Below are 55,060 nucleotides of genomic sequence, written 5' to 3'. Positions count from 1 at the left end.
ATGTCGTGGGAGTCGGGCTTCTGAGCGAGGGTGAAGCCGCGCTCGGCGGCTTCGGCGCGCACCTCGGCCTTCGACGGGGTCGACCCGAGCGGGAACATGCAGTGCGCGAGCTGCTCCGCGGTGAGCACCCCCAGCACGTAGGACTGGTCCTTCGCCCAGTCGGCGGCGCGGTGCAGCTCGCGCTGGCCGTCGGGGCCGATCACGATCGAGGCGTAGTGGCCGGTCGCGACGGCATCGAAACCGAGCGCGACGGCCTTCTCGAGCAGGGCGGCGAACTTGATGCGCTCGTTGCAGCGCATGCACGGGTTGGGGGTACGGCCCGCGGCGTATTCGGCGACGAAGTCGTCGACGACGTCGGCCTTGAACCGCTCCGAGAAGTCCCACACGTAATACGGGATGCCGAGCCGGGATGCCACGCGCTGCGCGTCCATCGAGTCCTCGATCGTGCAGCATCCCCGGCTTCCGGTGCGCAGGGTGCCGGGCTGACGGCTGAGCGCGAGGTGCACGCCCACGACCTCGTGACCGGCGTCCACCGCCCGCGCGGCCGCAACCGCGGAGTCCACGCCACCGCTCATCGCCGCCAGGATCTTCACGGAAACCAGTGTAGGCAGCACCAATGCGGAGGATGACACGCCGGTCGTGGACCCTGGGGGCCTGCTGCACGGCGTGTCGTCCTCCGCACTGGCTGGGTCGGAGGCGGATGACCGGGCGGTCAGCCGGAGAGGCCCGCGGCGCGGGCGCGTTCCACCGCGGGCGGCAGGGCGGCCAGCAGCGCGTCGACGTCCGCGTCGGTGGAGCCGTGGCCCAGCGTGAACCGCAGGGCGCCGCGCGCGGTGGGCTCGTCGAGTCCCATCGCGAGCAGCACGTGGGATGCCTCGGGCACCCCCGCCTGGCAGGCCGAGCCCGTCGAGGCGCTGATGCCCGCGGCATCCAGCAGGAACAGCAGGGAGTCGCCCTCGCACCCGGGGAAGGTGAAGTGCGCGTTGCTGGACAGCCGGTCGACCGGGTCGCCGCGCAGCACCGCGTCGGGCACGGCCGCGAGCACGCCGGCGACGAGCCGGTCGCGCAGCGCCGCGACATCCGGATGCGGCAGCGTCAGCGCCGTCGCGAGCGCGACGGCTCCGGCGACGTCCTGCGTGCCCGAACGGTAGGGCTGCTGATTCCCGCCGTGGATGAGCGGGGTCACGACGCTGCCGCGCGCGAGGGCGAGCGCGCCCACCCCGACCGGCCCGCCGAGCTTGTGGGCGGAGATGCTGACCGCCGCGAGCCCGGCCGGCAGCGGCACCTGGCCGAGCGCGCCGACCGCATCGACGTGCACCGGCACGTCCCCGGCGATGCGCACGACCTCGGCCACCGGCTGCACCGTGCCCACCTCGTTGTTGGCGAGCAGGGTCGTGACGAGCGCGACGTCGTCGCCCATCGCGGCCTCCAGCGCCGCGAGGTCGATGCGGCCCAGCGCATCCACCGGAATCCAGTCGATCACGGCACCCTCGTGCCGCTCCAGCCACTCGAGCGCGTCGATCGTCGCGTGGTGCTCGGCGCGGGTCGCGAGGATCCTGTTGCGTGGCGCCCGGGACCAGAACAGTCCCTTGATCGCGAGGTTGATCGACTCCGTGCCGCCCGAGGTGAACGTCACCTGGATCGGGTCGACCCCGAGCGCGGCGGCGACCGTCTCGCGGGCGCTCTCCAGCATCCCCTTCGCCTGCTGGCCGAAGGAGTGGATCGACGACGGGTTGCCCACGATGGCCAGCGCGGCGACATAGGCGGCGAGCACCTCGTTGCGCATCGGGGTGGTCGCCGCGTGATCGAGGTAGACGGCCATGTAACAAGCATGACGCACACGGTCAGTACGCTGTACTGCATGCCTGACGCCGATCCGCTCGACGGTCTGGGCGTGCGCCTCGGCCCGAGGGGCGGCGAGCTGCGCGTGTGGTCGGCCAGCGCCTCATCGATCGAGTTGTGCCTGTTCGACGACCGCGACCTCAACTGGGTGGCCAAGACCATCCCGCTGACCAAGGGCGCCGGCGACGTCTGGAGCGTCACCTCGAAGCTGCTCGCTCCCGGCGTGAAGTACTCGCTGCGCGCCGATGGGCCCAATGAGCCCGGCCACGCCTTCGACCCCAGCCTGCACCTCGTCGACCCCTACGCTCGCGGCCTGTGGCGCACCCAGAACGGCGAGTTCCGCGCCTATGTGCAGCCCGATGACGACTTCGACTGGGGCGGTGTCGAGAAGCCGCGCATCCCCATGGACCACGCCGTGCTCTACGAAGCGCATGCCAAGGGCCTCACCAAGCTCAACCCGCACCTGCCCGAGGAGCTTCGCGGCACCTACGCCGGGCTCGCGCATACCTCCACGATCGCCTATCTCAAGGATCTCGGGGTGACCACGATCGAGCTGCTGCCGGTGCACCAGTTCGTGAGTGAGCAGCGCCTGATCAAGCAGGGGCTGACCAACTACTGGGGCTACAACACGCTGAACTTCTTCACCCCGCACGGCGCCTACGCCACGCGCGAGGCGCAGTCGGGCGGCGCCGGCGCGGTGCTGCGCGAGTTCAAGGGCATGGTCAAGCTGCTGCACGAGGCGGGACTCGAGGTCGTACTCGATGTCGTCTACAACCACACCGCCGAGGAGGGCCTCGGAGGGCCGACGACCTCGTTGCGGGGCCTCGACAACAAGCACTACTACCGGCAGACCGCCGACGGCGAGTACGTCGATGTCACCGGATGCGGCAACTCCGTGAACACCGCGACCCCCGCCGCCGCGCGACTGATCCTCGACTCGCTGCGCTATTGGGCGAACGACGTGCAGGTGGACGGGTTCCGCTTCGACCTCGCCGCCACCCTCGGCCGCGACGAGATGAACGAGTTCCAGACCGACCACCCGCTGCTGCTGGCGATCCGCGACGATCCGGCGCTCGCCGAGTCGAAGATCATCGCCGAACCGTGGGACGTCGGGATGGGCGGCTGGCAGGTGGGCAACTTCCCCGGTCCCGGCACCGCCCGCGGCTGGACCGAGTGGAACGACGGCTACCGCGACCGCGCGCGGGACTTCTGGCTCACCGACATCGCCGCCGACCGTGCGAACGGCACGGCTCCCAACGGCATCGGCTCGCTCGCGCGCCGGCTCACCGGGTCCGCGCACGTGTTCTCCGCCGAGCGGGGTCCGCTCGCCTCGCTGAACTTCATCACCGCGCACGACGGCTTCACGATGGCCGACCTCACCGCCTACGACACGAAGCACAACCTCGGCAACGGCGAGAACAACCGGGACGGCACCGACAACAACCACTCGTTCAACCACGGCGTGGAGGGTCCCACCACCGACGAGGCGATCCTCGGCGTGCGGCGCAAGGCGATGCGCAACCTCATGGGCACGCTGCTGCTGAGCGCGGGCATCCCGATGATCACCGCCGGCGACGAGTTCGGGCGCACGCAACGCGGCAACAACAACGCCTACTGCCACGACAGCGAGCTGACCTGGGTGCCCTGGGAGCACGAACGCTGGCAGGATGACCTGCTCACCGTCACTCGCCAGCTGATCGCACTGCGGCGAGAGAACCCCGCGCTGCGACCCGTGCGCTACGGCAAGTGGGGCGAGACGGTGCCGAGCGCCACACAGATGGACTGGTACAACAAACAGGGCCTGGCGATGTCGGTGGAGGACTGGGACTCCCCCGAGGAGCGCACGCTGCAGTACCTCGCGGCGTCGACGCCCGAGTTCGAACCGTTCAACCGCATCCTGCTCGTGGTACACGGGCTCGAGGATGCGGTGACGGTCACCCTGCCCGAACACGAGGGCGTGCACTCGTACACGCTGCTCTGGGACTCGAACGATCCGGATGGCGGGGGCGGCGGCGAGCACGGCCCCGGCAGCGAGTTGGAGATCGCCGGCACCTCGATGGTGTTGTTCCGCGCGCACTGACCCGCTCGCGCTGTGGCACCATATCCCGGTGGCCAAGCGCAGCGAGGGACCGGGAACGCCGGCGACGCTCGTCCTCACGGTCGCCGGCATCCCGTTCGCCGCGCACGTCTACGAGCACGATGCGGCGAACACGAACTTCGGCCTCGAGGCCGCCAGCGCGCTGGGGCTCGACCCGGAACGGGTGTTCAAGACGCTCCTGGCCGATCTGGACGGCGAACTCGTCGTCGGCATCGTGCCCGTGACCGGCAAGCTCGACCTCAAGGGTCTCGCCGCCGCCCTCGGCGGTAAGAAGGCGGAGATGGCCGATCCGAAGCTCGCCGAGCGCCGCACCGGCTACGTGGTCGGCGGCATCAGCCCGGTCGGGCAGAAGACGCGCCACCGCACGGTGCTCGACGAGACCGCCGAGCTGTGGGACACCGTCTACGTCTCGGGCGGGCGGCGCGGTTTCGACCTCGAGCTCGCGCCCGCCGACCTCGTCGCGGTCACGGGCGCGGTCGTCGCCGACATCGCCCGCTGACCGCTACAGCGCGGCCTCGACCGCGGTGAAGGCCTCGTCGTAGATCGCGAGAGCGCGCGCGACGTCGTCGGTGCTGACGTTGCACGGCGGCACCACATGGATGCGGTTCTCGGCCTGGAACGGCAGCAGCCCGCGGGCCATGAGCGCCTTCTTGAGCTCGAGCACGATCGACGCCGACACCGGCATGCGGGTTTCGCGGTCGGAGACGAGGTCGAGCGCCCAGAACACGCCCAGACCGCGCACCTCGCCGATCATCGGATGCTTGTCCGCGAGCTCCGCGAGCCCCGGCGCCAGGTGGTCGGCCCCGATCATCGCGGCGTGCTCGATGGTGCCCTCGGCCTCCATGGCATCGAGCGCGCCCACGATGGAGCCCGCGGCGAGCGGATGCCCGGAGTAGGTCAACCCGCCCGGGAAGACCTGCTGGTCGAAGGCATGCGCGATCGACTCGGAGATCGCCACCCCGCCGATCGGCACGTAGCCGGAGTTCACGCCCTTCGCAAAGGTGATGAGGTCGGGGGTCGCACCGAACTGCTGCCAGGCGAACCACGAGCCGGTGCGACCGAAGCCGCACATGACCTCGTCGGCGATCCAGAGAATGTCGTACTTGTCGCACAGCGCGCGCACGCCCTCGAGGTAGCCGGGCGGCGGCACGATCACACCAGCCGTGCCCGGCACGGTCTCGAGCAGGATCGCCGCGATCGACGAGGCGCCCTCCGACACGATCACGCGCTCGAGGTGGTGCAGGGCGCGCTCGGTCTCCTGCTCCGGCGAGTCGGACCAGAACTCCGAGCGGTACGGGAACGGGCCGAAGAAGTGCACGTGTCCACGCGCGAACTCGTTGGGGATGCGCCGCCAGTCACCCGTCGCGACGATCGCGGCACCCGTGTTGCCGTGGTACGAGCGGTAGGTGGAGAGCACCTTGTCGCGCCCGGTCGTCAGCCGCGCCATCCGGATCGCGTTCTCGATGGCGTCGGCGCCGCCGTTGGTGAAGAACACCTTGCCGAACGGGCTGCCGGCACGCCCCAGGATGCGCTTGGCGGCCTCGCCGCGCGCGAGGTTGGCGTGCGAAGGCGCCACCGTGGCGAGCACGTCGGCTTGCGCCTTGATCGCGGCGACGATCGCGGGATGCTGGTGCCCCAGGTTCGTGTTGACGAGCTGGCTCGAGAAGTCCAGATATCGATTGCCGTCGAAGTCCCACACCTCCGAGCCCAGGCCTCCCGCGATGACCAGCGGATCGAGTGATGCCTGCGCCGACCAGGAGTGGAAGACGTGCGCGCGATCCAGGTCGTAGGCGAGCTGGCCGTCGGCGGGGTTGAGTTCGTGGTGCATGGCGCTGGCCTTTCGGGATGGAGCGGGGCCGGCCGCAGCCGACCCCGCTCACGTTACTCGGTGTTACTGTCCGCCCTCGGTGAGCACGACGTCGATCGGCGTGTACTCGCCGTCGACGACGATGCCCTCGTCCTCGAGCTCGGCGAGGGCCTTCTCGATGTACTCGTTGGAGTACGCCGAGGCCGAAGGCTCCGCCGTGATGAGGTTCAGCCCGTCCTGGTTGACCGCGGCGAGTGCACCCGCGACGGTCTTGTCCCAGGCCGCCGTGTCGACGAGGCCGAAGGCGCCGCCGGCCCAGATGAGCTTGTTGACCTCGTTCATCTGCCAGAGCTGGTGCACCGGTCCGACGGGGAAGGCCGCCTCGGCGTTGATCGCGTAGTCGTAGACGATCGCCGCGGCATCCTCCGGGTTGTCCCGCGCGTAGATCCAGCCCTTGGTGATGGCCTTCAGGAAGCGCACGGCGGCGTCGGCGTAGGCCGGGTCGTCGTTCAATCGCGCGGTGTCGGCCCAGATGGCATCCTGCAGCATCGCACCCTCGGTCTCCTCGTACGAGACGACGTCGAAGTCCTCCGGCTGGTAGAGCTCGCCGGTGGCTGGGTTGACGACTTCGAGGATCTGCGCCCACTCGTTGTAGGTCATCGCCTGGGCGGCGTCGACGTCACCGTCCAGGAGCGCGTTCATGCTGAAGTCCTGCGTCGTGATCGAGACGGACGTCGAGTCGAGTCCCTCGGCGGCCATGGCCGCGAAGATCTCCCACTCGTTGCCGAAGCCCCACGAGCCGATGCGCTTGCCCTCGAAGTCCGCGACTGTCGAAACACCGTCGCCCGCGAACGACACCTGCAGGGTGCCGGACTTCTGGAAGACCTGGGCGATGTCCGTGAGCTCGGCACCGGTGGCCTCGAGGGTGCCGAGCACCTTCGGAACCCACGCGATGGCGAAGTCGACGTCGCCGGCCACGAGGGCGTCCTGCGGCACGATGTCGCCGCCCGAGGGGATGATCTCGACGTCGTCGAAGCCCTCCTCCTCGAAGAAGCCCTGGTCGAGCGCCACGTAGTACCCGGCGAACTGGGACTGCGGCAGCCACTGCAGCTGGAGCTTGATGGACGTGAGCGGCTCGAAGTCGCCCGAGCTGTCGCTCTCGGTCGCCGGAGCCGAACAGGCCGCGAGCGCGATCGCCGCGACGGTCGCGACGGATGCGGCGGTGAGGCCGCGTCTGGTGCTGTGTCTCATGCTGTTCCTTTCGTGATGGTTGGTGCCTGGTGCTGCGAGGGTGCCGGTCAGACCGGCGTTCGCCTCGTCACGAGCCGCTCGATGAGCGAGGTGACGAGGAAGAGTGCGAGACCGATGGCGATGCCGCCGGCGACGTACGCGAAGGCGAGCGCGGCCCTGCCCGATTTCGCGTAGGTCGCGATCGCGGTGCCGATGCCGTCGGCGGGACCGCCGAAGTACTCCGCGACGAGGGCGGCGATCACCGCGACCGAACTCGCGATGCGCAAGCCCGTGAGCAGGTAGGGCAGCGCCGTCGGCAACGTCAGCGCGCGGAAGGTCTGCAGTCCGGTCGCCGCCGAGGCGCGCATGAGGTCGCGGTGCACGGGATCGGTCTGCCGCAGCCCGCGCAGCACGTTGATGAAGATCGGTACGAAGGCGGCGATCGCCGCGACCGACTGCCGACCGAACTGGCTCGACGCCCCGTACATCGTGTTGAGGATCGGGGTGATCGCCACGATCGGCACGACCGCGATCGCAGCGACGAGCGGGGCGAGCATGCCGTCGATGGGTCGGGATGCCGCGGCCAGCCCCGCGAGCACGATCGCCACGATCGCGCCCACCGCCAGCCCGATCAGCGCGTTGGTCGCGGTGATCGCCATGTCCTCGCCGATGATGTCGGCGTGCAGCACGATCTCGTTCACGACGGCGACGGGGCTCGGGAGCGCGCGCGGCGCGATCCGCAGCACGTCGACCACGAGCATCCAGAGCGCCAGGATGAGCACGCCGACCACGATCGGCGCGACGACCCTCACCCAGGCGGGGCCGGGGCGCAGTGCGCGGTCGAGTGTCATCGCTCGTTCGCCCGTTCGACGGGGACGCCGTGCAGGGCCTCGCGCACCGCGGTGACGCGCTCGAAGTAGGCCGGCGACTCGCGCAGGGCCTCGTCGCGCTCCCCCAGGTCGGTCGGCAGGATCGCGGTGATGCGCCCCGGGCGGGGGCTCATCACTACCACCCGGTCGGAGAGGAACACGGCCTCGGGAATCGAGTGCGTCACGAAGACCACGGCGGCGCCGGTCTCGGCGGCGATGCGCGCGAGTTCGGACTGCAGGTACTCGCGGGTCATCTCGTCGAGCGCGCCGAACGGCTCATCCATGAGCAGCAGGCGGGGCTGCTCGGCGAGGGCACGCGCGATGGCCACCCGCTGCTGCATGCCGCCGGAGAGCTGGTCGGGATGCCGGTCGACGAAGTCCGTGAGACCCACCAGCTCGGCGAGCTCGGCCACGCGGGCCGCACGGGCGGCGCGGGACATGCCGTGCAGCTCCAGCGGCAGTTCGATGTTGCCGGCGACCGTGCGCCACGGCAGTAGCCCGGCCTGCTGGAACGCGATGCCGTAGTCCTGATCGAGCCGTGCCCGGTGGGCGGACTTGCCGAAGATCTCGAGCTCACCCGAAGTGGCCGCGTCGAGGTCCGCGATGAGCCGCAGCAGGGTGGACTTGCCGCAGCCGGAAGGTCCGATGAGGGAGACGAACTCGCCCTCCTCGACGGTGAGCTCGACGTCGGTGAGCGCCACGACATCCCCGGCCTTCGCTGGGAAGATCTTGCCGACGCCGGTGGCCCGGACGGCGATTCTCGCGTCGTCACTCATGCGGTTGCCTCTCCCCTGCGGTAGTTCTTGAGTCCGATGCCGAGCAGCGCGACGGAGCCGGCGGCGACGAGTCCGAGTGCGATGGAGCCGAGCGTCGGGCCCCACGGTGCTGCGGGGTCGCTGGATCCCTGCCCGGCCAGCTGGATGAGCATCCGGCCGATGCCACCGCGCATGCCGATGGAGACCTCCGCCACCACCGCCCCCACCACGGCGTTCGCCGCGGCGAGTCGCAGGGCGGGCAGCAGGTGGGGTACCGCGGCGGGCAGCCGCAGTCGCAGCAGCGTCGGCCAGTAGCCGACGGCGTAGCTGCGCATGAGATCGAGGTGGATGCGGTCGGGCGCCTCGAGGCCGCGCAGCACCCCCACCGCCACCGGGAAGAACGCCAGGTACGAGGCGATGACCGCGACGGAGAGCCACTGGGGCCAGGGCGTGCCACCGCGATCGATCTGCGTACCGATGCTCGCCACGAGCGGCGCGAAGGCGATGAGCGGCACGGTCTGGCTGACGACGATCCAGGGCAGCAGCCCCCACTCGGCGATGCGCCACCGCTGCATCACGAGCCCGAGGAGTGCGCCCACGAGCACGCCGATGATCCACCCCGCCGCCGCGATGCCGAGGGTCGTGAGCGCCGCAGTGGCCACCGGCACGATGAGCGGTGGCGTGTTGCCGCCGCTGGCCGACTGGAACAGGCGCGCGACCATGTCCCAGACGTGCGGCATCGCCCGGTCGTTGGTGCGCGGCAGCAGCATCACGCCCGAGCCGGTCTGCCCGTCGATGGCGCCGACCACGAGGCCCTCCGCCGGCCCGAGGAGCTTGTACAGCTCCCAGATCGCGAGCACCGCGACGACGCCGAGCACCCCCCAGATCGCCGCCGTGCTTCGCTTCGACCTCATGCCTTCGCCGTGACCTCGTCGCGCATGGCGGGGATGATGGTCTCGCCGTAGACCCGCAACGTCTCCTCCTTGTTGTCGTGCTGGAGGTAGCCGGCGAACTGGTGCACGCCGATCGACTTGAGCTCTTCGAGCTTGGCGATGTGGTCCTTCGCAGTGCCGAGCACGCAGAACCGGTCGACGATCTCATCCGGCACGAACTCGGCGTGCGTGTTGCCCGACTTGCCGTGCTGGTTGTAGTCGTAGCCCTCACGGTTCTCGATGTAGTCGGTGAGGGCCTTGGGCACCGTGCCGTCCTTGCCGTACTTGGCCACGATGTCCGCCACGTGGTTGCCCACCATGCCGCCGAACCAACGGCACTGATTGCGCATGTGGTCCCAGTCCTCGCCGATGTAGTTGGGGGCCGCGACGCAGAACGTGATCGAGTCGGGGTCGCGGCCGGCCTTCTCGGCGGAGTCGCGCACCGTCTTGATCATCCACTTCGCGATGTCGACGTCGGCCAGCTGCAGGATGAAGCCGTCGCCGACCTCACCCGTGAGCTTGAGCGCGAGCGGTCCGTACGCGGCCACCCACACCTCGAGCTCGCTGCCGACGCTCCATGGGAAGCGCAGCGTCGAGCCCTGGTACTCGACCTCGCGACTGTTGCCGAGCTCGCGGATCACATGGATCGACTCACGCAGCTCGGCGAGCGTGGTCGGTTTGCCGTTGGTGACTCGCACCGCGGAGTCTCCGCGACCGATGCCGACGACCGTGCGGTTGCCGTACATCTCGTTGAGCGTCGCGAACACGGATGCCGTGACGGTCCAGTCGCGCGTCGCCGGGTTGGTGACGAACGGGCCCACCTTCACCCGCCGCGTCTCCGCGAGGATCTGGCTGTAGATGACGTACGGCTCCTGCCACAGGATGTGCGAATCGAACGTCCACACGTGGCTGAACCCGTGCTGCTCGGCGAGCTTGGCGAGCGCGACCGTGCGACTGGCCGGCGGGTTGGTCTGCAGAACGACCCCGAAATCCATCAGTGGACTCTCATTTCGTCTCGTGCTCCAGGCGTGGACCCGGGCGGCGGGAGCAGATCGCGCACGGCGGGAGCAATCCCGCATGCGGAGGGAGGAATCTCTCGGTGGCGAGAGTCATTGATCCCGCCAAGCGTGAACGACTCCCGCCGCAAGGATGCTGTGGCGAGGATGCGCGCGTGGATGCTCATCAGATCAGGTACTGCGAGAGGCCGCGCTTGAGGTACTGCCCGTCGCCCTTGGCGCCGAGGTACTCGTTGCCGTCGATGACGACCTTGCCCCTCGAGAGCACGGTGTCGACGTGGCCGTCGATCTCGAAGCCCTCCCACGCGGAATGGTCCATGTTCATGTGGTGGGTGCGGCCTGTCGGCTCACCGTTGCCGTCGACGTCGTACCCGATCGACGTGTGCCCCTTGGGGTCGTAGATCACGATGTCGGCGTCCGCGCCGGGCTGGATGACGCCCTTCCTGCCGTAGAGGCCGAACATGCGCGCGGGCGTGGTGGAGGTGATCTCCACCCAGCGCTCGAGCGAGATGAGCCCGTCGACGACGCCCTGGTAGAGCAGATCCATGCGGTGCTCGACGGAGCCGATGCCGTTGGGGATCTTGGAGAAGTCCCCGAGTCCCAGCTCCTTCTGGCCCTTCATGCAGAACGGGCAGTGGTCGGTCGAGACCATCTGGATGTCGTTGGTGCGCAGGCTCTGCCACATGTGGTCCTGGTGGCCCTCGGCCTTCGATCGCAGCGGCGTGGAACACACCCACTTCGCGCCCTCGAAGCTGCCCCACTCATCGCTGGATGCACCGAGCTGCTCCTCGAGCGAGAGGTAGAGGTACTGCGGGCACGTCTCGCCGAACACGTTCTGCCCGATGTCGCGCGCGGCGGCGAGCTGCTCGACGGCCTGCTTCGCGGAGACGTGCACGACGTAGAGCGGGGCGCCGGTGAGGTTCGCGAGCATGATCGCGCGATGCGTCGCCTCCTCCTCCATCTGCCACGCGCGGGCGACCCCGTGGTAGTAGGGGTCGGTCTTGCCCTGCGCCAGCAGCTGCTTGACCATGACGTCGATGACCGGCCCGTTCTCGGCGTGCATCATCGTCATCATCCCGGTCTCCGCGGAGACCTGCATGGCCTTGAAGATCTGCGCGTCATCCGACATGAAGACGCCGGGGTAGGCCATGAAGAGCTTGAAGCTCGAGACGCCCTCGTCGGGCAACCGCTTCATCGCCGCCAGCGAGTCGTCGTTGACCTCGCCGATGATCTGGTGGAAGCCGTAGTCGATCGCGCAGTTGCCTGCCGCCTTCTCGTGCCACGCGGCGAGGCCGTCCATCACCTTCTGGCCGTAGGTCTGCACGGCGAAGTCGATGATCGTCGTCGTGCCGCCCCACGCGGCCGCGCGCGTGCCGGTCTCGAAGGTGTCGGATGCCGCGGTGCCCCCGAACGGCAGCTCCATGTGGGTGTGCGCGTCGATCCCGCCCGGGATGACGTACTTGCCCGTCGCGTCGATGACGCGATCGACCGTCGACGCGAGATTCGAGCCGAGCAGCACCGAACCGGGGGCGAGCACGGCGACGATCGTCTCGCCGTCGATGAGCACGTCGGCCTGGGATCGGCCGGTGGCGGTGACGACCGTGCCACCGGTGATGAGGGTCGTGGTCATGGGTGACTCCCTTACGGCTTCGGAATCGACGTGTACGATTCCGGCCGGCGGTCGCGATAGAACTGCCAGTCATCGCGCATCTGGCGCACCATGTCGAGGTCGATGTCGCGGATCACGATCTCCTCGTGCTCGCCCGAACCGCGCTCGCCCACGAAGTTGCCGCGCGGGTCGATCACCTGGCTGGTGCCGTAGAAGTCCACGGCGAGGTCGCCGTACTCGTTGTCCTCCTTGCCGACCCGGTTGGGCTGCAGCACGAAGTAGCCGTTGGCGACCGCGGCGGCGGGGCCTTCGACCTCCCAGAGCCGGTTGCTCAGGCCCGGCTTGGTGGCGTTGGGGTTGAAGACCATCTCGGCACCGTTCAGGCCCAGTTCGCGCCATCCCTCCGGGAAGTGCCGGTCGTAGCAGATGTAGACGCCGATCGGGCCGACCGCGGTCTTGAACACGGGGTAGCCGAGGTTGCCGGGTCGGAAGTAGAACTTCTCCCAGAACCGGTCGAGGTGCGGGATGTGGTGCTTGCGATACTTGCCGAGGATCGTGCCGTCGTTGTCGACGACGACCGCGGTGTTGTAGTAGACGCCCGGCATCTCCTCCTCGTAGATCGGGAGGATCATCACCAGGTTCAGCTCCTTGGCGAGCTTCGCGAAGCGTTGCACGATGGGTCCGTCGGCGGGTTCGGCGTAGGCGTAGTACTTCTTGTCTTCGGTGATGCCGAAGTACGGCCCGTAGAACAACTCCTGGAAGCAGATGACCTGGGCGCCCTTCGCGGCGGCCTCGCGCGCGAACTCCTCGTGCTTGTCGAGCATGGAGGCCTTGTCGCCCGTCCAGGTGGTCTGTGTGATGGCTGCGCGTACAACGGTCATGGTTGCTCTTTCTCGTTGGTGCCTTTTGTTATTCTTAGCGCTAAACATTTCTCGAACGTTACGAATCATGACTTTCGCGTTAAACCCGTTCGCGATCCCTCGAACCTACGGCGGTTGACATGAAGTCGGTAGCCCTCGCGATCGAGGAGCCCACTCCGCGCGGCATCGCGGGCGGCATCGCGCGACTGATCACGAGCGGCGACCTCGCACCCGGCGACCGGCTGCCGACGGTGCGGGCACTCGCGGGAGAGCTCGGGGTCAGCCCCGCCACGGTCAGTCACGCCTGGCAGACGCTCTCGGCCGCCGGCCTCATCGTCAGCCGCGGTCGCAGCGGCACCGTCGTGCGCTCGCTGCCGCGGGAGTGGCTGCCGCAGCGCTACCGTGGCCTCGAGGGCGGCGCCGACGCACGACTCGATCTCTCGCGCGGCACCCCGGACCCGGCCCTGCTGCCGCCGCTCGGGCCGGCGATGGCCGGCCTCTGGGATCGGGCGGGCACGGCGAGCTACCAGCTCAAGCCCGACATCCCGGAACTCCACGACCTGCTGCGCGCGACCTGGCCCGCCCCCGTGGAATCGCTGACGGTGACCAACGGCGCCCTCGACGCGATCGACCGCTCGCTGTCCGCGGTCACCCGGTTCGGCGACCGCGTGGTGATCGAGCAGCCGACGTTTCCCCCCTTCCTCGACCTGCTCGAGACCTACGGACTCGAACCGCTGCCCGTCGAGCTGGATGACGAGGGGATGCACCCTGACGCCTTCGCCGCCGCCCTGCTGCACTCCCCCAGCGCTGTGCTGCTGCAACCCCGCTCGCACAATCCGACCGGACGATCGATCACCCCGGCACGCGCCGAGCGGCTCGCGGCCCTGCTCGCTCGCTCCCGCACCGCCGACGACGCGATCGTGATCGAGGACGACCACTCCGCCCTGATCAGTTCCGCTCCCGCGGTGAGCCTCGCGAACTGGCTGCCCGAACGCGTGCTGCACGTGCGCAGCTACTCCAAGTCCCACGGACCCGACCTCCGGGTGGGGGCGCTCGGCGGACCGCGGGAGATCATCGACCGCATCGTCGCGCGGCGACTGCTCGGTCCCGGCTGGACCTCGCGGATGATCCAAGGGCTGCTGCACGCGGTGCTCACCGATCCGGGGGCGGTCGCCCACGTCGAACGGGCGCGGGCGGCGTATGCGGGGCGCCAGGCGGGGTTCGCGTCCGCGATGTCGGCGGCGGGCATCCCGACGATCGTCGGCGATGGGCTCAACGCCTGGCTGCCGGTCGCCGACGAGCGCGCCGCCATCGTGCAGCTGGCCGCCGCGGGCATCCGCGTCGCACCCGGGGTGCCGTTCCAGGTGGGGATGCCGCGACCGCACGTACGCGTCACGGTCGGTCTCGTCTCCGCCGACCTGCACTCGGTCGCGACCGCCCTGGCCGCGGCGGCCCGCGCGTGAAGGATAGGATCGGCACAGGTCCCCGTGCCGTGCATGGCGGCGGGCGCCGCTGACGGTTTGCAGCGGCTCGACCGGGAGTGCGTTCTCCCCCATCCCGTCGATCGACCCTTCCCTGGAGCAACCATGCAGCTCGCCCGTCCCGCCCTCCTGCTCATCCCCGCAGCCCTGCTGCTCGCCGGTTGCGCGACCGCCGCGCCCGGCGCCACCCCGACCCCCACTGCCGCCGGCCCCGTCGAGGTCACCAACTGCGGCACCGAGGTCGTCTTCGACGCCGCGCCCGAACGCGTCGTGACCATCAAGTCGACCTCCACCGAGATGCTGCTCGCGCTCGGTCTCGGCGACCGCATCGTGGGCACCGCCTTCCAAGACGGCCCCGTGCCCGAACAGTGGGCTGCCGACGCCACCGACCTCGTCTCCATCGCCGACAAGGTGCCGAGCGAAGAGGTCGTGCTCGAGCTCGAGCCCGACCTGGTCTATGCGGGCTGGGAGTCCAACTTCTCGCCGGAGGGCGCCGGCGAGCGCGCCGAGCTCGCCTCCCTCGGCGTCAACAGCTATGTGTCGCCGTCGGCGTGCCAGAGCGCCGACCAGCCGGCCAAGCTCAGCTTCGAGAACGTCTTCGGCGACATCCAGCAGGTCGCCGACATCTTCCGGGTGGATGCCGCGCCGCTGATCGCCGAGCAGCGCGCCGCGCTCGAGGCCATCGAGCCCGCCGGTGACGGGCGTACCGCCCTCTGGTTCTCGTCCGGCTCGGACACCCCGTACGTGGGCGCCGGCATCGGCGCCCCGCAACTCGTGCTCGAGACCGTCGGGCTGGAGAACATCGCGGGCGACATCGACGCCACCTGGGCGCCGTTCAACTGGGAGGCCGTCGTCGACGCCGACCCCGATTTCATCGTGCTCGTCGACGCCACCTGGAACGACGTGGCCAAGAAGATCGGCATCCTCGAGTCGAACCCCGCCACCGCGAATCTGACGGCGGTGAAGGAGGGCAAGTACCTCATCGTGCCGTTCGCCGCGGGCGAGGCCGGCGTGCGCAGCGTCGAGGCCGCCGTCTCGCTCAACGAGCAGATCGCCGAGCTGGATGGGTAGAACGGCAATCGCGGGCGTCGCGCTCGCGATCGGACTGATCGCGAGCGTGACGTTCGCCGTCACCTTCGGGCCGGCCGACATCCGCATCGACGAGGTGTGGGCCTCGATCCTGAGCCACCTCGGCATCGGCGACAGCCCGCTGTCCACCCTGCGCGACGGCATCGTGTGGGAGCTGCGGCTGCCCCGCGTGCTCACGGCGGCGGCGGTCGGTGCGGGGCTGGCGATCTCGGGTGCGGTGATGCAGGCGATCACGCGCAATCCGCTGGCCGACCCGTATCTGCTGGGGCTGTCATCCGGTGCCTCGCTCGGAGCGGTGTCGGTGCTGCTGCTCGGGGTCGCGGTCGCCCTGCCGCTCGCGGCGTTCGCCGGGGCGATGGTCGCCCTCGTGGTCACCCTGCTGCTGGCCAGCTCGCTGGGCGCGATCACCCCGACCCGCACGGTGCTCGCCGGGCTCGCGGTGTCCTCGCTCGCCGGCGCGGTCACCTCGCTCGTGATCTTCTGGACCGTCACCGGTGACTCCTACCGCGAGATCCTCGGCTGGCTGCTCGGTTCGCTCGCCGGCGCGCGCTGGCCCGCCGTCGCGATCGCGTTCACCGCGATCCTCATCGCCGGGGTGCCGATCGCACTCGGCGGGCGCGTGCTCGACGCCTTCGCCTTCGGCGACGCCACCGCCGCCTCACTCGGGGTCAACGTCGCGGCGACGCGCTGGGTGCTGCTGACCGCATCCGCGCTGCTGACGGGGGCGATGGTCTCGGTCAGCGGGTCGATCGGCTTCGTCGGGCTCGTGCTCCCGCACGCGGTGCGGCTGCTCGTCGGCCCCGGCCATCGCGCTCTGCTACCGCTCGCGGCGCTGACCGGCGCGATCTTCCTGGTGTGGGCGGACACCGCGGCGCGCACCCTGTTCGACCCGCGCGAGCTGCCGGTGGGCATCGTGACCGCGATCATCGGCGCGCCCGTCTTCGCACTGCTGCTGGCCCGGCGCCGGAGCGCGACGTGACCGGCGGGCTCGAGGCATCCCGCGTCACCGTCACCGCCGGCGGTCGCCTCATCGTCGACGGCGTGGACTGCACCATGCCGACGGGCGCCGTCACCGCCCTGATCGGCCCGAACGGGGCGGGCAAGACCACGCTGCTGCACGCGCTCGCGGCGCTGCCGCGCCCGGAACAGGGCGCGGTGCGGTTCGAGCACCAGGATCTCGGGGCGATGTCGCGACGCGAGCGCGCCCGCATCCTGGCCTTCGTCGAGCAGGACATCGCCACCGACACCGCGATGAGCGTCACCGACGTCGTCGCCCTCGGCCGGATGCCGCACCAGTCGATCTTCGGAGACGAGCCCGCCGACGGCGCGCGCATCGTCGCCGACGCCCTCGCGACCGTGGAGATGACCGCCTTCGCCGCGCGCGAGTTCGCGAGCCTCTCCGGCGGAGAACGGCAGCGGATCATGCTCGCCCGGGCCCTCGCGCAGCAACCCCGGCTGCTGCTGCTCGACGAGCCGACGAACCACCTCGACATCCACGCCCAGCTCACCGTGCTCGGCCTGCTGGGCCGGCTGGCCGCCGACGGGGTCACCGTCGTCGCCGCGCTGCACGACCTCTCGCTCGCCGCGACCTACGCCGACCACGTCGTCGTGCTGCAGGACGGACGGGTGGTCGCCGCCGGCCCGACCGCGCAGACCCTGCGGCCGTCGCTCATCCGCGCGGTCTATCGGGTGGAGGCGACCGTGCTCGAGAACCCGATCACCAAGCGACCGGTGATCGCGCTGAGTCCGCTGGACTGAGCCGCGCGAACAGCGACCGGGGCGCGACCACGGCGAGCACGCGGGAGACGACACCGGCCCGTCGCGACAGCGCGCGCCGAACGAGGCGCACATCCTGCACACTCGGCGGCCGAGCGTCGCGCGCGTACGCCTCGTGCTCGATCGACGCGGTGAGCCGTTCCAGCGCCGGCAGCGCCGAGGCCGAGATGCGGAACTCGAGATCGTCCGCGACCTGCCGCGGGGTGAGGGCGTCGGGCAGCGGCCGACCGAGGTCGTGCACGGTGGCGCGCAGCTCCGCCCAGGCGGACTCGGCCGAGCCGCGCGCGACGCGGGACATGCGCAGCTCGCGCACCACGATCCTGACCGCCGTCGGCAGCGCCAGCAGCACGGCGAGTGCCGCGATCACGATCCAGCCGATCGGTGGCGCGGATGCCGGGGTCGCCGCGCTCTCGTCGGCGGGCTCCTCCTCCACCCCCTCGCCCTCCGCGACCGGTGCGCCGCTGGCCTGCGGATCGGGGGCGGGCGCCTGCACGGGCGGGGCCGGCACCGACTCGTCCACGTCGGGCGTCGCGGGGTCGTCGGCGACGGCGGGAGCGAAGGCCGGGACATCCCCGCGCCCCGGCGTGGGCTCGAAACGCACCCAGCCGATGCCGTCGAAGAACAGCTCGGGCCAGGCGTGGAACTCGTGGGTGGTCACCCGATAGACCGTCTCGCCGCCCTGCACGATCGGCGTGCCCTGGGTGAAGCCGACGGCGATGCGCGCCGGGATGTCGAGCGTGCGCGCCATCGCGGCCATCGCCGACGCGAAGTGCACGCAATACCCGGCCTTGGCCGCGAGGAAGTCGTCGAGCACGCTCGCACCGCCACCGTCATAGCCCTGCTGCACCGGCGCCCGCTCCGAGTACACGAAGTCACCGCTGCGGAACCACGACTGCAGCGCGATCGCGGCCTCGTAGTTGCTGCCGGCGGAACCCGCAATCTGCTCGGCCGTCTCGGCCACCACGGGCGGCAGATCGGAGGGCAGCACCGTGTAGTGCTGATAGCTCGTCGGCACTCGAGTGCCGGCCTCGACGAGCTGCGCGATCGAGGGCGAGACGGTCAGGCTGCTCACCTCGAAGACCTGCCCGCGCGCGTTCGCGCCGTCGCCGCGCACGGCGAGGCTGCGCGGATCCCACCGCCACCTGCCCTCGAGACCGCTGACGGCGCGTGGCGCGTACGGCAGTGGAAGCCACGACGAGCGCACGTCGCCGACCGTGACGGCGGAGGTCACGGCCGTCGTCGGCACGTCGTCGTCGAGCCCGGGCACCGGGCCGATCCGGTCGATCCCCTCCGTGCCCACGGTCGCGGTGTCCGGCGACCAGGTGACACCTCCGAAATCGTCGAGCACGGTCAGCCGGAAGTACTGTGGCGTCTCCGACCGGTAGGTGTAGGCGATCACCGGATCGGTTCGCCGCAGATCGTCCCCGAGCGAGATCAGGGGGTTCAGGCTGCTGCCGCCTCCGGCGCCGGTGCTCGTCGGTGCCTGCACCGGGGGCAGCAACGGCGGCACCGCGAGGGCGAGCACCACGGCGGCGGCACCGACCACGACGGCCACGCGTCTCGCGCCGCCGTTTCCGACGAGCAGCAGGGCGAGGTAGGCCAGCGCGGTGAAGACGAAGGTGAGCGGGTCGTGCAACTGGGGGTCGACGGTCGTCGGCACGAGCAGCAGCACCAGCAGGGGCAGGCCGGCGAGCACGGGCATCCTGGCGCTCGAGACGAACAGGTCCAGCGCGAGCGCGAGCGCGCCGACACCGAGCGCCACGAGAAAGCGGATGCCCTCCCCCGCCTGCGCGGGACTGCCCTGGCTCGCGATCGCCGCGCCGCCGGACGCGACCAACTCGCCGAACCGCTCGAACACGGCCTCCGTCGGGATGACCCCCAGCAGGGCCTGCCGTGGTGCATGCATCGCGGTGAGCACGGCACCTCCGACCAGCACCTGCGCGACGACCCCCCACAGCCGATGACGGGCGAAGGAGCGCACGATCGCCCCCGAGATCAGGATGACGACGGCCATCACCATGCCGACCAGCCACCACTGCGCGCCGACGAGCACCAGGTGCAGGCCGCCGAGCGCGACGCCCAGCGCGATCAACGCGATCGAGACGCTCGCCCAGTCCCGCGCGCGATCGCCGACCGGGCGCTCAGCGGGGCGCACGCGAGCGTCCTGTCTCGATCACCACGGCATCCCAGGCCGCGGCATGGTCGTCGTCGGCGCGCACCGGCACCACGAGCCATCCCTCGTCGAGCAGCCGGTCGCCCTGGCCGCTGGCCGCCGTCGGCACGCCGAACGAACGGTTCAGCACGTCGAGGGATGAGGCCGATCTCACCATGAACGCCACGGCGAGCGATCCCGCGACCCGCCGACGCGAGAGCCACTCGAACGTGGCCGCGTCGGGCTCGCCGACGATGGCGACGACCGGCCCCTCGACGGGCTGCTGCGGGGCGGCGTTCCGGTGTTCGTCCACCGGCTGCAGCGGGGCGAGCGAGGCGAGGAACTCCTCGTCGCCCCAGGTGCGGCGGCGCGCGATCGGGTGCAGCTGCGGCTCACCGCTCTCCTCGACGGTCACGTCGAAGCCCGCTCGCCGCAGGTGCACGGTGACGGAGGCGAGCATGCGCACGACCCACTCGAAGGCGTCATCGTCGCCCCGGTAGCCGCTCGTCAGGGTGTCGACGAGCACGCGCGCCCGCGGCAGCGACCGCTGCTCCTCCTGCCGCACCATGAGCTCGCCGTGGCGAGCGGTCGCCCGCCAGTGCACGCGCCGCATCGCATCGCCCGTGCGGTACTCGCGGGTCATGACGTCGTCGTCATCCCCCGCCGCTCGCCGCTGCACGAGCTGCGCCTCGCCCGACCCAGCGGGCACCGTGAGGGTGGACTCGCCGAGCGCGACCACCTCCGGTGTCACGACGAGCTCGTCGCCGCCGCCGGCCTCGATGCGGGCGACCACGAGGCCGAAGGGGTCGCCGAACTCGATCACGAGCGGCCCGATCCCGAACACGCCGCGACGTGGCGGTCGCAGCTCGTAGTCCAGCTGCAGCGTGCGACCGGCGGGCACGCTCGGCAGTCTGCGGGGATTTGTCGCACCCCACGGCAGCCGCTCCCACCAGAGCGCGCCGGTGCTGCGCGTGCGCGCACGGTTCGTGAGCCTCAGCCGCACCGACGTGCCGTGCCCGGCGGCGACCACCTCGGGCGCGAAGTGACGGGACACGGCGAACTTCGGCCGACGCATCCGCACCACGACGACGGCGAGCACCGGCAGCGCGAGCAGCAGGATGCCGACGGCGAGCAGCAGCGGACGCCCGCTCGCATAGGCCGCGAGCACCGCCAGCACGCCGAGCACCGCGAAGGCGGCGCCCCGACCGGTCAGGGCCACTCCGGCGATCGCGAACCGCGCGCGCAGCGACGCCGGCCGGCCGGACATCAGGCGGGCCCGGTCCCCACGACCGGCACGGGAGTCTGCGCGACGATGCGACCGATGATGTCCGGGATGCTGCCGCCCGAGAGCACGGACGAACCGTCACCGGCGCGGCGGGCGGCGATCAGGCGATGTCCCAGCACCGGCACGGCGAGCATGTCGATGTCGTCCGGCAGCACGAACTCGCGACCCTCGAGCGCCGCCCTCGCCTTCGCCGCCCGAACCAGCTGCAGTGTCGCGCGAGGGCTCGCGCCGAGCCGCAGCTCGCGGTCGTTGCGGGTGGCGTTGGCGATCGCTACCGCGTACTGCTCCACCGCGCGCGAGACGTAGACGTTGCGGGTCGCGCGGATCATGCGCGCGAGTTCCGCGCCCGAGACGACCGGTTGGAGCGCGTCGAGGGGGCTGGTGGTCTCGCGGGCGCTGAGCATCGCGAGCTCGGCGGCGGCATCCGGGTATCCCATCGAGATGCGCGCCATGAACCGGTCGCGCTGGGCCTCGGGCAGCGGGTAGGTGCCCTCCATCTCGATCGGGTTCTGGGTCGCGACGACGATGAACGGCACCGCGAGCGGATAGGTGGTGCCGTCGACGGTCACTTGGCGCTCCTCCATCGCCTCGAGCAGTGCGGACTGCGTCTTGGGGCTCGCGCGGTTGATCTCGTCGCCGATCACGATGTTGGCGAAGATCGGCCCGGGCTTGAACTCGAAGCGGCGCTCGCCCTGGTCGTAGATGCTCACGCCGGTGATGTCGGCCGGCAGCAGATCGGGGGTGAACTGGATGCGGGTGACCGAGCAGTCGACGGAGCGCGCCAACGCGCGCGCCAGCATGGTCTTGCCGACGCCCGGAACGTCCTCGATCAGCAGGTGACCCTCGGCCAGCAGCACCGTCAACGCCATCTGGATCGCGTCGCGCTTGCCGTCGATCACCGTCTCGATCGCGTGCTGGATGGCGCGCGATTTCGTGTAGAGCTCGTCGGCGGCGGGGGCCGCAACGGCCTCCGACCGTTCGGCGGCGAGGTCACTTGCCATGCCAGCAGTCTCGCAGACCCCGCGGCGTCCGCCACCTGGGAATCCGCCGTCAGCCCCCGCAGCATCTCGGGGGCTAGCCCCCTGCCGGTGCGGCGCCGTGCCTGGCTAACCTGGCCAGAACGCGACGACCGCGGGACCTTCGGACTGCATCCGGGCACCGAGGGCTGGCTAGCGTCGAAGCTGCGATCGAGAGGACGATGCCATGACCGAGGCCACGACGCCTGCACCGAACCGCCCCAGGATGAGCACGGGAGGGCGGGTCGCCCTGACGATCGGCATCGTCGTCGTCGCGTTGCTCGTCGTCGGCGCGGTCGTGACGGCGGTGCTGCTGGGCACGGGCCGGTCCACGGTCGAGGCGAGCGCGTCCGCCGAGGCGGGCACGAGCGTCGACGTCAGGATTCCGAACGGCACGATCGTGCTGGTGCCCGCCGACGACCAGACCGTCTCCGTCGAGGTGCAGGGCCGCTACCTGTTCGACGAGCCCGAGGTGACCGTCGAGACGAACGGCGGGGTGACGCTCGTCGACGGCGGGTGCCCGAGCATCGGCCCCTGGACGGCGGCGTGCTCGATCACCGTGACCATCGCGATGCCTCCGGCGCTGCCGGTGACCGTCGCCGGCCTGAACGGCGATGTCACCGTCACCGACCTCACCGGCGACCTCTCCATCGGCACCACCAACGGCAGGGTCGCCGTCGACGGCTCCGCCGGCGCGCTCGAGCTGAGCACCACGAACGGGTCCGTCGAACTCACGGACTCCGAGTCGGCGCGGGTCGCGGCATCCACCGTGAACGGCGAGATCTCGCTGCGATTCGCGGCATCGCCGGACGAGGTGCGGGCCAGCGGCACCAACGGCTCGATCACCATCGAACTGACGGATGCCGACGAGGCCTACGCGATCGACCTCGCCACCGTGAACGGCGACACCGACCTCGTCAAGGTAGTCAACGACCCGCAGGCCGACCGCACGATCGTCGCGCACACGGTCAACGGCAGCGTCACGGTGCGCGCCGACTGACCCCGCTACTGCTCGCGAGCGCGTCGCTTCGCCTCGACCTCCGCCTCGAGACGCCGCAGGCGGTCGGCGGCGATCTCGTCCTCGAGGGCGGCCAGCTCCCGCTCGGTCTGCGACATGCCCCGCTCGGATGTGGCCGCGGCGGTGCGAGGTCGATCGAACGAGCTCGGCCCGACACGGGCGGAACCCCAGTCCCGCCCGATCGCGAACCACAGGATGCTGCCGACGAGCGGCAGGAAGATCACCAGCAGAATCCACACGAGCTTCGGCAGATGCTTCACCTGCCACTCCTCGCGCGTGATGACGTCGGCGAGAGTCACGATGATGAGGACGAGGGGCAGCAGGGCGAGGATGACGCTCATCGATTCATCCTGCCAGGCGAGGAACGCTCACCGAAAGCCCCGCGGGGTGTCGTGACCGCAGCCGCGTCACGAGAACACCGAACGGGCGACCGCCGTCACCTCGATGCGCAGGCCCTCGGGCACGAGCAGCGAGAGCACGGGCGGATGCCACGTGGCCGAGAGCTCCACGGTCGCGCTGCGGCCGTCCACCGTCTCGGCCCGATCGACGGCGAGGTCGGCGAAGTCGGCGGGATGGCCGGCGAGGTAGGCGGTGACGGCGGCGGCGACATCCGCGGACTCCAGGGTTGGGCGGAAGCCCGCGGCCGTCGCGCGCACGTCCGCGAGCTCGAACGCCTCGGCGCCGACGAGCGCAGCACCGTCGGCGAGGGTGAAGAGCCGCTTGCGTTCGAGGTAGAGCGAGGTCGCGGAGACGACGAGCAGCACGAGCACGAGCGAGAGGAAGCCGAAGAAGATCGTCAGCGGCAGGGTGGACCCCTCGTCGTCACGCAGGTTCACCGGCCGCCCCAGAACCGCGAGACCTGCTGCGTCGCCTGCGCGTCGAGCGGCACCGCGAGCGGGAACGAGCCCTGCAGCACCGAGGGCACGAGCGGCAGCGGCACCTCGAGCCCGACGGTGACGGTGACGAACTCGCGGCGGGTCAGGCACGGGCTCGCGGAGCAGGTGACGGCAATGTCGGCGTCGGCGACATCCAGCCCGTGGTCGGCCAGCGCGAACTCGACCGCACGGATCGCGGCCGCCTCGGCGCTGCCGGCATCGGCCGACTGCACGAAGACGCGCGCCGCCTGCCGGGCCGCCCCCTCCACCGCGAGCGCACCGGCCTGGATCGCCGCCATCACGAGCACGAGGTAGACCAGCGGCACGAGCAGCACGAGGCCCGCCCCGATGAACTCGAGGGATGCCGATCCGCGCTCATCGGCCCAGCGCGTGTCAGCCCCGCGCGCCTCGGCCCAGCGCTCATCGACCGAGCGTCTCGATCGCGGCATGACCGGTCACCTCCATCCCGTCCGGCAGACCGACCAGGCCGATCAGCGGCAGCGGTGCCCGCACGGTAACGATGACCGCGGGATGCCCGAGATAGCTGCCCGTGGACGCCGCGACATCGTTCGCGTAACTCGGGCCGAGCGCGGCGGCGATCAGGTCTTCGGCACGAGCGACGCCATCGGCCAGCGAGTTGTCCGCGAGCGCGCCGAACCGCGCGCCCTCCGCGGCGGCGTCGAGTACGGTGTTGCGGATCAGCAGCACGAGTCCCAGTTGGATGACGCTGAGCACGAGCACGGTCAGCAGCGCCGAGACCATCACGAACTCCGCGACCGCGGAGCCCGTGTCATCCCCCAGTCGCCGCACCGCTCAGAACCCGGTGACCCGCTCGATCGCCTGCTGGAACACGCTGCCGAGCGCCGGGCCCGCGAGGCCCCAGATGATGATCACAAGGCCGGCCGTCATGAGCGTGATGAGCACCCAGCCGGGCACGTCGCCGCGGTCGGAGGCCAGCCGCTTGATGAGTGTGCGCATGCTGGCATTGTGCGCGCGGCGAGCACGGGACGTTCGTGCCTATCCACAGCCCGCCGCGGTGGGATACTGCTCATTGCCATGGTCACCGATCCCGCCGCCTCCTCGTCCCGCGCCGTCGTCATCGTCTCCGGTGGGGATGCCATCTCGCCGTTCACGACGCCCGACCGCGCCTGCACGACAGGCCTCGCCGCCGGCAACACCGACACCGCCCTGCGCGAGTTCCTGCTCGCCAGGGGCCACGCCGTCTACACCTCTCCCGCGATGAACGCGCGCGGCCGAGTCGTCGAGCAGCTCACCGGTTTCGGGCCGTTCGGCGGGATGCCGTTCGACCTCCCCGATCACCTCACGGTCAACTCCACGGGCGACATCGATCTCGCCGGGGAGCACCTCGCGCGATTCCTCGGCTTTCTGCACAGCGACTACGGCGTCGACACGATCGACCTCGTGGCGCACTCGATGGGTGGGCTGTTCTCGCGGGCGGCGATCCGGGTGCTGAAGGCCACGGCATCCCCGATCCGTGTGCGGTCGCTCACGACGCTCGGCACCCCGTGGCAGGGTGCGATCGTCTCCGACTACGCGGTGGGCGATGTGGACCTCTCGGTGTGCGCCGGCGACCGCTTCTCGGAGCTCGTCGTGCAGGAGTTCAAGAAGCGCGCCGACTCGATCCCGGTCGGCGCCGCGCAGGAGGTCACCAGGAGGTACCTCACCGGCCCCGGCGGCTGGAACGAGTTCCAGACCGGCGTGCTCGATGACATCCCGGTCATGCTCATCGCCGGCTCGCGCTTCACCGCCGACGGCTCTCCCGAGTACTGGCCCCACGACGGGCTCGTGTCGCCCTGGAGCGCGCTCGCGACCGAGGTGCCGGCATCCGTGCTGCCGCACCGGCGCACGCTGACCTTCGAACGCACGCACAGCATCTTCATCTCGGATGCCGCCGGGCTCGACTGGAGCACCGCGCTCACCTGGGACCCGGAGGTGCTCGAGGCGGTGCACCAGGCGATCGAGACCGCCGCGATCTGAGCCCTACGCGAACCCGAAGATCGGGGGCACCGCGACGAGCACGAACGCCACCCACACGGCGAACGCGGCGAGATATTCGGTCTGCCAGCGCTCGATGCGCACCGCTTGCCCGTGCCCGGTGAGCAGCCGCAGCGTGAGCCACGCCGTGCCGAGCAGGTTGACGAGCAGGATCACGTTGAGGCCGAGCGCCACGAGCCGGTTCGGCGTGAATCCCAGCTCGCCGACCCGGGCCAGCATCGCGACGAGCACGAGCAGGTCGAGCACGATCGCCGCGACGACCGCGACGAGCCGGATGACGTCCATCGCCCCGGCGCCGCGGGTCGCGTCGCGAGCGGAGATGCCGTAGACGACGAGCGCGACGACGACGAGTAGCAGCACGTCGAAGACCGTGAGCAGGTCGCGATCGAAGTCGCGGCCGAGACCGGTGATCGCATAGGCGAGCGCCGAGCCGAGCAGCATCACCGCGAACAGCGGCGTGAAGATGGCGGTGAGCACGGGCGCGAGGTTCTCGATGATGCTCTTCTTGGCCTCCACCAGCCACGCGGCGACGATCACGGCGGCAGCCGCGCCGGATGGCAGCACCCACGTGAGAATCGGCTGCATCGCATCGGGTGCGATCGGGGTGAGCACCGCCGCGGTGAGCCCGAGCAGCACGGCGCCGCCGAGCGCGATCAGGGTGAAGTAGATCGCCCACTCACCGCTGAAGCGCACGAAATCCATGCGGCGGTTCGAGGAACGGATGTCGCCGCCGAGGTAGGCCGCACCCACGACGAGCCACAGCGCCACCGGAAGGTGAATAGCGACGAGCACCTCGGTGCTGCCGCCCAGCACGAAGGGGAACACGTTCGCGATCGCGGCGAGCAGCACGACCGTGCCGGCGAGCGCGACGATGCGGCGCCACGGCATCCGTCGCAGCACCGCGAAGTAGGCGATGAGCACGGGCAGCACGAACAGGCTCGCGTCACGCAGAATCCACCCGGTGCTGGGGCCCGATGCCTCAGCCGTGAGGCGGCCGACCTGGATGAGCACCGCCGCGACCGCGGCGAAGCCGAGCATCACCAGCAGCTGCCGCCGCGGCCCCTCTTCGACGGGGGCGACGGTCAGCTGCTTCCACAGCCGGTCGCCGTGCTCGCGCGCGAACTCGGCGGTGAGCCGGTCGGCCGCGCCGAGCCGCCGCACCGCGATGAGGAACGCCTCGTCATCGCTCAGGCCCGCGGTCTCGAGGTCGGCGATCTGCTCGCGCAGGTGACTCTCGAGCTCGTCGGCGTCCGCCGCGTCGACCGTGCGGCCGCGCAGCACCGCGACGCGCCACTGGTCGATGCGTGCCTCCAGCGCCGCGCTCATGCGCCCACCGCCGGCGCCGTCAGACCCCAGAGGCCGCCGAGCGTGCGGTTGGCGGTCTCCCACTGCTTACGCTGCTCCGCGAGCTGCGCGGTGCCCTGCTCGGTGATCTCGTAGTACTTGCGGCGTCGGCCCTCGGGCGAGACTCCCCACTCCGCACGGATGCTGCCGAGGCGTTCCAGGCGGTGCAGCAGCGGGTAAAGCATCCCGTCGGTCCATTCCAGATCGCCGCCGGAGAGCTCGCGCACCCGCTTGAGGATCGCGTAGCCGTAGCTCGCGCCCTCCACGAGGATCGCGAGCACGAGAGGGGTCGCCATCGCGGCGACGAGGTCCTTGTCGATGTTCACGCGGCCACTATACCTTGCGGTTCTAGGTACAGCGTGGTTCTAGGTATGCTCCCAGGGATCGATGAGCTCGACACCGAGGCCCTCGAAGTCGCGCGTGTTGCGGGTGGCGAGCGCGGCGTCGTTGGCGAGGCAGATCGCGGCGATCATCCCGTCTTCGACGGCGAGTGGGTGCCCGGCGCCGCGTCGTTGCTCTTGAATCCGTGCGTAGGCGCGCGCGGCCGCCTCATCGTAGTCGAGCACGTCGGCCCGCCCGATCGCGCGGTCGATCGCGGTGGCGAGACTCTCACGGCGCGCTCCGGCGGGAAGGCGCCCGACCCCGACGAGCAGCTCACCGACCGTGATCGCGGTGATCGCCGCCTCCGGGTGGACTGCGAGCCACGAGAGCACCGCGGCATCCGGGCGCTGCCGCAGCGGCTCGGACAGCACGTTGGTGTCGAGCAGGATCACTCGAGGTCGACGTCCCGCGCGCTGCTGCGCTCCGGGAGCGCGAGTTCGAGTCCGCGATGCTCGTCGGCGAGTTCGAGCCACGCCTCCACGAAACCGCCGCGCTCGACCGCCGAGGTCAGGATCGCCCGGGCTTCCGCCTCCATCGAGCGGTTGTTGCGAGCGGCGCGCAGCTTGATGCGACGCTGCACGTCGTCATCCAGGTTCCGCACGGTGATCGCCGCCATCTCGCCTCCTGCTAGCAATGCTAGCAACCTAGAACCCCACCTGCAGCACGAAGATCCCCGGGAAGATCGCGAACGCGATCGTCACCGGCAGGATCAGGAAGACCAGCGGGAACAGCATCGCGACCTCCTTCTTGCCCGCGGTCTCCAGCAGCTCGCGCTTGGCGTCGTCGCGGGCGTCCTGCGCCTGGGCGCGCAGCACCTCGGCGAGCGGCGTGCCGCGCTCGAGCGCGCCGACCAACTGTTCGACGCAGCGCGTGAAGGCCGGCAGCTCGAGGTCGCGAGCGAGCGCGGCGAGCGTCTCGCCGAACGGCAAGCCGGTGTTGACGGATGCCACGACCCCCGCCAACTCCACCGCGAGCTCACCGCGACTGACCCGCGCCACCCGCCGGATCGCGTCGAGCAGTCCCTCCCCCGCGGAGAGGCTCAGCGTGAGGAACTCGAGCACGACGGGCAGCTCACTCGACAGCCGGGTGAGGCGGGCCTTCGCGGCACGTTGGAGTACGACATCCCTGCCGACGACGCCGCCGACGGCGAAGACGACCACGGTGACGGCCCGCACCCCGAGCGGGAGCTGCGCGCCGGCGAGCGCGGCGCCGACCCCGAGCGCGGCGCCGACGAGTCCCCACAGCACTTGCTGACCGCGGAAGGCCTCGACGGTCAGCGAGGAGCCCGCTTGGCGCAGACGCCGAGCCAGGATCTCCGAGCCACCGAGCACCCCGCCCAGGAGGCGTTGCCCGCGCGAGAGCAGCGGTTGCAGCAGCACCCCGAACACCGGCAGCGGCCCGGGCGCCGGGGGTGCGAGCGCCTCACGGGCGGCGGGCGAGATGTCACCGAGGTATGGCGCGACGCGGCGGGCCAGGCGCGGTCGGCTCATGCGCGGCGCGAGACTGGCGAGGCTCCACAACCCCACGCCGAGGGCGAGGCCGGCGAGCACGGCCCAAGCGAGCGCGACGCTCACGCGAACCACCGCCGTTCCTCGGGCAGTCGTCCGAGCGCGAGCATGACGCGGTAGGCGATCACGGTCACGACCAGCCCACCGACGATCAGCGCCACGCCGCCCGGCGAGTCGTAGGCGGCCGCGGCCTCCGGCCGGGTGGCGAGCAGCACGAGCACGATCCAGGGCGCCGCGAGCCCGAGGCGGGCGGCGACCACCACCCAGGACTGGCGGGCTTCGACCTCGGAGCGGATCGCGGCATCCGTGCGCAGCGCAGCGCCCAGGTTGCGCAGCACCGTCGTCAACTCGCTGCCGCCGACCTCGCGTGCCATGCGCAGCGTCTCGAGGATGCGGTCCGCAACCGGGTCGGCGAGCCGCGCCTTGAGCTCGTCGAGGCAGAGCCCGAAGTTGCCGCTCGCGCGGTACTCACGAGCGAACACGGCGAACGCGGGACGCAAGCTCTCGGGCCCAGCGGCCGCCAGGCCCGCGAGAGCGTCGGGCAGCGCGAGCCCGGAGCGCACGGCCGAGACGAGGTGGTCGACGACATCCGGCCACATCACCCGCACAGCGCGACGCCGCATGCGGGCGCGCCACGAGATCACCAGCATCGGCGTCACGGATGCCACGACCCCCGCCGCGACCGCGAGCACGCTCACCCGCACGATGCCGTACGCGAGGGCCGCCCCGGCGACGCCGAGCAGCACCGACACGGCGATGACGGTGGCGGGACTCACGCGCTGCAGCCCCGCCTGCACGAGCCGGTCGCGCAACCCGGGCAGCGCGCGCCGCGGGGTGCGGGCGGTGCGCGGCCAGAGGAACGGCGAGATGACCAGCAGCAGTCCGGCCCCGAGCGCGAGGCCGGCGACGAGCGTCACGCCGCACCCCGCGCGAGCACCGTGGCCGGGTCGAGTCCGGCGGCGGCGAACTTGCCCGTGCGCGCGGGGTATCCCCCGGTCGCGACGAGCTCACCGCCCGAGAGCGCGAAGATGGGGCTCGCCTCGATCACCCCCGCGGTCACGTTGCCGCTCGGGGTGACGATCTCCACGACGCGCCGCTGTCCCGAGCGTCCGAGTTCACAGTGCACGACGAGGTCGATGCAGCCGGCCACGGTCGGCACGACGAACCCGGAGTCGATGTTGCGTCCCGCCAACAGCGGCAGGGTGGAGAGCTTCACGAGCGCGTCGCGCGCGCTGTTGGCGTGGATGCTCGACATGCCCGGCAACCCCGAGTTGAGCGCGATGAGCAGGTCGAGGGACTCCGCCTCGCGCACCTCGCCGACCACGAGACGGTCGGGGCGCATGCGCAACGCCTCCTTGATGAGACGACGAAGCGTGACCTCGCCCGTGCCCTCGAGGGAGGGCTGCCGGCACTGCATCGCGACCGCGTCGCGGGATGCCGGCGCCAGCTCGAAGGTCTCCTCCACGGTCACGACCCGCTCGCTCGGCCGCGCCGCCGCGAGCAGCGCGTTGAGCATCGTCGTCTTGCCCGACTGGGTCGCGCCGGAGACCAGGATGTTGCAGCCCGCGAGCACGCACATCCGCAGGAACTCGCTCGCCTGGTGGCTGAGGCTGCCGAGGGCAACGAGGCGCTGCAGGTCGCGCACCCGACGGCTGAACTTTCGGATGTTGATCGCCCAGTGTCGGCGGGTGATATCCGGGATCACCACATGCAGACGGGAGCCGTCGGGCAGCGAGGCGTCGACGAACGGGGAACTGAGGTCGACGCGTCGACCGGAGGACTGCAGCATCCGCTCGACCAGGTCGCGCACCTCCCCATCGGTGAGGGTCAGCCCGGTCGGCTCGGGCACGCCGCCCCGGGCGACGAACACGGCATCGGGCGCGTTGATCCACACCTCCTCGATCTCGGGATCGTCGAGGTAGGGCTGCAGCGGCCCGAACCCGGTCAGGCTCGCGACCACCTGCCGCGCGGTCTCCGCCTCGTTCTCCAACAGCGGCAACGACCCGCCGAGCGCCCGCTCGCTGTAGCGGCGCACCTCGTCGTGCACATACTTCGCCGCGAGATCCCGGTCGGCGCCGAGGTCGACGCCGTCGAGCCGCACGCGCTCCCGCACCCGTTGCGCGATGTCGGCCTGCGCGTTCATGCCGCCATGCTCGCGGATGCCGCGGCTCAGCGCTGGGCGCTATCCACAGGCCGCTGCACCCGATACCGCACGTGCACGATGCCGCGCGACTCCACCACCCGCACCCGATCGAGCCGGGCCGGAGCGACCGCCGAGCGATCGAAGAGCGGGATGCCGTCGCCGAGGATCACCTCGGTGAGTGCGAGTTCGAGCTCGTCGATCTCGCCCGCGGCCAGCAACTGTTGGGCCACGTTCGGGCTGCCCATGATGTAGACGTCCTTGTCCCCCGCGGCGGCCCGAGCCCGCGCGAGGGCCTCGTCGACCGAGGCGACGAAGGTGAACAGCGAGCCGTTGCGGTGCACGGGCGCACGCGGCTCGTGCATGGGCACGAAGACCGGCATCGGGAAGATGTCCTCGTCGCCCCACTCCCGGTCGCCGGCGCGGAGCGTCCCGGCGCCGAAGATGACGGCCCCGGCGCCGAAGAACTCTGCCGAGACAGCCGGATCGATCGCCTGACGCGGGTCGCCGAACGCCCAGCCGTGCAGCACCCGCATGTCGTCGTCCACGCCTGCGGCGTAGCCATCGATGGAGACGGATGCGTAGAGCACGACCTTCTGCATGCCACCAATGTAAACACTGTCCACATTCGCGCGCAACCTTCGTCGCGCAGGTCGCTAGGCTCCCGCCATGACCGATGAGACCCCCACCGAACCCCGCACCTGGATCGCCGAGTGGGTGCGCACGGAATCGTTCTGGCGGGACGTGACCACGCGCACCTTCTCCGGCATCGTGGTGGTGACCATCACGGGACTTGTCGCGGGCATGGCGGCGTGGGCGGCATCCGACTCGATCCGGCCGACGGTCGCGAGCATCGGCGCGGGTGCGCTCGTGATCCTCGCGGCGTTCGCGGCCGCGGTCGCCTGGTTCCGCTTCAGCTTCTGGAACCCGATCACGAAGCGGCGCGTCGTCGGCCGCTGGCGCACTGCGGGTCTGTGGGTGCTCATGGTGGCGGGAATCCTCGCGATCGCCTACCTCGTGCTCGTTCCGGGACAGCTCTTCGTCGATTGGGTCTACGGCCAGGCTTAGGGGTCCCGTCCTAGACTCGTAATCACGCGGGAGTGGTGAAATTGGCAGACACGCAGGATTTAGGTTCCTGTGCTTTCGAGCGTGCGGGTTCAAGTCCCGCCTTCCGCACGGCACCGAACTAGTACCCTGTTCAGAACGCCCTGACCGCCGCCGATTGGCCGACTGGCAAACCGACGACTGGAGTTCACCTTGGTACCTATGGCCCTCATCCCGTGGCTCGACCCGGAGACGATCATCCAGGGTGCCGGCCCGTGGGCGCTGCTCGTGGTGTGCTTCATCGTGTTCGCCGAGACCGGCCTGCTCGTGGGCTTTCTGCTGCCGGGCGACACGCTGCTGGTGATCACCGGCCTGCTGGCGTTCTACCCGGGCATCGGCTTCGACGTCTGGTGGGTGGCGCTCGCGATCGGCCTGTCGGCGTTCCTGGGCGGCGAGGTGGGGTATCTGATCGGTCACAAGGCCGGGCCCAGGATCTTCGAGCGCAAGGAGACCGGGCTGTTCTCGATCGAGAACGTCAAGCGCACCAACAAGTTCTTCGAGCGCTTCGGCGGCCTCGCCGTCATCCTCGCCCGCTTCGTGCCGATCGTGCGCACGTTCGCGCCGGTGGCCGCGGGCGTCGGGCACATGGACTACCGCAAGTACACGCTCTACAACCTCATCGGCGCGGTCATCTGGGGTGTGGGTCTCACGTTCCTCGGCTACCTGCTGGGCTATGTACCGATCCTCGGCGACTTCGTGCGCGAGTACATCGACATCATCCTGATCGGCGCGGTGCTGATCACGGTGATCCCGACCGCCTTCCATTACTGGCAGTCCACGCGCAAGGCGAAGAAGCGCGCGGCCGATGCGAAGATCCTCACGGATGCCGAGGCCGAAGCCCTCGCGCTGCACCCGAAGGACTTCGACCAGAAGCTGGGCGACTAGGCCCTTCTGCGATCAGTGCCCTTCCGCGCCCGACCCGGCGACGCCGACCGCCGGCCCGGGAGTTCGGCCTGCCGCTGAGGCGGCTCGCCGACTCGGAAGATCAAGGATACTGTCCTTGATTCTGCGAACGTCCCGAGGGCCCCGCTAGGCGGGCCGCGCGAACGCCCCAGAACCCACCAACGCGAGGGCCCGACGCACGAGAACGACCGAGTTCACCCGGCCGTCACCCAGATCGACTCGAGCGCCTCGCGCGCGAGCTCGGCTCGCTGGGCGGGTGTGACGAGCGCATCCACGACGAGCCCCTCCGCCTCGAGGTGGCGCAGCAGCACCGGGTCGCGGTCGCTGATGCGCACGATGCGACCGCCGCCGGATGCCACGGCCAGCGTCACCGCGTCCGGCCGCGACACCGCGCCGTCCGCCGCCGGAATCGGATCGCCGTGGGGGTCGCGAACGGGTCGCCCCAACTGCACATCGATCGCCTCCAGCAGGCGGTCGCTGACGGTGTGCTCGAGCACCTCCGCCTCGTCGTGCACTTCGTCCCAGGCGTAGCCCATGCGCTGCACGAGCCAGGTCTCGATCAGGCGATGACGGCGCACCTGGCGCACGGCCAGCGCCGTGCCATCCGCCGTCAGTTCGATGGCGCCGTACGGCTCGTGCCGCACCAGACCCTGCGCCACGAGCTTCTTGATCATCTCCGTGACCGAGCTCGCGGCCAGCCCGAGCCGGGCGGCGAGCGCACCGGTCGTGATCGGGTCCGGCTGCCACTCGGTGTGGCTGTAGATCACCTTGACGTAGTCCTCGATGGCGATTCTCACGTGCCGGTCGCCACCAGCACGAGCAGCAGGATGTTGATCGCCGTGATCGCGACGGCCGACACCCAGCCCGCCACCTTCAACCACGTGGCGTTGACGAACTCCCCCATGCGCTTGCGCGAACTCGCGATCGCCACGAGCGGGATCAGGGCGAACGGGATGCCGAAGCTCAGCACCACCTGACTGAGCACGAGCGCCTCGGTCGGGTCGAAGCCAACGCCCAGGATGATGAGCGCCGGGATGAGCGTGACCAGCCGGCGCACGATCAGCGGCACCTTGATCTTCAGCAGCCCACCCATGATCGCCGACCCCGCGTAGGTGCCGACGCTCGTCGACGCCAGGCCGGAGGCCAGCAGCCCGATCGCGAACACGACGCCGATGCCCGGGCCGAGCGCCGCGACGATCGCGGCGTGCGCGCCCTCGATGGTGTCCGTGCCGTCCACGCCACGCAGCGCGGCGGCGGCGAGCAGCAGCATGGAGATGTTCACCGCGCCGGCGATGAGCAGGGCGGCACCGACATCCCACTTCGTCGCCCGCAGCAGCGAGCGGATGCGCACCGGATCGTCGCTCACCCCGTGACGGTCGCGCGCGAGCGCCGAATGCAGATAGATCACGTGGGGCATCACGGTGGCACCCAGCATGCTCGTGGCCAGCAGCACCGAATCGGTGTTCTCGAAGCGTGGCACGACGCCGCCGAGCGCAGCGCCCCAGTCCAGGCCGTTGACGACGAGGCCGGTGACGAAGCCGACGACGATCACGGCGAGCAGGCCGATGATGACGACCTCGAACGGCCGCTGACCGCGGGTCGACTGCAGCATCAACAGGCCCATGGAGATCACGCCGACGATGACCCCGCCGGCCAGCAGGGGCACCCCGAACAGCAGGTAGAGCGCGATCGCGCCGCCGATCACCTCGGCGATGTCGGTCGCCGCCGCGACGAGCTCGGCTTGCAGCCAGTAGAGGCGCCTAGGCCACGGCTTCAACCGGTCGCCGAGCAACTCAGGCAGGCTGCGTCCGGTGACGAGCCCGACCTTGGCGGACTGGTACTGCACCAGCACGGCGATCGCGTTGGCGACGATCAGCACCCACAGCAGCATGTAGCCGTAGCGCGCACCGGCCGTCAGGTTCGCGGCGACGTTGCCGGGGTCGACGTAGGCGATGGCGGCGACGAAGGCGGGACCGAGCAGCAGCAGCGTCGCGCGCGCCCGACCTCCCACAGGTCCCTTGGTCTCGGGTCTCACGGCATTGGGAGATTTCGGCACACCGAAATACTACTGGTGTGGGCCCATCGCCCCTAGACCTCCGGAGCGATCTGGCCCAGGCTGACGGCATGAGCGTGATCGAGAACTCGAAGCTGACCATCATCGGAGCCGGGGCGGTGGGCACCTCCGTGGCGTACGCCGCCATGATCCGCGAGAGCGCGCGCGAGATCGCCCTGTACGACATCCGGCCCGAGAAGGTCGAAGCCGAAGTGCTCGACCTGGCCCATGGTTCCCAGTTCACGGGGTCGGCGAGCGTGACCGGCGGCACCGATCTCACGATGGTGGAGGGGTCGAACGTGGTCGTGATCACCGCGGGCGCCAAGCAGCATCCCGGGCAGTCCCGCCTCGACCTGGCCGCCGTCAACGTCGAGCTGCTGCGCGACATGATGCCCAAGCTCGTCGAGCGTGCGCCGAACGCGGTGTTCATGGTGGTCTCGAACCCGTGCGACGTGCTCGCGGTCGCGGCGCAGCGCATCAGCGGTCTGCCACCGGCTCGCGTGTTCGCCTCGGGCACCGTGCTCGACTCCTCACGGCTGCGCTGGTTGCTGGGCCAGCGTCTGGGCGTCTCCACGTCGAGCGTGCACGCCATGATCGTCGGTGAGCACGGCGACTCCGAGTTCGCGCTGTGGTCGCAGGCGCGCATCGGGCCCGTGCCGATCTTGGAATGGCAGCCGAAGACGGGGACGCCGCTGACCCTCGCCGAGCTCGCGATCATCGCCGAGGATGTCAAGACCGCCGCATATCGCGTGATCGTCGGCAAGGGCGCCACCAACTACGCCATCGGGTTGTCGGCCGCTCGCACGGTGGAGGCGATCCTGCGGGACGAAGGCGTGGTGCTTCCGGTGAGCAGCGTGCTGCACGACTACCACGGCATCGACGGCATCGCCCTCTCCGTGCCGAGCGTGGTCGACGCCGGCGGGGTCTCGCACGTCATCGACGTGCCCTACTCCGTGGAAGAGGCGCAGTCGCTGACTCGGTCGGCCCAGACCCTGGGCGAATCGCTCGCGGCGCTCGGGATCTAGGCCGACCGGGCGAACAGTGCGCGGCAGAGCAGCACGCCGACGACGAACAGCCCGATCGTGGCCGCCACGTACAGCGCGTAGACGCCCGTCACCAGCGCCAGCGGCCATCCCTCGGCGGCCGTGCGACCCGAGGCGAGCCCGGTCGCCTGCGCCGCCCACGCCATCACCGCCAGGAACAGCACCGCGGCGGCGAGCAGCACACCCGTCGTCCAGCGCTGCCGACGCGCGAGAAGGCTGCTCGCGAGCAGCAGGGCGCCACCGATGAACACCAGCACGAACAGTTCGCCGGGCATCAGCACGTCGAGATGGAGGCCGCCTCTGGCGATCAGGAAAGCGATGCCGAATACGATCGGGGCGGCAAGGGGAATCCCCACGAGCACGGTGCCCAGGATCGCGAGGGTCTTCGCGATCGTCGTTCGTGTGCGCTGCTGCATGACGTGCTCCGTTCCACGGGAATGGTCGCAGTCGGCACGCAGGCGCCACAGAGGCTTTCGGCCCATCGGGCCGCTGGAACTCAGCCGAGCAACTCGCGGCGCACGATCGGCATGAGCTGTCGGAACGCGAGCGCGCGATGGCTGATCGCGTTCTTCTCGTCGGGGCGCAGCTCGGCGGCGCTCACGGAGAAGCCCGCCGGCTTGAAGATCGGGTCGTAGCCGAAGCCGTTCGGCCCGGCCGGTTCGTGCAGCACGGTGCCGGGCCAGATTCCGAGCTCCACGAACTCGTCGGTGCCGCTGACGAGGGCGGCGGCGCAGGTGAAGTGCGCCGCGCGGTCGGGGGCATCGCCGAGAGCGGCGAGCAGATGGGCGACGTTGGCCGCGTCATCCCGCTCGCCCGAGTAGTGGGCGGAGTCGATGCCGGGCGCGCCGCCCAGCGCGTCGACCGAGATGCCCGAGTCGTCGGCGATCGCCGGCAGCCCGGTGAAGGCCGCCGCGGCCCGCGCCTTGATGAGCGCGTTCGCCGCGAAGCTGTCGCCGTCCTCGACCGGCGAGGGACCCTCGTAGGCGAGCAGCTCGATGCCGTCGAGAGACGGGCCCAGGATGCGCTGCAGCTCCTGCACCTTGTGCAAGTTGTGCGTGGCGAGCACGAGCTGGATCATCCGGCGAGCGCCTCCGTCTGCAGTCGCGTGAGATCGGCGGCACCACCGAGGGCGAGGTCGAGCAGCGAGTCGAGTTCGTGACGATCGAAGGGCGCGCCCTCCGCGGTGCCCTGCACCTCGACGAAGAGCCCGCGACCGGTGACGACGACGTTCATGTCGGTCTCGGCGCGCACGTCTTCGACATAGGCGAGGTCGAGCAGGGGTACCCCGTCGATGATGCCGACACTCACCGCGGCGACGGAGTCGTGCAGCGCCTTCGCGTTCTTGCCGATGAACCCCTTGGAACGGCCCCACTCGATCGCGTCGGCGAGCGCGACGTAGGCGCCCGTGATCGCGGCGGTGCGCGTGCCGCCGTCGGCCTGCAGCACGTCGCAGTCGATCACGATCGTGTTCTCGCCGAGCGCCTTGGTGTCGATGACGGCCCGCAGCGAACGGCCGATCAGGCGCGAGATCTCGTGCGTGCGTCCGCCGATCCTGCCCTTGACCGACTCGCGGTCCATGCGGTCGTTGGTCGAGCGCGGCAGCATCGCGTACTCGGCGGTCACCCAGCCCTTGCCCTTGCCGGTGAGCCAGCGCGGCACGCCGTTGGTGAAGGATGCCGTGCACAGCACCTTCGTCTTGCCGAACGAGATGAGCGCACTGCCCTCGGCCTGCTCGCTCCAACCGCGTTCGATCGTGACGGGTCGGAGCTGGTCGGCCTCGCGGCCATCACTGCGGGTCATCGTGCTTCTCTCTGTGTGATCGGGATGGCGCCCGTCTCGAACGTCTCGACGCGCACCACCTCCGGGATGAATCGGGAGGCCAGGCGCTTGAATCCGGCCGTGTCGGCGGTCGCCTCGAACTCATGGGTGGGTGGGGTGAGCGCGTGCCGTTCCAGGTCGTGCGCGACGAGGGTGCGGTAGACGTCGAACGCGGTCTCCTCGGCGCTGGAGACGAGGGTGACCTCGGGTCCCATCACGTACTGGATCGCCGCCGACATCAGCGGGTAATGCGTGCAGCCGAGCACGAGCGTGTCGACGCCCGCCGCCTTCAGCGGCGCGAGGTAGCCCTCGGCGACCTCGAACAGTTCGGCGCCGCTGGTGATACCGGCCTCGACGAACTCCACGAACCTGGGGCAGGCGGCGGTGAACAGCTCGAGGTCGGATGCCGCGGCGAACGCATCCTCGTAGGCCTTCGACTTGATGGTGCCCTCGGTGCCGATCACGCCGACGCGGCGGTTGCGGGTCTGGCGCACCGCGGCCCGGACCGCGGGCTGGATGACCTCGACCACGGGAATGCCGTAGCCCTCGGTGAAGCGCTCGCGGGCATCCCGCAGCATCGCCGCCGACGCCGTGTTGCAGGCGATCACAAGCAGCTTCACCCCTTGCGCGACGAGATCGTCCATGACGGCGAGGGCGTAGCCACGCACCTCCGCGATGGGCTTGGGTCCATAGGGCGAGTGCGCGGTATCGCCGACATAGAGAATCGACTCCTGCGGCAGCTGGTCGATGATCGCGCGCGCCACGGTGAGTCCACCGACGCCACTGTCGAAGACTCCGATTGGCGCGTCGGTCATGGTGATCGACTCTACTATCGTCGTCCCATGAGCACCGCCCTGCGCACCGACCGCTACGAGCTGACCATGCTGGATGCCGCGATCGGTTCCGGCACCGCCGATCGCGAGTGCATCTTCGAGGTCTTCGCCAGACGCCTGCCGGAAGGACGGCGCTACGGCATCGTCGCCGGCACCGGTCGCCTGCTCGAACTGATCGAGCAGTTCCGTTTCGGCGATGCCGAGCTGCAGTGGCTGCGCGACAACGCCGTCGTCGGCACCCCGGCCCTCGACTGGCTCGCCGACTACCGCTTCCGCGGCAACATCTCCGGCTATCGGGAGGGCGAGACCTACTTCCCCGGCTCCCCCATGCTCGTCATCGACGGCACCTTCGCCGAGGCGGTGATCCTGGAGACACTCACCTTGAGCGTGCTCAACTACGACTGCGCGGTCGCCTCCGCGGCATCGCGCATGGTGAACGCCGCCGAGGGGCGGCCCCTGTCGGAGATGGGGTCGCGGCGCGCCAATGAGCACGCCGCGGTCGCGGCGGCGCGCGCGGCCTTCATCGCCGGGTTCGGCGCGACGAGCAACCTGGAGGCCGGGCGGCGGTGGGGCATGCCGACCATGGGCACCGCGGCACACGCCTTCACGCTGCTGCACGACAGCGAAGAGGCCGCATTCCAGGCGCAGGTGGATGCCCTGGGCCCCGCCACCACGCTGCTCGTCGACACCTACGACATCGAGCACGGCGTCGAGCTCGCGGTGAAGGTCGCTGGACCGGACCTCGGAGCGGTGCGCATCGACTCCGGCGACCTCGCCGAACAGGTCGCGGCGGTGCGCAAGCAGCTCGACGCGCTGGGCGCGAAGAACACGCGGATCACCGTCACGAACGATCTGGACGAGTACGCGATCGCGGCGCTGCGGGCCGCACCGGTGGACGCCTACGGGGTCGGCACCTCCGTGGTCACGGGGTCGGGGCATCCCGCCGCTGGACTGGTCTACAAGCTCGTCGCGCACCGCGGCGGCGACGGCGAGTGGGTGTCGGTGGCCAAGACGTCCGCCGCGAAGGCGACGGTCGGCGGCCGCAAGGTGCCCGTGCGCGCGGTGCGCGACGGGGTCGCGCTCGAGGAGCGGATCTACGTCGAGGAGCGGCCCGCGGCATCCGTCTGGGAGCGTCCGCTGCTCGTGCCGATGGTCACCGCGGGCGAGATCGAACGCAAGTTCTGCGGGGTCGAGGGCACCCTTGCCGCGCGCGAGCACCGGGCCGCGGCGATCGCGGAGCTGCCGCCCGGCGCGCTGCGCCTGAGCCGCGGCGAACCGGCGCTCGAGACGGTCTACGTCTAGGGCTTGAGCTTCTCGTAGATCTCTTTGCAGGTCGGGCACACCGGGAACTTCTCCGGGTCGCGACCCGGCACCCAGAGCTTGCCGCAGAGGGCACGCACCGGCTTGCCGGTGAGCGCGGATTCCATGATCGCGTTCTTGGGCGCGTAGTGCGAGAACCGCTCGTGGTCGCCCTCGTCGACGACGGTGCGATTGAGCAGTTCCTCGAGTTCGCGATCGAGGGTGTCGGTGCCCCCGCCAGTCGGTTCCGTGCCAGCCATGCACCGATCCTACGTCGCTCAGTTCTGCAGGGTGAAGGCGAGCAGTTCCGGCGCCCGCCGCGCGACGATGGACGCGCCCCAGCGGACGCCGAGCACGAGTGCGAGCACTCCGACCACGACCCCCGCGCCGAGCGCGATCAGGTACCACATCGGATCGAACAGTGCGCCCAGCACCACCAGGGCGACCACCGGCACGGCCACCAGCAGGGTGACGATGAGCGAGAACGCCTGCACGGTCGACCCCGAGCTGTCCACCGCCTGCGGCTGCGCGAAGGGGCTGTCGCCCGGGTGCACCGCCGGGTAGGGGTATCCGGCGGATGCCACGCTCGAGACCCCGAGGCCGGCCAGCAGCACGCAGAGGCTGAGTCCGATCAGGCCCGGCAGCAGCATCCAGTCGTCCACGATCAGGGCGGTCACCGCGCTGCCGACCAGGGCCAGCGGCACACCGATGCCCAGCGCCGGCACCAGGCGCCCCCATCGGTCGTCCGCGCCGCTGGTGCTCGCGGACACGTGCACCCAGAAGGCGGTGGAGTCGTGGGCGAGGTCGTTGTGCGGCATCCAGGCCAGGAACAGGCACATCACCGGCACCGGGATCCAGGCGATCACGGCGATCGGAATCCCGGCGATCAGCAGTGCAACCACCATGACGACCGGCACCACGGGGATCGCCGCGATCGCCACGCGATAGCGTGCATCGCGCGTCCAGTAGCTCAGGCTCCTGGCGGCGATGGCGCCGCGCGGGCTGGCGGGCAGGCGCTCGAACCAGCCGAGGCCCGAGTACCGGCGCACCTCCGTCAGCCGCTCCCGGCGTCGCAGCATGGCGCTGACCAGCACCCGCCACGCGAGGGCGAGTGCCACGAGGAAGGCGGCGGCGATGGCGAGCTTGGCGTAGGCGGTGTCGAGGCTGTCGTTCGCGGCATCCGCGGGCACGCTCCAGACGGCGCCGAGCGGCGTCCAGCCGAGCACCGCGGTCAGGCGGCGCAGCACCGGGAGCGCCTGGCTCTCGCCGTCCACGGTGGCGAGGATCGCGGCTAGCGGAGCCAGGATCGCCGCCAGCAGCATGAGCAGCACCCCGGTCAGGCTCCTCGCCCGACGGGACGCGAGGAAGGTCGCGGCGATGCCGCTCGCCACGCGGGAGGCGAGCACGCACGTGGGCACGAGCACCACGGCGGCGACGACCGCCAACAGCGTGGGCACGGGGCCCCGCGACCAGGTGATGATCTGCGCGACCGCGAGCACCGACACCAGCATCACGGGCACGCTCATGAACGCCGCCGCCGCCAGCCCGAAGGACAATCGCCCGGGCGAGATGCCGAAGAGCGCGAATCGGCGCGGGTCGAGACCGTCATCGGCTCCGAAGGCGAGCGGGAGCACGAGGAACGCCGCGACGACCAGGGAGCCGACCACCACGATCACCGCGCGAGCGATATCCGGGGTCTGCTCGCGCAGAGTCGTGAATCCGATGATGCTCACGGCCGAGAGCGCGAGCACATACAGCAGTGCGAGCACCATGCCGAAGCTGCGCAGCGGGCCGCCGCGGAACGCACCCAGCAGCAGCGTGAGCCTCAGTCGGAGAAGCTGTGCAACCATTCGATGCCCTCCGCGTTCGTGCGGGCGCCCGCGAGCTCCACGAAGCGTTCCTCGAGGCTCGCACCGTCGCGCACCTCGTCCATCGTGCCGTCGGCCAGGATGACGCCGCCGACCACCACCGCGACGTTGTCGCAGATGCGCTGCACGAGATCCATGCTGTGGCTGGAGAGCACCACGGTGCCACCGGCGGCCGCGTACTGCTTGAGGATGCGCGTGACATTCGCCGCCGAGACCGGGTCGACGGACTCGAAGGGCTCGTCGAGCACGAGCAGCCGGGGAGAGTGGATGAGTGCCGCGGCGAGCGCGATCTTCTTGGTCATGCCGGCCGAATAGTCGCTCACGAGGCGCGCGAGCGCCTCCTCGATGCCGAAGGCCGCCGCCAGATCGGCGGTGCGCTGCTTGACGGTGTGCGCGTCGAGTCCGCGCAGCACGCCGGCGTAATAGAGCAGCTGCGCGCCGGTCAGGCGGTCGAACAGGCGCAGCCGGTCGGGCAGCACGCCCATGTTGCGCTTGGCGGCGACCGGGTCGGCCCAGACATCCCTCCCGTGCACGGTGACGGTGCCCTCATCGGGGCGCAGCAGCCCGGTGATCATCGACAGGGTCGTGGTCTTGCCCGCCCCGTTCGGCCCGACGATGCCGTAGAACGATCCCGGGCGCACCAAGAGATCGATGCCCGCCACGGCGAGCTTGTCGTCGAAGCGCTTGGTGAGCCCGCGCACCGCGAGCACGTACTCCGCGGGGTCGACCGCCGGCGCAAGGTCGAACACCAGCTCGGCCTCGACGATCTTGGGCGCCGCCGTGGCCTTCTCCAGGCTCGCGAGTTCGCGGGATGCCACGCGCTCCTCGTGCACGACCCGAGCCGCCTCGGCGCGCTCCTGTGCGGCCGCACGGGCGACGGACGCACGCTCCGCCGCCGCAGCGGCTCCCGCGCGCGCCGCCGCCGACGCGCGCCTCGTGGACGTCGCGATGCGCGCCCCGGTCGCGGCGGTGACCCGGCGGGTCCAGGCCGCGAGCTGCGTCAGCGTGGAACGAGCGGCGGGCTCGGCTTCGGTTTCGGGTGCAGCGCTCGGCTCCGCGGCATCGACGGCGGGGCCCTCGGGCGCGGGTTCTGGCTCGGGGTCCGGCTCCGGCTCGGCTTCCGGCTCCACGGCCTCGACAGCGGGCTCGGGCTCGGGCTCGGGCTCGGGCTCGGGCTCGGGCTCGGGCTCGACCGTATCGACAGCCGACTCGGCCTCGGGTGCCGGGGTGGGCGCCTCGACGGGCGCCTGCTCGACCTCGACGGCCTCGGGCATCCCGGTCTCATCGACCGAGACCTCCTGTGCTGGGGCCGGCTTCGGCTTCACGCTCTTCGATGCCGGCCGCTTGGCCGCGGGCTTGCGCGCCGGCGGCGGCATGCGCGAAGAGCCCGTCGGGCGCGCGTTCGCACGCGGCTTCTTGCCGGCGCCGGAATCCGCAGAGTTCTCCACCGTCCCAACCTACCAAGCGGAGCCCGGCTCAGAGTTTCCATCACAACTGTGCAACAACCACCGCGGTTCACGTGTTGCACCCAGCCCCCGCCGGTAACCTTGGGCGAGCACAACGGAGTGTCTTGACAGCAATCCCCCGGTGAACATTCGGCGAACAACAGCCCGCACCGAGGGCTGAGATGACCCCGAGGAGTGACATGACCACGCAGATCGTGATCCTTGCCGCCGGAATGGGCAGCCGACTGGGCCGCTCCCTCCCGAAGCCCCTGACCGAACTCGCCGACGGCCGCACCATCATGCAGCAGCAGTTCGACAACATCCGTTACGCGTTCGGCAACAACGCCCACGTCACCGTCGTCGTGGGCTACAAGCTCGAGCACATCATCGAAGCGCACCCGGACGCGAACTTCGTCTACAACGAGCAGTACGACCAGACCAACACCTCCAAGAGCCTCATGCGCGCGCTCCAGGCCTCGGCGCCCGGCGGCGTGCTGTGGATGAACGGCGACGTCGTCTTCGACCCCGAGGCGCTCGACCGCGCCGCGGCGTTCGTCGCCCGCGACCAGTCCTTCGTCTCGGTCAACACCGCGAAGGTCTCCGACGAGGAGGTCAAGTACACCACCGACGCCGAGGGATTCATCAAGGAGCTCTCGAAGTCCGTCGAAGGCGGACTTGGCGAGGCCGTCGGCATCAACTACATCGCGCGCGACGACAAGGCGGTGCTGCTGCGCCAGCTCAAGCGCGTCGGCGACCAGGACTACTTCGAGCGCGGCATCGAGCTGGCGATCGAGCAGGATGGGCTGCGCATCGAGCCGGCGGACATCTCCGATCTGTACGCGGTCGAGATCGATTTCGCGGAGGATCTGGAGCGGGCGAACCTCTTCGTCTGACCTGACCTCGCCCCCGGATCTCGACTCCGGTCGATCACCGGCGCTCGATCGGAGTCGAGACCGTACGATAGGACCCGTGTCCGGCGCCGCGATTCCCCGTCCCGCCCGGTCACCACTCTCGAGATACCGCCAGTCGCTGTGGCTGCTGACGGTGCGAGACCTTCGGGTGCGCTACTCGACGTCGGCACTCGGCTACCTGTGGTCGATCCTCGATCCGCTGGTGATGGCGGGCATCTACTGGTTCGTCTTCACCCAGGTGTTCGGCGGCCGTGCCGTCGGCGAAGACCCGTACATCGTGTTCCTGCTCGCCGGCCTCCTGCCGTGGATGTGGTTCAACGGCGCGGTATCGGATGCCACGCGCGCCTACCTGCGCGAGGCCAAGCTCATCCGTTCCACCAAGATCCCCCGCACCATCTGGGTGGCCCGTCTCGTGCTCTCCAAGGGCATCGAGTTCGTCGCCGCCCTTCCGGTGCTCGCCCTCTTCGCGATCGCCACGGGCGCGACACTGCACTGGGAGGCGGTGTTCTTCGTGCTGGGCATCGTGCTGCAAGCGGTGCTCACCATGGGCGTCGGACTCATCGTCGCCCCGCTCGTGGTGTTCTTCCGCGATCTCGAGCGCGCCACGAAGCTCGCGCTGCGGTTCCTGTTCTACGCGAGCCCGATCATCTACGGCCTGCCCGACCTCACCAAGTTGGGCTTGGACTTCTGGGCGGCGTTCAACCCGCTGAGCGGCATCTTCGCGCTGTATCGGGCGGCCTTCTTCCCCGCCGAACTGGACTGGTTCGCCGTCGCGGTCAGTGCCGGCATGAGCACGATCATCCTGGTGATCGGCATCCTCGTCTTCCATCGCACCGAGCGTGCCGTGCTGAAGGAGATCTGACGATGCCCGAGATCGCCCCCGCCGTCATCCGGGTCGAGAACGCCGGTATCCGCTTCCGCCGCAACCGCCGCGGTCGTCGCAACTTCAAAGACCTGTTCTCCTCCCGCAAACGACGGTCACGTCCGGGCGAGTTCTGGGCGCTGCGAGGCGTGAACTTCGACGTTCGAGCCGGCGAAGCGATCGGGGTCGTCGGCCGCAACGGTCAAGGCAAGTCGACGCTGCTCAAGCTCGTCGCCGAGGTGATCCTGCCCGACGAGGGCCGCGTGGAGGTGCACGGCGGTGTCGCCCCGTTGATCGAGATCACCGGCGGGTTCGTCGACGACCTCAGCGTGCGCGACAACGTCTACCTCACGGCGGGCCTGCACGGCATGACGAAGTCGGAGATCGCCGCGCGCTTCGACGAGATCATCGACTTCGCCGAGATCGGCGACTTCGTGGACACTCCGTACAAGCACCTCTCCAGCGGCATGAAGGTGCGCATCGCGTTCGCGGTGATCTCCCGGCTCGAGGAGCCCATCATCCTCGTCGATGAGGTGCTGGCGGTGGGTGACAAGGCCTTCCGGGAGAAGTGCTACGCCCGCATCGAGGAGCTGCTCGCCGGCGGCCGCACCCTGTTCTTCGTCTCGCACAACGAGAAGGATCTGCGCCGGTTCTGCACCCGCGGCCTCTACCTCGACAAGGGTGCCCTCGTGCTCGACGCACCGATCAACGACGTGCTCGCGCGGTACAACGCCGACTACGCCAGCTAGCGTGGTGCCATGGCCAAGAAACAGGACGTGAACCTGTCCAACCCGATGGTCGTGCGCGGCATCGATCGTGTGCTCACGGTGCAGCGGCCCGTGGTGCTCGCGCACATCCGCAGCATCCGCCGATCACGACCGGATGCCTCGCCCGAGCAGCTGATCCGCATCCTCGAGCGCCGCTACCTCGCGGCGGTCACCACGGGCGGTGCTCTCGTCGGTGCCAGCGCTGCCGTGCCCACCATCGGAACGGGCACCTCGCTCGTGCTCTCCGGGGTCGAGACCGCCGGCTTTCTCGAGGCGAGCGCGCTGTTCGCCCAGTCGGTGACCGAGGTGCACGGCATCGTCGTCGACGATCCGGATCGCGCGCGCGCCCTCGTGATGACCATGGTGCTCGGCACGGCCGGCACCGATCTCGTCAGGCAGCTCGCCGGTCAGGTGACCGGCACGGGCGCCGCCAAGAGCACCTTCTGGGGCGAGATGCTCACCAAGAGCCTGCCCATGACCGCGATGGAGCCCATCGCGGACCGCATCAAGCGCACGTTCGTGAAGAAGTTCGCAGTGGCGCAGGGCACCAATGTCGTCGGCCGCCTCATCCCCTTCGGCATCGGTGCGGCCATCGGCGGCGGGGGCAACCACCTGCTCGGGCGGCAGATCGTGCGCACCGCGCGCGAGGGCTTCGGGCCGGCTCCGGCGACGTTCCCGAGCTGGCTGCAGGACTTCCAGCGTCCCAAGCGCGAGCCCCGCGCGCCACGACCGAAGCGCGAGCCGACCGAGCGGCGGGAGCTGCGCATCCCGATTCCCTCGCTGCCGAGGCGCAAGCCGAAGGCGTCCGAGGCGCTCGTGCCCATCGACCCGTCGCAGGACTAGCGGCGGTCAGGCCGACGGGCCGCCCGGCATCGGCACGGTCGGGTCCTCCTGGAACAGGCCGATGAGGTTGCCCTCGCTGTCGCGGAAGCGGGCCATCCAGCCGAAGGTCGGGATCGGCTGCTTCTCGGTCACCGGGATGCCGCCGGCTTGCTTCACCTTCGCCAGGGTCGCGTCCACGTCATCCACGGCGATGAAGACGATCACCCCCTCGGGCGCCTCGGCGCGCGCCGTGAACGCGCCCTCGACCCCCGGGCCCGGCTCGTCGCCGGCCGTGATCGTCCAGTAATCCATGGGCCCCCACCTGGTGGCCTTCCAGCCGAAGACCGAACCATAGAAGGCACCGGCCCGCTCGGAATCGTCGATGGGGATGTTGTAGTGCACAACGCGGCTCGTCATCCAGCGAGCCTAGAAAGCGCCGCGCACCCGACACAGGGTCTTTGGTCACCCCGGCCCGGCCGGGTCGGGCTAGTCGTCGGCCGAGTCGTCCTCGTCGCCGACGAACGGATCGCCCTCGCTGCCGACGACGTCGCCGCGGTGGAGGGCGGCGTGCCGGTCCCACTCCCGCAGGAGCGCGGTGATCGCAGCCCGGAAGCGCGCCGTCGCCACCCCGGGTGTCGTGTCACCGAAATGCCGCTCCGCCCAGAAGGCGAGCGTGTCGCGGGAGGACGGGTCGAACTGCACGCGCTCGGCGATCGCGAGGATGTCGCCGGCGGCGTCCGCGGTCAGCCATTCGCAGGCGCCGAGGAATCCGTTCTCGTCGACGTCCGCCTCGGGCGATGCCGGACGGGTGACGATGATGGGCTTGCCCGTGGCCAGCCGGTCGTAGATCATGGCGGAGATGTCGGTGATCGCGACATCCGCGGCCATCAGCTGCCAGCCGAGCGCGCCGCCGTCGTCGAACACGTGCTGCGCCGTCGGGTCGGCCGCGTTGGCCCGCGCGATCGCCGCCTTGATCGCCTCGTTCGCGGCCCGGTAGTCGCGGTCGACGACACCGCTGCGCGGATGCGGGCGGTAGATGAGTCGGTGGTCGGGCGACGCGAGCACCGCCGAGGCGAGCGCGACGCCGTGGGTCGCGATGGAGCCGTAGGCGGCAGCGGCACGGTCGCCCTCCCACGTCGGCGCGTACAGCACCACGGTGCGCTCATCCGGCGTGTAGGGCAGCTCCCCCTGCAGATGATCGGCCTGCGGGCGCCCGATCGCGATGATCTTCTTCTCGAGGTCCAGGTCCCACAGCTTGTGGCTCAGACGGTCGATCGCGGCATCCCCGGCGACGAAGCTGTAGTCGTAGGCCTTGAACTGGTTCGTGGTCATGTACATCTTGTCGGACTCGCCGTGGTTGATGAACACGTGCCACATGCGGCCGTAGCGGAACATCTGGAAGTTCCTGGCGTTCTGGTTGACGTAGAACACGATGCGGATGTCCTGCTCGTGCACGAACTGTTCGAGCGCCGCGACGCTGCGGGCATAGACGGCGGGCACGGGCGATTCGTTCCAGAGCGCGAGCACCGTGCTCGGGCTTCGGCTGATGATGGCCACCGGCCAGTCGTGCTGCAACTCGGCCAGAGGTGCGTACCACTGCCGCAATTGGTACAGGTTGACCTTGGTGTCTGCGAAGTACACGGCGATCTTGATCGTGCCCGGCGCGGGCCACGGATGCTCCGGCTGACGCCGCGCGACCGCGCCCCTGTTCTTGCGCGAGATCCACGCGTTGCGCACGAGGCGTCGCGCGGTTCCGAAGTCGTTCAGCAATCCCACGAGACCATCAAACCAGCGGCGGACGACCGGCGAGGCTCATCCGCCACACCGTTACCCATCCGATGCTGCGGCGCCCGCCGGGGTTGCGCCGCCAACCCTCCCACCAGCCCGCGAACCACGCGCCGAGTCCGGCGCGGTTGCGCACCGACCGCAGCAGCTGGATGCCCGTCCAGCTGCCCACGTAGAACGGCACGAGCACCCACGGCAGATTGCGCTTGGCCAACCACACCCGGTTGCGGGCGTTCAGTCGGTAGTAGTAGTCGTGCCTCGTGGGCTCGATCGCCGGATGATGCGCCACCAGGTCGCCGGCGTACCAGACCCGTCTTCCCGCCGCCCACACCCGCCACGCCAACTCGATGCCCTCGTGCGCGTAGAAGTAGGGGTCGCCCCAACCGCCGATGTCGTCGAAGACGGCGCGCGGCAGCAGCGTGGCGCCCTCCCACACCGAGAACACGTTGCTCGAGTGCGCCGGGTCGCCCTTGCGAATGCGCGGGATCCATCGGCGGGGGTTCTCGCTGCCGCTGGGGTCGACGACCCTCGGCTGCAGCAGACCGATCGTGGGGTCGGCCCGAAGCTGGGCGACTGCATCGGCGAGGAAGGTCGGCGACGGCAGGCTCGCGTCGTCGTCGAGGAAGAACAGGTACTCCCCCGCCACGTCCGCGACACCCCGGTTTCGACCGGCCGGGATGCCGAGGTTCTCGGGCAGATAGCGCGACTTGACCCCCGCGGGCAGCCCGACCGGCTCCCAGCCGTTGCCGACCACGACGATGTCGAGCTCCACCCCGGTCTGCCCCGCGAGGGATGCGAGCCCGTGGGCGAGGTCGTGCGGTCGTCTGCCCATCGTGAGGCAGACCACGCCGACGGTCGGCGCACTCAGGAGCGCACTCGCTTCGAGGCCATGATCGCCACGAAGTGCCCGACGAGGGCGAGCACCGACAGCGGCAGCAGGATGAGCAGCAGCCCGCGATCGGCGGCCAGCGGCGGCAGGAAGAGCCCCACGATCGCGGCGACGAACACGAGGATGGTCAGCTCCACCGAGTGGTACAGACGGTGGAAGGGCACGAAGCGGGCGGCACGCCGCAGGCGGGCGATCAGCCGCTGACTGGGCACCGCCTCCTCCTTGCGGTCGCTGAGCTTGTCGAGGCCCGCGTTGGCGCGAGCGACGTGCACCATGTCGTTGAGCGCCTTGTTCAGCACGATCACCAGGGCGAGGGCGAGGCCCGCGGTCGTCCAGGCGAAGTCGGCCGGGAACTCCAGCGGCCAGCCGGCGGCGCGGATGCCGAGCGCGATCGGGATCAGCGCCTCGGTCGTGTAGTGCCCCACCTTGTCGAGGAACACCCCGGCCGGCGAGCTCGTGCCGCGCCAGCGCGCGACCTCCCCGTCGCAGCAGTCGACGAGCATCTGCAGCTGCCCCAGCACGAGAGCGAGGGAGGCGCCTGCGATGCCGGGGATCAGCAGGGCCGCGGCCGTCATCCATCCGACCACGATCATCAGGCCGGTGACCCCGTTGGCGGAGATGCTGGTCTTCAGCAGTAGCCAGGTGAGGTAGGGCGAGAGGTCGCGCAGGTACAGCGACGCCGTCCAGTGCTCGGCGTTCGCGCGCTGCCGCACGCTGGGCGGTTGCGTCACCTCGCGCAGCTGCGCGATCGAGGCGGGTCGAACCGGATGACCGTCAATGGTCACTCGTGTCACCTTCCGGTCTGTGCAGTGATGTTCCTGGTCAGCTTGAGGAACCCAAGCACGAACCCGATGCCCCACCCGAAGTGGATGCAGGGCAACACTACGAGATACCAGAGCCCGGTGCGTAGCCCCTCGCGGGCCGCGATCACGGATGCCGCGATCACGAACACCGCGTACACGGCCGGCACCGCGAATGCCAGCAGCAACCACGGCACGTTCGCGAACAGCCCCACGAGGCCGAGCACGAGGCCGAGGGTGATGCCGAGCACGGCGACGGGAGGCACGAAATAGCGGATGCCGTTGGCCGCCCCGAAGCGCCGTGCGAGTTCGCCGCGCCAGATGCCCGTGGCGACGAACTGCCGGATGAGCTTGCGCAGACTCGACCTCGGCCGGTAGACCACCTCGAGCTCGGGGGTGAACCACACCGTGCCGCCGCTCGCGCGCAGGCGGCGGTTGAGCTCCCAGTCCTGTCCGCGCTTGATGTCTTCATCGAACAGGCCGACCGCGAAGAGGCGGTCTTTGCGGAACGATCCGAGGTAGACGGTGTCGGCCGGGCCCGCCTTGCCGCCGACGTGATGCTGGGTGCCGCCGAGCCCCTCCGGGGAACGGTAGGCGTGCGCGACGGCCTTCTCGAAGGGGGTCGTGCCCTGCGCCTTCATGATCCCGCCGACGTTGTCGGCTCCGGTCTCCTGCAGCGTGCGCACGGCCACTCGCGTGTACTCGGTCGGCAGCACGGAGTGGGCGTCGACCCGGATGACGATGTCGTGCTCCGCGGCACGGATGGCGGCGTTGAGGCCGCCGGGCGTGGATCCGGCCTCGTTGGGGATCGGGCGCAGGTGCGGGTTCTTGGCCGCCATGGCCTGGATGACGTCGTTGGTGCCGTCGACGCTCGGGCCGAGGGCCGTGATGATCTCGTACGGACCGTCGTAGTCCTGCCCGGTGAGGCTGTCGATCGCCGCCTCGATGTGCTGCACCTCGTTCAACACCGGCATGACGTAAGAGACGCCGGGAACGGCGCCTGAACGCTTCGCCATGGCTTGAGCCTAGCGGTGCTCGGGCGGCGCGGACCGCGTGCGCGCCGCCCGAGTCCGCCGGGCTACTTCAGCGTCCCGAGGGTGAGGGTGACGGTCTGCGCCTTGCCGCTGCGCACATAGGTGAGCGTCGCCTCGGTTCCGGCGGCCGCGGCCCGCACCTGAGCGGTGAGGTCGGTCTTGCCGGTGATCGGCACACCGTTGAACTGGGTGATGATGTCCCCGGCTCGCAGGCCCGCGGACTGCGCGGCGCCGCCCTGGGTGAGTTCGACGATGCTCGCGCCGATCACGGTCGGGTCGGTCTGGTTCTCGTCCTCGGTCACGTCGGCGACAGTCGCCCCGAGCAGCCCGTGCGTGGCCGCGCCATTGGCGATCAGCTCGTCGGCGACGCGCTTGGCGACGTTCGAGGGGATCGCGAAACCGACACCGATGCTGCCGGCGGCGCCGCCGGAGCTGCCGGCCGAGGCGATGGCGACATTGATGCCGATGATGTTGCCGTCGGAGTCGAGTAGGGCTCCACCGGAGTTGCCGGGGTTGATCGCGGCATCCGTCTGGATGACGGCCAGGGAGATCGTCGACGAGGTGGTGTTCGACGGGGTCTGGCCGGGGATGTCGAAGTTGAAGAAGTCGTACGGATCGGAGGGCTGCTGCGGCGTGCTCTCCTGCTGCTGCTCGTCGGGCAATGCCGAGGACGCGACGGTGATGCTGCGGTTGAGCGCGCTCACGATACCGTCGGTGACGGTTCCGGCGAGGCCGAGCGGCGCGCCGATCGCGATGGCGCGGTCACCGACGTTGAGCTTGGAGGAGTCCGCGAACTCGGCCGGCTGCAGGTCGGTGGCGTCGACCTTGATCACGGCGAGGTCGAAGATGGGGTCCGTGCCGACGATGGTCGCATCCAGCAGCCTGCCGTCGTTGGTGGTGACGGTGACCGTCGGGTCGGCGACGGCGCCGTCGAGGGTGACGACGTGGTTGTTGGTGAGGATGTAGCCGTCGTCGCTGAGGATCACACCCGATCCGGTGCCCGACGAGTCCTGACCCTTCACCGCGATGGTGACGACGGAGGGCGATGCCTTCGCGGCGACCGCGGTGACGAGCGTGGCGTTGTCGGCGTCGTTGACCGTGATGGTGGTCGGGGTGGAGTCGCCCGAGATCGGGGCGCCCGCGTTCAGCGATGTCGCCCAAAGGCTGACCCCGGCTCCCGAGACGCCGCCCAGGAGGGCGCCGGCCGCGAGCGCGGCGACGACGGGGACGACGATGGATCGCTTCGGTGCGGCGGGGGTGGTGTCTGGGGTGCCCGTCGATGGGCCCTGGGGTGCGTCGCTCATGCGGTGTGTGCTCCTTTCAAGCGCTGCCAGCATCCACCGCCAACCTGAACATTCTATTTGGGCGAGCCGAGAGCACACCGTGCTTCGCCTGGGGTGCTGCTTCGCGCTCGCTCAGCAGCCGGGACCGGCCGGATGCACCGTGCATTCGCGCTCGACGAGCACCGTCTTGGCGCTGCCCGCCGTCGCCACCAACCGGTTGGCGGGCACCGGGAGCACCCCGGCGATGTCGACCCACGCCCCGGCCCCGAACCGGTACTCGACCGCGAAGTCGATGGTCAGGTCGATCACGTACGTGCCTGCCGCAGTGTAGACGTGGCTCGTCGCGGTCGGGTCGAACTCGCGCGCCCCGAGCGCGGCCCACGGTGCGCCCGGTGTCGCAGTGCTGCGACCTGCGCCGTCGCCGTAGGTCCAGTGCCAGGCGACGGGGGTGAACCGCACGGATGCCGGCTGCCCGAGCAAGGTTCCGGCGTGCACCTGCACGCCGGAACGCGCGAAGAAGTTCGTGTCGAGACCGACCACCATCCATCCGTCGGGCTCCATCACGTCCACGCCGGGATCGGGGCGAAAGTGCGCGACATCGGCGAGCGTGATCGGCGCGGTCGGCGCGGTCGGCTCCGTTCGGCCCGGCCCCCACCCGAGACAGCGATCGTCGAGCACCGGAACGCACGACTCCGGCTCACCGTCCGAGACGCCGGGGCCGGAGCCCGAGTCGCCGCCGCCAGGCGTGCCCGGTGAACCGGTCGAACCCTCGAGGGTCGCGCCGCCGTCGCCGAGGGAGCCTTCGACGTTGCAGTTGCCAGTCAGGATCTGGTCCTGGCCACACTCAACCGCGACGGCGGGGGCGGGTGGTAGCACGAGCAGGACTGTCAAACCCGCCACCATTAGTGCCTTCCTAGACGCAGAAATCGCTGCCCTCCCAAACCTCAACATCCTGGACCACGGCCTGCAGCGAGCCGTCAACCGAGCGCACTGAGATAGTGATGACCATCGGGTACAGATCTCTCCGGCCCGGAGGATTCACTTCGTTTCCTCCGGCATCGAGAACTCGAACACCTGAGATATCGAGGCACCCATACGCTTGAAGCGGCTCGCTCGGATCGCCGCCAAGAAGACCGCCGGGGTGGGCAATCTCAATCACGCGCGTAGACGATAGACCTTCCTGACGCAAGTCTTGCGCCTGGAACCTCTCCACGGACTCGTTTGCAGCGTCGAGGGCCTTGCCAGTAACCACATCCGAGAGCGGCGAGGCGTCGTGAGACGCAAGAGCGGCATCGATCGCGGCCTGATACGCCGCATACGCCTCCTCCGCCGCCGCGAGCGCCTCCTCCTCGGAGGCGAACACCGGCGTCGCGACCGGCGTGGGCGTCGGTGTCGGATCGGGCGGCGTCGGCACGCACGCCGAGAGCAGGAGCACCAGGGCGAGGGCGGCGATCACGCGCATGCCAACGACGGTACCGAAGTCCGCGGCATCCGGACCAGGCAATCCACAGGCCAAGTAGGCTCGCCTGGTGGCTGTGAGTGGTTCCTGGGAGCGTGCCGCGCGGGGCGCGATGCTGCTCGGCGCGGACGGCACGATGCGTCCGACGATCTTCGCGGAGATGTCGGCGCTCGCGGCGTCGACCGGGGCGATCAACCTCGGGCAGGGGTTCCCGGACGAGGACGGTCCGGTCGAGGTGCTCGACGCCGCCCGGCGCGCCATCAGCGAGGGCCTGAATCAGTACCCGCCGGGCATCGGCATGCCGGTGCTGCGCGAGGCGATCGCCGAACACCAGCAGCGCTTCTACGGCATCCATCTCGACCCGGACACCCAGGTGCTCGTCACCGCCGGCGCGACCGAAGCGATCGCCGCGACCCTGCTCGCCCTCATCGACGAGGGCGACGAGGTGGTGACGCTCGAGCCGTTCTACGACGAGTATGCGGCGATCATCGCGCTCGGCCGCGCCACGCACGTGACCGTGCCGCTGCACGCCCCGGGCTTCCTGCCCGACCACGACGAGCTGAGGGCGGCGGTCACCGATCGCACCCGCATCATCCTGCTCAACACCCCGAACAATCCCACGGGTTCGGTGCTACCGCGGGAGACGCTCGAACTCGTCATCGAGCTCGCCCATGAGCACGACGCGATCATCGTCACCGACGAGGTCTACGAGCACCTGACGTTCGGTGTCGAACACGTGCCGATCGCGAGCCTGCCGGGCGCGTTCGATCGCACCGTGACGATCTCCAGCGGCGGCAAAACGTTCAGCACCACCGGTTGGAAGATCGGTTGGCTCACCGCGCCGGCCCGGCTGGTGCAGCCCATCCTCGCGGTGAAGCAGTACCTCACCTACGTCAACGGTGCGCCGTTCCAGCCCGCGATCGCGGCGGGCCTGCGGCTACCCGACGAGTACTTCGCCGACGCCGCGTCGACCCTTCGGGCCA

General features: G+C 70.2%; 60 protein-coding genes and 1 tRNA gene (2 of these 61 only partly in view). 18 read left to right on the top strand and 43 right to left on the bottom strand.

Annotated features, from left to right (window positions below):
- Together mnmA and PYV02_RS11070 are read right to left on the bottom strand one after the other, a co-directional pair.
- Positions 1-593 carry the 5' portion of a tRNA 2-thiouridine(34) synthase MnmA gene (gene mnmA / locus PYV02_RS11075; RefSeq protein ID WP_275759083.1) on the bottom strand. Its footprint begins 532 nt before the window's first position, so 593 of the gene's 1,125 nt are visible here — the first part of the coding sequence; it begins with the start codon at positions 591-593; the stop codon falls past the left edge of the window.
- A gap of 119 nt (positions 594-712) precedes the next feature.
- Positions 713-1,822 carry a cysteine desulfurase family protein gene (locus tag PYV02_RS11070; RefSeq protein ID WP_275759082.1) on the bottom strand — a complete coding sequence of 370 codons (1,110 nt, stop codon included), beginning with the start codon at positions 1,820-1,822 and terminating at the stop codon, positions 713-715.
- A gap of 39 nt (positions 1,823-1,861) precedes the next feature.
- Here PYV02_RS11070 and glgX point away from each other — a divergent pair, with 39 nt between their 5' ends.
- Positions 1,862-3,922 carry a glycogen debranching protein GlgX gene (glgX, locus tag PYV02_RS11065; RefSeq protein WP_275759081.1) on the top strand — a complete coding sequence of 687 codons (2,061 nt, stop codon included), beginning with the start codon at positions 1,862-1,864 and terminating at the stop codon, positions 3,920-3,922.
- 28 nt (positions 3,923-3,950) lie between these two features.
- Positions 3,951-4,439, top strand: a complete 489-nt coding sequence (ybaK, locus tag PYV02_RS11060) for a Cys-tRNA(Pro) deacylase (protein WP_275759080.1) — start codon at positions 3,951-3,953, stop codon at positions 4,437-4,439.
- A gap of 3 nt (positions 4,440-4,442) precedes the next feature.
- Here ybaK and PYV02_RS11055 read toward each other — a convergent pair whose 3' ends face one another.
- The 8 genes from PYV02_RS11055 to PYV02_RS11020 form a co-directional block, all read right to left on the bottom strand.
- A complete protein-coding gene (locus tag PYV02_RS11055; RefSeq protein WP_275759079.1) occupies positions 4,443-5,768 on the bottom strand; it encodes an aspartate aminotransferase family protein in 1,326 nt (441 codons plus the stop codon).
- Between the two features lie 63 nt (positions 5,769-5,831).
- Positions 5,832-6,998 carry an ABC transporter substrate-binding protein gene (locus PYV02_RS11050; protein WP_275759078.1) on the bottom strand — a complete coding sequence of 389 codons (1,167 nt, stop codon included), beginning with the start codon at positions 6,996-6,998 and terminating at the stop codon, positions 5,832-5,834.
- Positions 6,999-7,045: 47 nt separating this feature from the next.
- Complete coding sequence (locus PYV02_RS11045; protein ID WP_275759077.1) at positions 7,046-7,828, bottom strand: ABC transporter permease; 783 nt, start codon at positions 7,826-7,828, stop codon at positions 7,046-7,048.
- Positions 7,825-8,622 (bottom strand): ABC transporter ATP-binding protein, encoded by a 798-nt coding sequence (locus PYV02_RS11040; protein ID WP_275759076.1) that lies wholly within the window; start codon positions 8,620-8,622, stop codon positions 7,825-7,827. Before PYV02_RS11040 ends, PYV02_RS11045 begins: the two co-directional genes overlap by 4 nt.
- Complete coding sequence (locus PYV02_RS11035; RefSeq protein ID WP_275759075.1) at positions 8,619-9,515, bottom strand: ABC transporter permease; 897 nt, start codon at positions 9,513-9,515, stop codon at positions 8,619-8,621. Before PYV02_RS11035 ends, PYV02_RS11040 begins: the two co-directional genes overlap by 4 nt.
- Positions 9,512-10,528: a TIGR03842 family LLM class F420-dependent oxidoreductase gene (locus tag PYV02_RS11030; protein ID WP_275759074.1), complete on the bottom strand. Its 1,017-nt coding sequence runs from the start codon at positions 10,526-10,528 to the stop codon at positions 9,512-9,514. The genes PYV02_RS11035 and PYV02_RS11030 overlap by 4 nt, the downstream gene beginning before the upstream one ends.
- Before the next feature lie 187 nt (positions 10,529-10,715).
- The gene (gene hydA / locus PYV02_RS11025; RefSeq protein ID WP_275759073.1) at positions 10,716-12,179 is read right to left on the bottom strand and encodes a dihydropyrimidinase; all 1,464 of its coding nucleotides are present in this window, start codon (positions 12,177-12,179) and stop codon (positions 10,716-10,718) included.
- 11 nt (positions 12,180-12,190) lie between these two features.
- A complete protein-coding gene (locus PYV02_RS11020) occupies positions 12,191-13,039 on the bottom strand; it encodes a nitrilase-related carbon-nitrogen hydrolase (RefSeq protein WP_275759072.1) in 849 nt (282 codons plus the stop codon).
- A 119-nt stretch (positions 13,040-13,158) separates the two neighbouring features.
- On the opposite strand from PYV02_RS11020, the gene PYV02_RS11015 reads away from it, so the two are divergent.
- The 4 genes from PYV02_RS11015 (at position 13,159) to PYV02_RS11000 (ending at position 17,346) form a co-directional block, all read left to right on the top strand.
- Positions 13,159-14,481, top strand: coding sequence for an aminotransferase-like domain-containing protein (locus tag PYV02_RS11015; protein ID WP_275759071.1), 1,323 nt, complete (start codon positions 13,159-13,161; stop codon positions 14,479-14,481).
- A gap of 123 nt (positions 14,482-14,604) precedes the next feature.
- Positions 14,605-15,570, top strand: coding sequence for a putative F420-0 ABC transporter substrate-binding protein (locus tag PYV02_RS11010; protein ID WP_275759070.1), 966 nt, complete (start codon positions 14,605-14,607; stop codon positions 15,568-15,570).
- Positions 15,563-16,567, top strand: coding sequence for a putative F420-0 ABC transporter permease subunit (locus PYV02_RS11005; protein WP_275759069.1), 1,005 nt, complete (start codon positions 15,563-15,565; stop codon positions 16,565-16,567). Before PYV02_RS11010 ends, PYV02_RS11005 begins: the two co-directional genes overlap by 8 nt.
- Positions 16,564-17,346, top strand: coding sequence for an ABC transporter ATP-binding protein (locus PYV02_RS11000; protein WP_275759068.1), 783 nt, complete (start codon positions 16,564-16,566; stop codon positions 17,344-17,346). The genes PYV02_RS11005 and PYV02_RS11000 overlap by 4 nt, the downstream gene beginning before the upstream one ends.
- Here the strand turns inward: PYV02_RS11000 and PYV02_RS10995 are convergent.
- Genes PYV02_RS10995 through PYV02_RS10985 form a run of 3 tightly spaced genes read right to left on the bottom strand, consistent with a single transcriptional unit; the run spans position 17,306 to position 21,802 of the window.
- Positions 17,306-19,519, bottom strand: coding sequence for a transglutaminase TgpA family protein (locus PYV02_RS10995; RefSeq protein WP_275759067.1), 2,214 nt, complete (start codon positions 19,517-19,519; stop codon positions 17,306-17,308). The genes PYV02_RS11000 and PYV02_RS10995 overlap by 41 nt on opposite strands.
- Positions 19,506-20,783: a DUF58 domain-containing protein gene (locus tag PYV02_RS10990; protein WP_275759066.1), complete on the bottom strand. Its 1,278-nt coding sequence runs from the start codon at positions 20,781-20,783 to the stop codon at positions 19,506-19,508. Before PYV02_RS10990 ends, PYV02_RS10995 begins: the two co-directional genes overlap by 14 nt.
- Positions 20,783-21,802 carry an AAA family ATPase gene (locus PYV02_RS10985; RefSeq protein WP_275759065.1) on the bottom strand — a complete coding sequence of 340 codons (1,020 nt, stop codon included), beginning with the start codon at positions 21,800-21,802 and terminating at the stop codon, positions 20,783-20,785. The genes PYV02_RS10990 and PYV02_RS10985 overlap by 1 nt, the downstream gene beginning before the upstream one ends.
- A 202-nt stretch (positions 21,803-22,004) precedes the next feature.
- On the opposite strand from PYV02_RS10985, the gene PYV02_RS10980 reads away from it, so the two are divergent.
- A complete protein-coding gene (locus tag PYV02_RS10980; RefSeq protein ID WP_275759064.1) occupies positions 22,005-22,817 on the top strand; it encodes a DUF4097 family beta strand repeat-containing protein in 813 nt (270 codons plus the stop codon).
- Positions 22,818-22,822: 5 nt separating this feature from the next.
- Here the strand turns inward: PYV02_RS10980 and PYV02_RS10975 are convergent, their stop codons facing one another.
- From PYV02_RS10975 to PYV02_RS10955, 5 genes are all read right to left on the bottom strand, one after another.
- Entirely contained in the window at positions 22,823-23,176 is a 354-nt protein-coding gene (locus PYV02_RS10975) for a PLD nuclease N-terminal domain-containing protein (RefSeq protein ID WP_275759063.1), read from the bottom strand.
- Positions 23,177-23,242: 66 nt separating this feature from the next.
- Positions 23,243-23,671 carry a pilus assembly protein TadG-related protein gene (locus PYV02_RS10970; RefSeq protein ID WP_275759062.1) on the bottom strand — a complete coding sequence of 143 codons (429 nt, stop codon included), beginning with the start codon at positions 23,669-23,671 and terminating at the stop codon, positions 23,243-23,245.
- Positions 23,668-24,159, bottom strand: a complete 492-nt coding sequence (locus tag PYV02_RS10965; protein ID WP_275759061.1) for a hypothetical protein — start codon at positions 24,157-24,159, stop codon at positions 23,668-23,670. The genes PYV02_RS10970 and PYV02_RS10965 overlap by 4 nt, the downstream gene beginning before the upstream one ends.
- Positions 24,131-24,520, bottom strand: coding sequence for a TadE family protein (locus PYV02_RS10960; protein ID WP_338056618.1), 390 nt, complete (start codon positions 24,518-24,520; stop codon positions 24,131-24,133). Before PYV02_RS10960 ends, PYV02_RS10965 begins: the two co-directional genes overlap by 29 nt.
- A gap of 3 nt (positions 24,521-24,523) precedes the next feature.
- A complete protein-coding gene (locus PYV02_RS10955; RefSeq protein ID WP_275759060.1) occupies positions 24,524-24,688 on the bottom strand; it encodes a hypothetical protein in 165 nt (54 codons plus the stop codon).
- A 78-nt stretch (positions 24,689-24,766) separates the two neighbouring features.
- Between PYV02_RS10955 and PYV02_RS10950 the strand changes: the two genes are divergently transcribed.
- Entirely contained in the window at positions 24,767-25,708 is a 942-nt protein-coding gene (locus tag PYV02_RS10950) for an alpha/beta hydrolase (protein ID WP_275759059.1), read from the top strand.
- A gap of 3 nt (positions 25,709-25,711) precedes the next feature.
- Here PYV02_RS10950 and PYV02_RS10945 read toward each other — a convergent pair whose 3' ends face one another.
- From PYV02_RS10945 to PYV02_RS10910, 8 genes are read right to left on the bottom strand one after another with little or no spacing between them, the layout of a single operon-like run.
- Positions 25,712-27,052, bottom strand: coding sequence for a permease prefix domain 1-containing protein (locus PYV02_RS10945; RefSeq protein ID WP_275759058.1), 1,341 nt, complete (start codon positions 27,050-27,052; stop codon positions 25,712-25,714).
- On the bottom strand, positions 27,049-27,396 hold the full coding sequence (locus PYV02_RS10940) for a PadR family transcriptional regulator (RefSeq protein WP_275759057.1): 348 nt from the start codon (positions 27,394-27,396) through the stop codon (positions 27,049-27,051). Before PYV02_RS10940 ends, PYV02_RS10945 begins: the two co-directional genes overlap by 4 nt.
- A 39-nt stretch (positions 27,397-27,435) precedes the next feature.
- The gene (locus PYV02_RS10935; protein WP_275759056.1) at positions 27,436-27,843 is read right to left on the bottom strand and encodes a type II toxin-antitoxin system VapC family toxin; all 408 of its coding nucleotides are present in this window, start codon (positions 27,841-27,843) and stop codon (positions 27,436-27,438) included.
- Complete coding sequence (locus PYV02_RS10930; protein WP_275759055.1) at positions 27,840-28,067, bottom strand: FitA-like ribbon-helix-helix domain-containing protein; 228 nt, start codon at positions 28,065-28,067, stop codon at positions 27,840-27,842. Before PYV02_RS10930 ends, PYV02_RS10935 begins: the two co-directional genes overlap by 4 nt.
- Positions 28,068-28,095: 28 nt before the next feature.
- Positions 28,096-29,034: a type II secretion system F family protein gene (locus PYV02_RS10925; RefSeq protein ID WP_275759054.1), complete on the bottom strand. Its 939-nt coding sequence runs from the start codon at positions 29,032-29,034 to the stop codon at positions 28,096-28,098.
- Positions 29,022-29,876, bottom strand: a complete 855-nt coding sequence (locus PYV02_RS10920; RefSeq protein ID WP_275759053.1) for a type II secretion system F family protein — start codon at positions 29,874-29,876, stop codon at positions 29,022-29,024. The genes PYV02_RS10925 and PYV02_RS10920 overlap by 13 nt, the downstream gene beginning before the upstream one ends.
- Positions 29,873-31,102, bottom strand: coding sequence for a TadA family conjugal transfer-associated ATPase (locus tag PYV02_RS10915; RefSeq protein WP_275759052.1), 1,230 nt, complete (start codon positions 31,100-31,102; stop codon positions 29,873-29,875). Before PYV02_RS10915 ends, PYV02_RS10920 begins: the two co-directional genes overlap by 4 nt.
- 26 nt (positions 31,103-31,128) lie before the next feature.
- Positions 31,129-31,701: a dihydrofolate reductase family protein gene (locus PYV02_RS10910; RefSeq protein WP_275759051.1), complete on the bottom strand. Its 573-nt coding sequence runs from the start codon at positions 31,699-31,701 to the stop codon at positions 31,129-31,131.
- Positions 31,702-31,768: 67 nt separating this feature from the next.
- Here PYV02_RS10910 and PYV02_RS10905 point away from each other — a divergent pair, with 67 nt between their 5' ends.
- The 3 genes from PYV02_RS10905 to PYV02_RS10895 all read left to right on the top strand — a co-directional run bounded on the left by PYV02_RS10905 (position 31,769) and on the right by PYV02_RS10895 (position 33,088).
- On the top strand, positions 31,769-32,167 hold the full coding sequence (locus PYV02_RS10905) for a hypothetical protein (RefSeq protein WP_275759050.1): 399 nt from the start codon (positions 31,769-31,771) through the stop codon (positions 32,165-32,167).
- Positions 32,168-32,193: 26 nt separating this feature from the next.
- A tRNA-Leu gene (locus PYV02_RS10900) sits at positions 32,194-32,275 on the top strand.
- A 90-nt stretch (positions 32,276-32,365) separates the two neighbouring features.
- Entirely contained in the window at positions 32,366-33,088 is a 723-nt protein-coding gene (locus tag PYV02_RS10895; protein WP_275759049.1) for a DedA family protein, read from the top strand.
- A 212-nt stretch (positions 33,089-33,300) separates the two neighbouring features.
- Here the strand turns inward: PYV02_RS10895 and PYV02_RS10890 are convergent, their stop codons facing one another.
- Together PYV02_RS10890 and PYV02_RS10885 are read right to left on the bottom strand one after the other, a co-directional pair.
- A complete protein-coding gene (locus PYV02_RS10890; RefSeq protein WP_275759048.1) occupies positions 33,301-33,903 on the bottom strand; it encodes a metal-dependent transcriptional regulator in 603 nt (200 codons plus the stop codon).
- Entirely contained in the window at positions 33,900-35,162 is a 1,263-nt protein-coding gene (locus tag PYV02_RS10885) for an Nramp family divalent metal transporter (protein WP_420833622.1), read from the bottom strand. The genes PYV02_RS10890 and PYV02_RS10885 overlap by 4 nt, the downstream gene beginning before the upstream one ends.
- A gap of 68 nt (positions 35,163-35,230) precedes the next feature.
- Between PYV02_RS10885 and PYV02_RS10880 the strand changes: the two genes are divergently transcribed.
- Positions 35,231-36,184 (top strand): L-lactate dehydrogenase, encoded by a 954-nt coding sequence (locus tag PYV02_RS10880; protein WP_275759047.1) that lies wholly within the window; start codon positions 35,231-35,233, stop codon positions 36,182-36,184.
- Here the strand turns inward: PYV02_RS10880 and PYV02_RS10875 are convergent.
- The 4 genes from PYV02_RS10875 to murI all read right to left on the bottom strand — a co-directional run bounded on the left by PYV02_RS10875 (position 36,181) and on the right by murI (position 38,835).
- Entirely contained in the window at positions 36,181-36,618 is a 438-nt protein-coding gene (locus PYV02_RS10875; protein WP_275759046.1) for a hypothetical protein, read from the bottom strand. The genes PYV02_RS10880 and PYV02_RS10875 overlap by 4 nt on opposite strands.
- A gap of 80 nt (positions 36,619-36,698) precedes the next feature.
- Complete coding sequence (rdgB, locus tag PYV02_RS10870) at positions 36,699-37,280, bottom strand: RdgB/HAM1 family non-canonical purine NTP pyrophosphatase (RefSeq protein WP_275759045.1); 582 nt, start codon at positions 37,278-37,280, stop codon at positions 36,699-36,701.
- Positions 37,277-38,002 carry a ribonuclease PH gene (rph, locus tag PYV02_RS10865; protein ID WP_275759044.1) on the bottom strand — a complete coding sequence of 242 codons (726 nt, stop codon included), beginning with the start codon at positions 38,000-38,002 and terminating at the stop codon, positions 37,277-37,279. The genes rdgB and rph overlap by 4 nt, the downstream gene beginning before the upstream one ends.
- Positions 37,999-38,835, bottom strand: a complete 837-nt coding sequence (gene murI, locus PYV02_RS10860) for a glutamate racemase (RefSeq protein ID WP_275759043.1) — start codon at positions 38,833-38,835, stop codon at positions 37,999-38,001. The genes rph and murI overlap by 4 nt, the downstream gene beginning before the upstream one ends.
- 27 nt (positions 38,836-38,862) lie before the next feature.
- Here murI and PYV02_RS10855 point away from each other — a divergent pair, with 27 nt between their 5' ends.
- Positions 38,863-40,155 carry a nicotinate phosphoribosyltransferase gene (locus PYV02_RS10855; RefSeq protein WP_275759042.1) on the top strand — a complete coding sequence of 431 codons (1,293 nt, stop codon included), beginning with the start codon at positions 38,863-38,865 and terminating at the stop codon, positions 40,153-40,155.
- On the opposite strand, the gene PYV02_RS10850 is transcribed toward PYV02_RS10855, so the two are convergent.
- The 3 genes from PYV02_RS10850 to PYV02_RS15410 are packed head-to-tail and all read right to left on the bottom strand — an operon-like array spanning position 40,152 to position 43,468.
- Positions 40,152-40,412, bottom strand: a complete 261-nt coding sequence (locus tag PYV02_RS10850) for a DUF3039 domain-containing protein (protein ID WP_275759041.1) — start codon at positions 40,410-40,412, stop codon at positions 40,152-40,154. The genes PYV02_RS10855 and PYV02_RS10850 overlap by 4 nt on opposite strands.
- Positions 40,413-40,430: 18 nt before the next feature.
- Positions 40,431-42,002, bottom strand: a complete 1,572-nt coding sequence (locus tag PYV02_RS10845) for a hypothetical protein (protein WP_275759040.1) — start codon at positions 42,000-42,002, stop codon at positions 40,431-40,433.
- Positions 41,978-43,468, bottom strand: coding sequence for an ABC transporter ATP-binding protein (locus tag PYV02_RS15410; RefSeq protein ID WP_420833621.1), 1,491 nt, complete (start codon positions 43,466-43,468; stop codon positions 41,978-41,980). The genes PYV02_RS10845 and PYV02_RS15410 overlap by 25 nt, the downstream gene beginning before the upstream one ends.
- Positions 43,469-43,665: 197 nt before the next feature.
- Here PYV02_RS15410 and PYV02_RS10835 point away from each other — a divergent pair, with 197 nt between their 5' ends.
- The 4 genes from PYV02_RS10835 to PYV02_RS10820 all read left to right on the top strand — a co-directional run bounded on the left by PYV02_RS10835 (position 43,666) and on the right by PYV02_RS10820 (position 46,848).
- Complete coding sequence (locus PYV02_RS10835) at positions 43,666-44,358, top strand: phosphocholine cytidylyltransferase family protein (protein ID WP_275759039.1); 693 nt, start codon at positions 43,666-43,668, stop codon at positions 44,356-44,358.
- Positions 44,359-44,434: 76 nt separating this feature from the next.
- Positions 44,435-45,238: an ABC transporter permease gene (locus tag PYV02_RS10830; protein ID WP_275759037.1), complete on the top strand. Its 804-nt coding sequence runs from the start codon at positions 44,435-44,437 to the stop codon at positions 45,236-45,238.
- Positions 45,239-45,240: 2 nt separating this feature from the next.
- Positions 45,241-45,987, top strand: a complete 747-nt coding sequence (locus tag PYV02_RS10825) for an ABC transporter ATP-binding protein (protein ID WP_275759035.1) — start codon at positions 45,241-45,243, stop codon at positions 45,985-45,987.
- Positions 45,988-45,996: 9 nt separating this feature from the next.
- A complete protein-coding gene (locus PYV02_RS10820; protein WP_275759033.1) occupies positions 45,997-46,848 on the top strand; it encodes a hypothetical protein in 852 nt (283 codons plus the stop codon).
- Between the two features lie 6 nt (positions 46,849-46,854).
- On the opposite strand, the gene PYV02_RS10815 is transcribed toward PYV02_RS10820, so the two are convergent.
- From PYV02_RS10815 to PYV02_RS10780, 8 genes are all read right to left on the bottom strand, one after another.
- Positions 46,855-47,244, bottom strand: coding sequence for a VOC family protein (locus PYV02_RS10815; protein WP_275759031.1), 390 nt, complete (start codon positions 47,242-47,244; stop codon positions 46,855-46,857).
- Between the two features lie 69 nt (positions 47,245-47,313).
- Complete coding sequence (locus PYV02_RS10810) at positions 47,314-48,603, bottom strand: CDP-glycerol glycerophosphotransferase family protein (protein ID WP_275759029.1); 1,290 nt, start codon at positions 48,601-48,603, stop codon at positions 47,314-47,316.
- Between the two features lie 7 nt (positions 48,604-48,610).
- A complete protein-coding gene (locus PYV02_RS10805; RefSeq protein ID WP_275759027.1) occupies positions 48,611-49,444 on the bottom strand; it encodes a glycosyltransferase family 2 protein in 834 nt (277 codons plus the stop codon).
- Between the two features lie 32 nt (positions 49,445-49,476).
- The gene (locus PYV02_RS10800) at positions 49,477-50,286 is read right to left on the bottom strand and encodes a CDP-alcohol phosphatidyltransferase family protein (protein ID WP_275759025.1); all 810 of its coding nucleotides are present in this window, start codon (positions 50,284-50,286) and stop codon (positions 49,477-49,479) included.
- Between the two features lie 5 nt (positions 50,287-50,291).
- Positions 50,292-51,317 (bottom strand): glycosyltransferase family 2 protein, encoded by a 1,026-nt coding sequence (locus tag PYV02_RS10795; RefSeq protein ID WP_275759023.1) that lies wholly within the window; start codon positions 51,315-51,317, stop codon positions 50,292-50,294.
- Positions 51,318-51,379: 62 nt separating this feature from the next.
- On the bottom strand, positions 51,380-52,639 hold the full coding sequence (locus PYV02_RS10790; RefSeq protein ID WP_275759021.1) for a S1C family serine protease: 1,260 nt from the start codon (positions 52,637-52,639) through the stop codon (positions 51,380-51,382).
- A 111-nt stretch (positions 52,640-52,750) separates the two neighbouring features.
- Positions 52,751-53,509 carry a hypothetical protein gene (locus PYV02_RS10785; RefSeq protein WP_275759019.1) on the bottom strand — a complete coding sequence of 253 codons (759 nt, stop codon included), beginning with the start codon at positions 53,507-53,509 and terminating at the stop codon, positions 52,751-52,753.
- A 22-nt stretch (positions 53,510-53,531) separates the two neighbouring features.
- Entirely contained in the window at positions 53,532-54,080 is a 549-nt protein-coding gene (locus PYV02_RS10780; RefSeq protein WP_275759017.1) for a hypothetical protein, read from the bottom strand.
- A gap of 67 nt (positions 54,081-54,147) precedes the next feature.
- Here PYV02_RS10780 and PYV02_RS10775 point away from each other — a divergent pair, with 67 nt between their 5' ends.
- Positions 54,148-55,060: the 5' portion of an aminotransferase class I/II-fold pyridoxal phosphate-dependent enzyme gene (locus tag PYV02_RS10775; protein WP_275759015.1), read on the top strand. The gene runs 284 nt beyond the window's last position; 913 of the gene's 1,197 nt are visible here — the first part of the coding sequence; it begins with the start codon at positions 54,148-54,150; its stop codon lies off the right edge, out of view.

Origin of the sequence: Antiquaquibacter metalliresistens (genome assembly GCF_029211225.1) — a bacterium.
Taxonomy (GTDB): domain Bacteria; phylum Actinomycetota; class Actinomycetes; order Actinomycetales; family Microbacteriaceae; genus Rhodoglobus; species Rhodoglobus metalliresistens.
Note: the sequence above shows the minus strand (reverse complement) of the source record. Positions and strands in the feature narration are given on the sequence as shown.

Bases quoted from the DNA above. Each gene is read 5' to 3' on its own strand.
- PYV02_RS11070 (WP_275759082.1), bottom strand. From the start codon at position 1,822: ATGGCCGTCTACCTCGATCACGCGGCGACCACCCCGATGCGCAACGAG.
- glgX (WP_275759081.1), top strand. From the start codon at position 1,862: ATGCCTGACGCCGATCCGCTCGACGGTCTGGGCGTGCGCCTCGGCCCG.
- PYV02_RS11055 (WP_275759079.1), bottom strand. From the start codon at position 5,768: ATGCACCACGAACTCAACCCCGCCGACGGCCAGCTCGCCTACGACCTG.
- PYV02_RS11050 (WP_275759078.1), bottom strand. From the start codon at position 6,998: ATGAGACACAGCACCAGACGCGGCCTCACCGCCGCATCCGTCGCGACC.
- PYV02_RS11045 (WP_275759077.1), bottom strand. From the start codon at position 7,828: ATGACACTCGACCGCGCACTGCGCCCCGGCCCCGCCTGGGTGAGGGTC.
- PYV02_RS11040 (WP_275759076.1), bottom strand. From the start codon at position 8,622: ATGAGTGACGACGCGAGAATCGCCGTCCGGGCCACCGGCGTCGGCAAG.
- PYV02_RS11035 (WP_275759075.1), bottom strand. From the start codon at position 9,515: ATGAGGTCGAAGCGAAGCACGGCGGCGATCTGGGGGGTGCTCGGCGTC.
- PYV02_RS11030 (WP_275759074.1), bottom strand. From the start codon at position 10,528: ATGGATTTCGGGGTCGTTCTGCAGACCAACCCGCCGGCCAGTCGCACG.
- hydA (WP_275759073.1), bottom strand. From the start codon at position 12,179: ATGACCACGACCCTCATCACCGGTGGCACGGTCGTCACCGCCACCGGC.
- PYV02_RS11020 (WP_275759072.1), bottom strand. From the start codon at position 13,039: ATGACCGTTGTACGCGCAGCCATCACACAGACCACCTGGACGGGCGAC.
- PYV02_RS11015 (WP_275759071.1), top strand. From the start codon at position 13,159: ATGAAGTCGGTAGCCCTCGCGATCGAGGAGCCCACTCCGCGCGGCATC.
- PYV02_RS11010 (WP_275759070.1), top strand. From the start codon at position 14,605: ATGCAGCTCGCCCGTCCCGCCCTCCTGCTCATCCCCGCAGCCCTGCTG.
- PYV02_RS11005 (WP_275759069.1), top strand. From the start codon at position 15,563: ATGGGTAGAACGGCAATCGCGGGCGTCGCGCTCGCGATCGGACTGATC.
- PYV02_RS10990 (WP_275759066.1), bottom strand. From the start codon at position 20,783: ATGTCCGGCCGGCCGGCGTCGCTGCGCGCGCGGTTCGCGATCGCCGGA.
- PYV02_RS10985 (WP_275759065.1), bottom strand. From the start codon at position 21,802: ATGGCAAGTGACCTCGCCGCCGAACGGTCGGAGGCCGTTGCGGCCCCC.
- PYV02_RS10980 (WP_275759064.1), top strand. From the start codon at position 22,005: ATGACCGAGGCCACGACGCCTGCACCGAACCGCCCCAGGATGAGCACG.
- PYV02_RS10975 (WP_275759063.1), bottom strand. From the start codon at position 23,176: ATGAGCGTCATCCTCGCCCTGCTGCCCCTCGTCCTCATCATCGTGACT.
- PYV02_RS10965 (WP_275759061.1), bottom strand. From the start codon at position 24,159: ATGCCGCGATCGAGACGCTCGGTCGATGAGCGCTGGGCCGAGGCGCGC.
- PYV02_RS10955 (WP_275759060.1), bottom strand. From the start codon at position 24,688: ATGCGCACACTCATCAAGCGGCTGGCCTCCGACCGCGGCGACGTGCCC.
- PYV02_RS10950 (WP_275759059.1), top strand. From the start codon at position 24,767: ATGGTCACCGATCCCGCCGCCTCCTCGTCCCGCGCCGTCGTCATCGTC.
- PYV02_RS10945 (WP_275759058.1), bottom strand. From the start codon at position 27,052: ATGAGCGCGGCGCTGGAGGCACGCATCGACCAGTGGCGCGTCGCGGTG.
- PYV02_RS10930 (WP_275759055.1), bottom strand. From the start codon at position 28,067: ATGGCGGCGATCACCGTGCGGAACCTGGATGACGACGTGCAGCGTCGC.
- PYV02_RS10915 (WP_275759052.1), bottom strand. From the start codon at position 31,102: ATGAACGCGCAGGCCGACATCGCGCAACGGGTGCGGGAGCGCGTGCGG.
- PYV02_RS10910 (WP_275759051.1), bottom strand. From the start codon at position 31,701: ATGCAGAAGGTCGTGCTCTACGCATCCGTCTCCATCGATGGCTACGCC.
- PYV02_RS10905 (WP_275759050.1), top strand. From the start codon at position 31,769: ATGACCGATGAGACCCCCACCGAACCCCGCACCTGGATCGCCGAGTGG.
- PYV02_RS10895 (WP_275759049.1), top strand. From the start codon at position 32,366: ATGGCCCTCATCCCGTGGCTCGACCCGGAGACGATCATCCAGGGTGCC.
- PYV02_RS10880 (WP_275759047.1), top strand. From the start codon at position 35,231: ATGAGCGTGATCGAGAACTCGAAGCTGACCATCATCGGAGCCGGGGCG.
- PYV02_RS10875 (WP_275759046.1), bottom strand. From the start codon at position 36,618: ATGCAGCAGCGCACACGAACGACGATCGCGAAGACCCTCGCGATCCTG.
- rdgB (WP_275759045.1), bottom strand. From the start codon at position 37,280: ATGATCCAGCTCGTGCTCGCCACGCACAACTTGCACAAGGTGCAGGAG.
- rph (WP_275759044.1), bottom strand. From the start codon at position 38,002: ATGACCCGCAGTGATGGCCGCGAGGCCGACCAGCTCCGACCCGTCACG.
- murI (WP_275759043.1), bottom strand. From the start codon at position 38,835: ATGACCGACGCGCCAATCGGAGTCTTCGACAGTGGCGTCGGTGGACTC.
- PYV02_RS10855 (WP_275759042.1), top strand. From the start codon at position 38,863: ATGAGCACCGCCCTGCGCACCGACCGCTACGAGCTGACCATGCTGGAT.
- PYV02_RS10850 (WP_275759041.1), bottom strand. From the start codon at position 40,412: ATGGCTGGCACGGAACCGACTGGCGGGGGCACCGACACCCTCGATCGC.
- PYV02_RS10845 (WP_275759040.1), bottom strand. From the start codon at position 42,002: ATGGTTGCACAGCTTCTCCGACTGAGGCTCACGCTGCTGCTGGGTGCG.
- PYV02_RS10835 (WP_275759039.1), top strand. From the start codon at position 43,666: ATGACCACGCAGATCGTGATCCTTGCCGCCGGAATGGGCAGCCGACTG.
- PYV02_RS10825 (WP_275759035.1), top strand. From the start codon at position 45,241: ATGCCCGAGATCGCCCCCGCCGTCATCCGGGTCGAGAACGCCGGTATC.
- PYV02_RS10820 (WP_275759033.1), top strand. From the start codon at position 45,997: ATGGCCAAGAAACAGGACGTGAACCTGTCCAACCCGATGGTCGTGCGC.
- PYV02_RS10815 (WP_275759031.1), bottom strand. From the start codon at position 47,244: ATGACGAGCCGCGTTGTGCACTACAACATCCCCATCGACGATTCCGAG.
- PYV02_RS10805 (WP_275759027.1), bottom strand. From the start codon at position 49,444: ATGGGCAGACGACCGCACGACCTCGCCCACGGGCTCGCATCCCTCGCG.
- PYV02_RS10795 (WP_275759023.1), bottom strand. From the start codon at position 51,317: ATGGCGAAGCGTTCAGGCGCCGTTCCCGGCGTCTCTTACGTCATGCCG.
- PYV02_RS10790 (WP_275759021.1), bottom strand. From the start codon at position 52,639: ATGAGCGACGCACCCCAGGGCCCATCGACGGGCACCCCAGACACCACC.
- PYV02_RS10780 (WP_275759017.1), bottom strand. From the start codon at position 54,080: ATGCGCGTGATCGCCGCCCTCGCCCTGGTGCTCCTGCTCTCGGCGTGC.